Genomic DNA, 57,671 nt, shown 5'->3' on the forward strand with positions numbered 1-57,671 from the left:
TAGCCATGGACATTATAGAAATAAGAAATATAAACAAAAGTTACGGTGAAAACAGGGTTTTGAATGATATTTCACTGAAAGTGGCAAAAGGGGAAGTAGTTTCCATTATCGGACCTTCGGGAAGCGGAAAGTCGACACTGCTGAGAAGTATAGCTGATCTTGAAACAGTAGACAGCGGAAGTATACTTATAGAAGGTTACGATATAACTGAAAAATCTATGGATAAGAAGGAAAAGAAAAAAATACTTTTGAAAACCGGCATGGTATTTCAGAATTTTAATCTTTTTCCTCATATGACTGTAAGAAATAATATAGCAAGAACCTTGAAGGTAGTAAAAAAAGCATCTGCTAAAGAAGCTGATGAAATAACAAAACAGATGCTGGCAAAAGTGGGACTTATAGATAAAATAGATAATTATCCAAATGAGCTGTCAGGCGGTCAGAAACAGAGAGCTGCAATAGCGAGGGCTATGGCGCTTGATCCAGATATTATGTTATTTGACGAGCCGACCTCGGCACTTGATCCTGAACTGGTAAAAGAGGTTCTTGATCTGATAAAGAAGCTGAGAGATGAAAAAACTACAATGTTAATAGTCAGCCATGAAATGAAATTTGTAAAAGAAATTTCCGATAAAGTAATAGTTATGGAAAAAGGAAAAATACTTGAGGAAGGAACATCTGGAAAAGTTTTTGAAAATTCTTCTTCTGAAAGAGTAAGGGAATTTTTGAAAAAGTAAAGATGTAACAAGATTATGAAGAAATCTTTTATAGTTACAATCACTGACTCAAAAGGAATCAAAAGTTATAAATTCAGTCAAAAAATAAAAAAGATAGTCTCTATGCTGGGAATTTCCGTAACAATATATCTGTTAATTTCTATAATTGCTTTATTATTTCTTGGAGGGTCTTATCTAAAAAATATAGATATTTTATCCCAAAACAGCGAACTGAGAAAATTTAAGAATGATTATGAAGAGGAACAGAAAAGGGAACAGGAAAGAGAAAATAAAAAAGCTACAATGAGCAATCTGAATGAGGTATCAAAAACAAAAAAAAGAAAAGTGCTTACAATGATACCAAATTCATATCCTGTAAAACCGGATACAAGAGTAACAAGTCCGTTCGGCGGAAGAATACACCCTATAGCAGGTGTGCAGAAAGATCATAAAGGGATTGATTTCGGAACAGGAATGAATGCTGATATATTTTCTACTGCTGATGGTATAGTAAGCTTTGCAGGACAGCAAAACGGATATGGAAATGTGGTAATAATCGATCACAGCTTCGGGCTGCAGAGCTTTTATGCACATTTGGATTCATATTCGGTAAAAACAAGGGAATTTGTAAAAAAAGGGCAGGTAGTAGCCAAAAGTGGAAATACCGGTAACAGCACCGGGCCGCACCTGCATTATGAAATAAGATTCTACGGGGTGCAGCTTGATCCTATGAATTTTATAAAATGGAGCGAAGATGATTTTGAATATTTATTTAAAAACGAGAGGAGTATAGAATGGGAGTCTTTTCTAAAGGAAATAATATGATTTCGGAAACAAATATAACAGTAATATCACAAAATACAGAACTGAAGGGTGATATAGTAACTGAGGGAATAATACAGATAGAGGGGAAAATAGACGGGAAAGTAGTTTCTAAGGATTCTGTAATTATAGGGACAGACGGTATAGTAAACGGTGAAATTTATTCAGAGGAAGCTGTAATAAACGGAACTCTTCTGGGAAAAGTAGAAGCTACAAAAGTAAAAATCGGTGAAAGAGGAAAAGTAAACGGTACAATAATATCAGAAGTATTTGCAATATCTGAAGGCGGAGATTTTGAAGGTGACAAAAAAATGAGAATCAAAAAAGCAGAATCATCATATTCAGATGTAAGTTCGGAATTGTCTTAAAATAATGAGAGGTGGAAAAGTTGGCAAAACACATAGAAGTAAAAAATCTGACTAAAATATATACAAATGTGGACAAAGAATTCAAAGCTGTGGACGATATTTCACTGTCAATCAATAAAAATGACATTTATGGAATAATGGGACTGAGCGGAGCAGGAAAGTCAACTTTTATCAGAATGTTAAACAGGTTAGAGGAACCAAGCTCCGGAGAAATCTATGTAAACGGAGAAAACATAGTAGAATTACCCAAAAAAAGGCTGTTGGAATATAGAAGAAAAACAGGAATGATATTCCAGCATTTTAATCTTTTAAGCTCAAGGGATGTAAAGGGAAATGTGGCTTTTGCCCTTGAGCTGGCCGGATGGCCGAAGAATAAAATAGAACCGAGGGTAGATGAATTACTTGAATTAGTGGGGCTTGAAGACAAAAGAAATGTGTATCCAAGCCAGCTGTCAGGCGGTCAGAAGCAGAGAGTAGCAATTGCACGGGCATTGGCAAATTATCCCGAAATTCTGCTTTCAGATGAAGCTACAAGTGCTCTGGATCCCAGAACTACAGTCTCTATTCTGGAGCTGCTGAAAAATATTCAGAAAAAACTGGGACTGACTATAGTACTGATAACCCACCAGATGGAAGTAATAAGAAAGGTATGTAACAGAACTGCTATATTGTCTGACGGAAAACTGATAGAAGAGGGAAGCACAAAGGAAATATTCCTGAATCCCAAGAATGAGCTCACAAGAGAATTCGTATCACATATAGCACCTGAAACAGAAAATAAAAAAGAAAAAATGAAAATAACAGGAAAACAAATGCTGAAACTGAATTTTCAGGGAGAACAGGCTGAGAAACCTTATATATCAGACATGGTAAAAAAATACGGACTGGATGTAAATATTCTCGGCGGTACTATAGATGAGCTTGCAGATGACAAGGTAGGCCATCTTTTGGTAGAGATTCTCGGGAGTGACACAGATAGAAACAGTGCGATAAACTGGCTGAAAGAAAATAAGATAGAAGTGGAGGAAGTATAATGCAATTTGACTGGGCTGAATTTTTTAATTTTGGAAATATGCTTATTCCCCTCTGGGAAACCGTATATATGGTTTTAATATCTATGTTTTTTGCACTGCTTATAGGAATGCCTCTGGGAGTCCTTCTTGTAACAAGCTCTGAAAATCATATTGCACCTAACAGAAGTCTGAATAAAATTTTGGATATTATCCTTATTAATATTACAAGATCAATTCCTTTTATTATATTAATGGTAGTATTGATTCCTATAGCAAGAGGCATTATAGGAAAATCATTCGGGAATGAAGCGTTTATTGTTTATCTGGCACTTGGCTCGGCTCCGTTTGTTGCACGTGTAATAGAGGGCGCTTTGAATGAGGTAGACAAGGGGCTGATAGAAGCTTCAAAATCACTGGGAGCTACTAATTTTCACATAATAACAAAGGTGATGCTTCCGGAAGCACTTCCGTCTTTGATACACGGAATGGTACTTGCTCTTATAACACTCATAGGATATTCTGCAATGGCAGGTATAGTAGGCGGAGGAGGACTTGGAAACCAGGCGGTAGTAGCCGGTTTTCAGAACAGCAATCCTGCTATAATATGGAAAGCAACACTGATCATTATATTATTGGTACAGGTAATACAATTTTTTGGCAACCTTATAGTAAAAAAAATATATAAAAAACGAGGGAAATAGGAGGTAACAAAATGAAAAAATTTTTAATAGGAATTCTGACATTGGGTGTAATATTTTCTTGCGGAAAAAAAGAAGAAACACCTGCAGCTGATACAGGAAATCCAGAAGCACAAAAAGAACAGAAACTGGTAATTGGGGCAACACCAACACCGCATGCAGAAATTCTAGAACAGGTAAAAGAAGAACTGAAAAAAGAAGGAGTAGATCTTGAAATAAAAATATTTGATGACTATGTACTTCCAAACAGACTTCTTGGAGAAAAAACGCTGGATGCGAACTATTTTCAGCATGTTCCTTATATGGAAGAATTTGCACAGAAAAATAATATGGAGCTTGTTGCAGTAGCAAAAATACATGTGGAACCGCTTGCTGTATATTCTAAAAGTGTTAAGGATTTATCTGAACTGCCTGAAGGTGCAGATGTATTAATTCCAAACGATCCTACTAACAGAGGAAGAGCATTGATATTACTGGATAAAAGCGGAATAATTAAATTAAAGGATAACCAAAAACTTGACTCTACAATTGAGGATATAGCTGAAAATCCTAAAAAACTGAAAGTTACAGCATTAAATGCCGATCAGATTCCAACAAGACTTGGTGAAGTTGGGGCAGCAGTAATTAATGGTAATTTTGCAATGAAAAATAATCTGAATCCGCTTACAGACAGCATATTTATCGAAGATAAGGATTCACCTTATGCAAATGTGATTACGGTTCTAAAAGGAAATGAAAATGACGAGAGAGTACAGAAATTGGTAAAAGCACTTCAAAGTGAAAAAATTAAAAAATTTATTGAAGAAAAATATCAGGGATCTGTAGTACCGGCATTTTAATAAAATAAAAAATCAGAAAGAGGTTTTCCAAATTCTTATCTGATTTTTTTTAAAACTTTTTATCTAGTGTAGTGTTCTGGTCATAATCAGCTAAATGTTTAATAATTACGGCATTGTTACTGGTTTATATGATTTCTGCCGTGCAGAATGATAAATTAATCAAAGTTTTTTTACTAATTGTGAGCAGGACACTGCACTAAAGATAAAGGATTTAAAGATATTCTATACAATGAAATACTTATAACAGGAGGAAAAAATGAAAAAGATATTACTGGGAATACTAATGGGGGCATTTTTGCTTTCATGCGGAAACAAAGAGGATACAGCGGCAAAACCTGAAGGGGAAAAAGTTCTTTCGGTAGCAGCTACGCCTGAGCCTCATGGTGAAATACTGAAAGAAGCAGTACCGCTTATGGCAAAAGAAGGTATAGAGCTTAAAGTGGAGATTTTTAATGATTATGTAATGCCGAATAAGGTTCTTACGGAAAAATCCGTTGATGCAAATATATTTCAGCATAAGCCGTTTTTAGATAACTATAATGAGAAAAACGGAACAGATATAGTGGATGTGGCAAGAAGCTATACAGCGCCGCTTGCACTCTATTCAGACAAATATAAGGCTCTTGGCGAGCTGGAAGACGGAGCAGAAATTTTGATAGCAAATGATCCTACGAATCTGGCAAGATCATTGATACTGCTGGATAAAAACGGTATTATAAAATTAAAGGACCCAAATAATGTTGTAGCTACACTTGAGGATATAGTGGAAAATCCTAAAAATCTGAAAATAACAACAATAACAGCGGATCAGATAGCAATAAGATTAAAAGAAGTGGGTGCAGCAGTAATTCCGGGAAACTATGCAGTGAAAAACGGGCTTAATCCAAGAGAAAGTCTAGCAGTAGAAAGCAAAGATTCACCATATGTTAATATTATCGCAGTATTAAAAGGAAACGAAAATGATGAAAGAATACAGACATTAATAAAAGTACTTCATAGTGATGAAATGAAGAAAATAGTCGAGGAGAAATATCAAGGTTCAGTAATGCCGACATTCTAATGTTTTAAAGTTCATTTATTCTGATTATATAAATGAACTATGATAACAGAAAGCCTCTTCAAAAAAGAGGCTTTCTTTATTTCATATTTTTTGTATATACATATTTTGTCGTTTGGAAATTATGCAAATAATTGAGTTCAGGTACAAATTATTAAATTTGAGATCATTGATTTTTGCTGAAAAATTTGATAAAATATAGGTGCAAATTTTATAGAAAGGGAGTTTTATAACTTGAAGAACTTAAAAATATTACTATGTTCATTAATTATTTCGGTATTTTCATACGGGTTCGAAGCACCGCAAATATACAAAAATAAAGAAATGAAAATAGATGGTTATGAATTACTGGAAAGCGATATAACACTGAAAGACGGAAAGCCTGCTAAAATGGCAGTTTATTACAGAAATACTGATGATAACAGTATGGATACATTTTTCAATGTTTACGAACAAAAAGGAAGCGAATATAAACTCATATTACAGTCGGAAAAAAACTTTAAATACAGCTATGATTTTATTAAAGAGCTTGATACTTATAAAAATAATCTGACAGCTACTGTAAATGGCAATACTGACGGATTATCCGAAAACGAGACAAGGGAGATAGAGGTCTTTGATACTTACAAGCCAGAAGAAATGAAGTTTGAACTGAAATATGATAAAAATGCACCAAAATTTGACGATTTCTTATTCATAAAGAAAACAGTCGATGTTAATTCAGAACCGGTTCTTACATCAGAGGTTATCGAGACAGTAAAATATCCTCAGAAAATAAAAACTACATCTTTGATAAAATCAAATATCAACGGTGAATGGTATGAAGTAATACTTGCTGACGGTAAAAAAGGATACATTCCTGTTTCGGAAAATGTAGAGAAGAGAAATTTCAAATGGAGTGCAATGGTTGATAAAATGGATATAGTAAATGATTTTATCAGCGAAACACTAAAAAAAGAACAGAAGCTATATACAATAAGTGCTTATGCACCTCTTTCGAGGGATTACTACGGTGAAAAAGATAAATTTAATAACCGTCCCAACCAAAGTGTAAAAGGATTTATCAGCCCGGATTCAAAAGAGTATATTAATATACCCGACAGGACAATATTCAGAATAATTTCTGAAAAAGACGGTTTTTATGAAATCGAAACTCCGTTTTACGGCGGTCCTTATTATATCAAGGCAAACCCGAATACTATAGCAGAGGAAACAGAGCTTAAGGATATAATCAAGCATTTTATCGTAATAGATCCTGACAGCCAGTCAGAAGTTATAGTGGAGAAAGCTGATGATAAGTGGAATGTAATAACATATTCTTTTGTTACAACGGGAAAAGATAACGGATACTCATCTTATGAAACACCGCATGGTGCATTTTTGGTGGCATACAGCAAGCCTGTAATGCAGTATACAAGAAACAGAAAAAAAGACGAGACAGAAGTAGCAAAACACTTAAAGGTAGCTTCAAGAGACGATCTTGTAATATCAGGCGAAGCACTCTACGCGGTAAGATTCAGCGGAGGAGGATATCTTCATGGTATTCCTGCAACGTACGGCGGCGGGACAGCAGCCAAAAAAGCTTATACAGGACAAAAAATCGGAACTTATAAGGAATCACATAAATGCGTAAGACATTACGACGATCAGATAAAATTCGTATATGACTGGCTGGGAGATGCTTCTCCGAATGATGAAAGAGGTCATAGAAAACCAGTTACGCCTACAGTTGTAATTGTATTATAAAATACTGCCCTGACTTATGAAAATCCAGATACAGGGTAGAAGTAAGGAGGTATAACCGTGAAAAGAAAAATTGCTGTTCTTTTTATGCTGTTTTCTCTTATGATATTTTCAGAATTACTGAAAGTACCGGACAAATATAACGGCTCTAAGATGGAACTGGACGGATGGAGCCTTAATGAAAAGAAAATTGACTTAAATCAGGACGGACAGGCAGATATACTTTTAATATATTACAAAGTAGTATCTACTAATGTAGTTACCAATTATGTTTCATATATAAATCAGGGAAATGACACATATAAAAAAGATTATCAAACTGAAAAAGTATTTCCTACAGATACATTTGGAAGTGAATTTGGTAAATTTACAAATGACTTTATCGCCAATTATTTTGAATATAAAGCTGGCAAGAAGACAACATCAGCCACTCAGACTCCAGTGAAAAAACCCGAGGAAACTGTAAAGAAACCGGAAGAAAATACAAAGAAACCAGAAGAAACACCTAAAAAACCGGAAACAGTCCCGGCAGAAAATCCGGAGAAACAGCCTGAAAATACACAAACAGCTGAAACACCCGGAGAAACAGGATATAAGGTACTGGAACAATACAGTGATAAAAAGCCTGATAACATGACCTTTAATCTAAAATACAATAAAAATGCACCTAAGGATCTGGATAATTTTGTTTTTGTAAAATCTGATGTAAAAATAAGAAAGGCACCAAATTATCAGTCAGAAATTATTATTAATGCAAAATATCCCGAGAAAATAAAAGTTCTGAGAAAACTGGACAGAAACAGTGTTAACAGCGAATATGACTGGTATGAGGTAGAGCTTTCGGATAAAAGAATCGGATATGTATATGCAGACGGTGTACTAAAAAGAGAATTTAACTGGAATGAAATGGCAAACAGAATAGATAAGACAAATAAATTTCTGAATCAGGCCTTTAGTGAAAAAAAGGATATATACGTGGTAGATCAGTATGTAGCCCTAAGCAAAGATGTAAATACCCCTAAAGATAAATTCGGAAACAGGGAAAATCAGAGTATAAGAGGCTATACAGCACCTAACTCAAAGGAATTCATAAATATTCCCGACAGGTCTATACTAAAAATACTTGATGAGAGCGGCGGCTTCATAAAGGTGGAGACATTGGCATACGGAGGACCGTATTATATAAGCTCTTCCAATAAGACAAAGCTGAAAAATGCCAATATTACTGCTGAAATAAACCGTTTTATAATAGTGGATTCCGAAAGTGAAAATGAAGCAGTAATGGAAAAAACAGACGGAAAGTGGAATGTAATAACTTACTCTTTTGTTACTACAGGAAAGGATGACGGAGCTTCTTCATATGCAACGCCGTACGGTGATTTTCTTGTTGCATATTCAAAACCTGTGATGGTTTATACAAGAAGAGCCAGATCAAATGAGCAGGTAGAGGATAGTAAAAAGATTGCCGGGAGAACAGATGTGGTAATAGACGGAGAAGCTGCATATGCGGTGAGATTCAGCGGAGGAGGATATCTTCACGGGATTCCTGCTTCTTACGGACCAAACAGAGATGCAAGAAAAGCAACAACTGCAAAAAAAATAGGAACATACAGAGAATCACACAAGTGTGTAAGACACTATGATGATCAGATAAAATTTATTTATGACTGGCTTGGGAATTCTACTCCGGGGGATAAAAACGGATACAGAGCTCCTAAAGAGCCGACTTTGGTAATAGTAATGTAAAAAAATACTAAAATATAATACTGCTGATAAACAGAAATTATGATAAAATAACAATAATTTTGTATTTTTAAATAAATATGTTTTGATGCAGTATTTTTATTTGAGATTTTAATATGGAGGAGTATAAAATGAAAAATATTTTGATATTGGTTTTATTAGCATTATTAATATCTTGTAACAAATCTACAAATAATTTTCCCAAAAAAGAGGAAGTTATTAAAAAGGGAGAGACAGATAATACTGTATCAGCTGAAAAAGAAAAAAAAGAGGAGCCGGAAATCACAGAAAAAGGCGGAGAATTAACAATAACTTTCAAATCGGAGACTGAAGAAGAAGAAATATATGTAATAAGTGCAGTAGAAAGAAAGAGCAAAGAGAGTAATCCTTATGTAAAGGAAGAGATGGAAAGCAGACTTAATGAAGACGAAAAATTTTATCTGTTAACTGTGAAAATAAAAAATGGCGGTGAAAATCCTTTAGTAAATATCAAACCTTCTCATTTGCAGGTAGAAACAGAGGAGGGCGTGCTTTATAAAAATACTACGGATTATCTGGCTACAGGTGAAGTAGGTTCCATGAAGGATTCATATGAAATTGAGGTTATCCCTGCCGGAACAAGCCGTGAAGTGAAGTTAAATTATAGAATAAAGGGGGAACCGAAGTATCTTGATTTTATTGCAGATAACAGAATAATCGGCAAACTTCTGCTGAAATAGACGGATTACAGATATGGGCATAATAGATTATGCTCATTTTTATTTATATATTTTCTATATTTATGATATAATATTATAATAAATCTACAATCGGAGGAAAGATGTATTTAAAAGCATTAGAGCTGAACGGTTTTAAATCATTTGCCGAAAAGACTGTAATAGACTTTACTAACGGTATTACATCAATAGTCGGACCTAACGGGAGCGGGAAGAGTAATATTCTTGATGCAATTCTTTGGGTGCTGGGGGAACAGAGCTATAAGAGCATAAGGGCAAAGGACAGTTCAGATGTTATATTTTCCGGCGGGAAAAACAGGAAAGCCAAATCAGTGGCGGAAGTAAGTCTTATCATAGATAACAGCGACAGATATCTCGATATAGATTTTACAGATCTGAAAATTACCAGAAGAATATATAGAAGCGGAGAAAATGAATATCTAATAAATAACAGAAAAATTCGTCTGAAAGATATAAATAATCTGTTTATGGATACCGGAATAGGAAAGCAGGCTTATTCCATCATAGGGCAGGGAAGAGTAGAAAAGATTATCAGCTCCACTCCCAAAGAATTAAAAGAGCTCATAGAAGAGGCAGCAGGTGTAAAAAGAGCCAAAACAGAAAAAGAAGAATCCGTAAAAAAGCTGAATGATATTCAGAGTGAAGTGGAGAAAATAGAATATGTGGAAAATGATCTTGCCTCAAGAGTAAGCATATTAAAGGAACAGAGTGATAAAGCAAAGCTTTATAAAGCACTTACAAGAAAGATAAATACTTTGAAGCTGATGACTGTAAACTATAACATAAATCAGAAAAATATCGATAAAAAAGATATGAAAGATAAAATCGAAGCATTAAATGAAAAAATAAAAGAAGTAGAAAACGAATTTTCTGTAAAAGAGGCGGAATTAAGAGAAATAAACCAATACAGGGAAAATTCTTATACAAGGCTTCAGGAAAAAAAAGATGCTAATATGGAGATATTCAAAGAATTGGAAATATTGAAAAATAAGATTTCCGAAATTAATAACAGGTCATCTAATCTTGAGGTGGAATTCCAGGAAAAAGGTAAAAGAAAAGACAATATAGAAAATGAATTAAAAGAAAAAAATCTGGTACTTGAAAATAGTAAAAAAGAGCTTGATGAGATAAAAAAAGTATTTGATGAAAAAAATAACGATAAAAATAACCTTGAGAAAGAACTGGAATCTATAAAGGAAGAAAGCCTTGCAATTGAAAAAACTCTTGAAAGCCTGAGCAGTGAAAATAGAAATTCTGAAATAGAAAAGATAAAACTGAATGGCGAGCTTGAAGATCTGGAAAAAAGGATAAATCTCGCCAAAGCAAGGGTAAACTCTATTTTAAAAGAAAAAGAAAAAATACTTGAAGATTTTGATAAAATAAGTGCAACAATAAAAAAGTATGAGGAAGCTTCTTCCAAAAACAGTGAAAATCTTGAAGAAAAAAAACAAAAGCTTAAGATAAACAGTGAAAAGCTTCAGGAAATACAAAAAAATAAGGACCTTATACTAAAAAAGCTTAATGAGCTGAATTATAAAAATACAAATTTGTCAACTAAAAAAAGAGCCATAGAAAATATTATAGAAAATAATGAAACATTCGGCAGATCAATAAAGCTGATATTAAATAAAAAAATTGACGGTGTTTTGGGTGCATTTGCCAATTTAATAACAATACCGGAAGAATACCATTATGCTGTGCAGATATTATCGGGAAGTAATTTTCAGGATATAGTTACGGATAATGACGGCACTGCCAAAAAGTGTATAGAAATATTAAAGAATGAAAAAATAGGAAGGGCATCTTTTCTTCCGCTGGAAACTATAAAAACCGGAAGATTTATAGACAAACTTCCTGCCGGAGAAAATATAGTCGGGTTTGTAAGAGATATAGTCAGTTATGATAAAAAGATAGAAAAGGCAGCTTTTTTTGTATTTGGCAATGCTATTCTGGTAAAGGATCTGGACAGCGGACTGAAAATACTGAAAAATGGTTTTAATGACAGGATTATTACTGTAGACGGTGAACTGATAACTTCAAGGGGAAGAATAAGCGGCGGTTTTAAAACTAAAGGTAAAGACGAGCTTTTTGAAAGAAAAAAAGAACTTGGAGAAATAAACAGCTCACTTGAAAGCTTAATAAAAGAAACAGAGCTGTGTACAGCAGAAATAGAAAAGGCAGAAATCCTTGAAAAAAAGACAGCTGAACATATACAGGAAGAAAGAATTATTCTTCAGGATTTGGAAAGCAGCAACAGAGATTTTAACAACGAATTTGAAAGTGCAAAATCTGAATACAGCAGAAGCAAGAGAGAACTGGACACTGTTAATTTTGAAGAAAATGATAATAAAGAGTTTATAGAAAAACAAATTTTGAAAATCGAAGAAAATAAAAAAATAATTTCACAGATTGATCTTAATATTGAAAATAATAATAAGCTTATTATTGAAACAGCTGAAAAAAAGGAAAAAATAAAAGATACAGGGGAGCTTACTGCTAAGCTTAATGAAATATCCATAGAAAGTGCCATATTAAATGAAAAATTTATGAATTATAAGGCGCGATATGAAGAAATCAGCAGTGAATACGAAAGACTGAAGAATGAGAAGCTGGAACTGGACTCTTTCTTTTCTGAAAACAGAAATCTGAAAGAAGAGTTGAGCGTAAAAAATAAAGAGATACTGGATACTATTAATAAAAAAGATAAGGAGAATTCAAAGCTTCTTGAAGAGATAAAGGAGCTTGAGCTGGAAATAAGAAAACTGGAATCAGGCGAAAAAGAGTTGATAAGTAAGGTAAAGGATGTAGAAACAAAAATCATTCTGAATAAAAACGAGCACGTAAAATATGTAGAAAATTTTACAAAATTAACCAAGGAACTGGAATATCTCGGGCAGGAATATGAAGAAATGCAGTCAGAGGAAATTAATGATGAAGAGTATGAGGAAATATCCGATGATAATATCCTGGCAGCTACAAGAAGAAAAATGTCGGTTAATGAAAAGTCAAGAATGGATATAGGACCTGTAAATCTAGCTTCTATAGAAGAATATGAAAAAGAAGAGGAACGATACAGATTATTATATGAACAGAAAGAGGATCTTTTGAAAAGCAGGGAGTCACTCTTCACGCTTATAAAGGATATAGAAGGTGAGATAACCGAAAAATTTTCATATGCTCTAAAAGAAATAAACAGCAACTTTGTTTATATGTGTAAGGAAATACTTAATAATGCCAAAGGGGAAATAAAAATTCTGGATGAGGAAAATCTGCTCGAAACCGGTCTGGAATTAAGTGTAAAATATAAAAATAAACCGGAGCAGACTTTGCTGTTATTATCCGGCGGGGAAAAATCAATGCTTGCGGTCTCATTCATTATGGCAATATTTATATTTAAGCCTAGTCCGTTTACGTTTTTTGATGAGATAGAAGCAGCACTTGATGATGCTAATACTAAAAAGATAGTGAAACTTCTTAATGAGTTTACAAATAAATCTCAGTTTATTCTTATTACACATAATAAAGAAACAATGAAAGGATCCCACAGACTTTACGGAGTAACTATGAATAAGGAAATAGGGGAATCTAGAATAGTAAGCGTGGATATATAAATATTTATTATTTATCTGCCGCCAAGATACAGATATAGAATATTTTATAGTTTAATCATTTTTTATTTTAGAATATAAAAAAAAATGATATAATGTAAATTAATTTCAGGAAATAAAAAATAGATATATAAGGAGTTAGAGTATGAAGTTAAAAAAACTGATTTTGACAGTAATGGTGTTTATATTTTCTGTCATTTCATTCAGTGCTGAAAATGATGATGTATATGAAGTAGCTAAGAATTACCCATATAAAGACAGTCCTCTCATGGCAACTGTTTTTGGAACACCGTCAAAAGACTGGTATAAATTTAATAAAACAAAGCTGCCTAAAAAGGATCATGTGAAAGCAACAAGGGAGAATATGCCTGAAATATTGAGAAAATGGACAAATTATGATTATAATATCTGGATACAGAAAGAAGAAGCTCCTCTGATGATAATCATATCAGGAACAGGATCTACATATGACAGCTCTCTGTCGATGTATCTGGGAATGATGTTCAATGACAACGGATATAATGTAATTGCCATAAGCTCTACAAGTACGCTGCCTTTTATAGTAAGTCAGGGGCAGAATAACTATTCGGGCTATCTTAAAGATGATATAAAGGATGTATATAGCATACTGCAGGGGATTATTTCAAAGTATTCCGGTACTATGAAGGTATCTGATGTATATGTTACAGGATACAGTCTTGGAGGCTTTCAGTCTTTGCTTCTTCATGAATACGACAGTGAACAGAAAAAAATAGGAATTAAAAAATCATTGCTGTTAAGCAGTCCTACAGACATATTTAAGGCTTCACAGATTTTGGACGGATACCTTGTGAAAAACGGAATATATGATGCTGAAGGAATAGAGAAATATTTTGATTCTATATTTCAAAAAATGCTAAAGAGTAAAGATATAAAGCTGGCTAATTTTGATATGAACAATCTTCCTGAATTAATGAAAGGTCTGGATTTATCTGACAGAGATTTAGGAATACTTACAGGGCTTCTGTTCAGAGTTTATTCAGCCAATCTTACATTTACCGGTGATGTGTTTAACGGCGGAGGAAGATTGGTAAAACCGGGGAAAGTTCCTGCAAGGTTTGACAGTGTAACTAATTATTTTCTGGATGGTTTATCAATATCATATGATGAATATGCTTCAGAGATATTATATCCGTATTTAGTAAAAAATGGAAAGTTCAGCGGAAGTTACAATGATTTTCTCATGACATTTTCCATGAAAAACAGTGAAGAGTTCATAAGAACACATAATGAAGATATTATTTTTGTTACATCACTGGATGATATACTGATAGATCAAGCTGATATTGCTTATATAAGAAGAACTTTTAAAAACAGGGTATTTTTTCCGTATGGAGGACATACCGGAATATTATGGCATGAAGATGTTGATAAAATATTACTGGAAAAGTTAAAGGAGGAGTAGTAATGAAGAAATTTATGTTGGTAGGCTGTCTTTTATCAGCAGCAATGGGTTTGAATACTGCTTTTTCCAGCAGCCATACTGATCAGATAGAGGTAGAATTTAATAAGAATAATATATATGAAGAATTTACAGATGAAATAGAAATTCCAAATTCCGACAAATATTTTGTTAATGAAGAAACTGAACCGGATTTGATCATTGATGAAGGAAAAGTAGAAAAGATAGAAAACTATGTAGTAATTCCAAAGGATGATTTCGGAATTCTGGCAAGTAATATAAAATATCCTGATGAAGATTATATAATAGCGGACAAGGTATTCAAATTTACAGATATAGAAGACAGTCTGGAACCGTTTAACAGAAGAATGTACGCCTTTAATACAGAAGTAGACCGTTATGTATATATACCGATTACCAGCGTATATACTGCCTTTGTTCCGAAGCCTATCAGAGTGGGAATAAATAATTTCTTTGTAAATCTGGGAGAAATAACGACTACATTTAATTCAATATTGCAGCTGAGACCGGATAAAGCACTAAATTCAATAGGGCGTTTTGCTATAAACAGTACAATAGGTATCGGCGGAATATTTGATGTTGCTAAACATGCAGGACTAAAAAATGATCCTGAAACATTCGGAGAAACTTTGGGAGTATACGGCGTAAATCCGGGTTCTTATCTGGTAGTACCTCTTACAGGGCCGACAACAGTAAGAGATGGAGTAGGAATGCTGGTAGATGGTTATGTTTCCGGAGAAATACAGAATGAAATTTTTGACAGCACAATTTATGAAATAGGAATAGAAAAAAATATATTTTTCCCAACTAAGACTACAGCACAAGGGCTAAATGCACGTGCAATGGTAAAGTTCAAATATGGTGATATGAATTCCCCGTTTGAATATGATCTGGCAAGAGCTTTTATATATAATTACAGACAGCTGCAAATAGGAAAATAAAAATACAATAAAAATAAAATGAAGTGTATCTCAAAGGTTAGACAATTCTAACAAATAGAGATACATTTTTTTATAATACTAACAATATTGAAAATTTTATCAGTATATAATAATTTTTATATAACATTGACTTTTTTCTTTAAGTTTAGTAAAATATGGTATATCTATTATTATCTAAAACACATAAGAAAGTAGGTGTGAAAAGAATTAAAGTATTTAGAAATAAAAGGATAGTATAATTGAAAAAAATTATCAGGAGAAAGATTATGAATAAAAATAAAAAATTATTAGTTTCATTTGCAGCTATGAATGCATTGCTGCCGGCATATGTAAATGCCGGACAATCTGCATCTGGTATAAAATATGACAGATTGTATAACAATATGGTAAAAAATATAAAAGCAGGAAAATCAAACAATAATAATTATAAACTTATAGAAAAAGTATTGAATAAAAGAAATAAAGAATTAAAAGATCTGTATCTTCAGAGTGACTATATAGTAAAGCCGGAATATCTTGAATGGCAGATATTTTTCAGCGGGTTCTATCATGAAAATGAAAATAATGATAACACTAGTGAAAATGCCCGGTACCATTCTAAAGTAGAATACGGGACGTCAGGCTACTATAATGCAGACGGGGAGTATGTAGTAACAGGTATAGAGCAGAGTGTGATCGGAAAACCATATCAGCCGCTGCAAACCGGTAAAGAAATAGATCTGGGTGTTTCCATACCGATAAAAGGGATTACAAGAGATCCTTCAGCTCTGAATCCTGTAGCTCCTGCTGAAATAAATGTAAGTCCGGGAATTTTTAATGTGACGCCACCTCAGAGTGCAAATGTACCTGTTGTAAATACGCTGATTTTTCAGCCTATTACACCGGAAGTAGAATCACCGACTCTTACTTCAGTACCTGTTATTACAGTAAAAGGTGCAGGAGGAGGAAATTCGGACGGAGCTTATTTTTATCAGGGCGGTTCCAGTCACGCAGTAATAAGTCAGTGGGATATGATAACGGGAGATATTAATATAAGAGCCACTGCTTTTCAAAATTACAGCTATACTATGAACAATGCAACGGGAACAATAAGTTTATCCGGACAAAGACTAAGTCCCGGAAGCTCGACGGTTCCTGGTGCGTATACTTCAGCAGCTCTTCCGTCTTCATTGATAACGCAATCAGGCGTATCAATGCAGGGATTCTATAGAATAGTAGGAGCACCGGTAGTAAGACTGGGTGCCGGAGTAACATTCACACTTGAAGGAGATAACAGTGCACTTTCATTATCGCAGCATATTCTTCATTATGATGCACATGGAGAACAGGCTTCGACACTTGATTGGCTTGAAACAAATGGAAGAATAAGCGCAGCTGAAAAAACTGAATTTACAAAATATGTTCCAAATACAAATTCAACGTTTTTTCAATATGTAGTAAATGAAGGAAAAATGAATCTGGTGGGAAGAGACGTACTTGCGGTAAATCAGCAGGGACATACTTATTCCGGCGATACACCTGTTTCAGTTTTTGCAAATAAAGGAGAAATAACAGGGTTAAATGATCTGACAACAAGCGGCTATACTTCTATGAGACAAACCGTATTTGCATTTTTGGAATCTGGGAATACGCCGGGAAGAGAACAGATTTTTGATAATACTGCAAGCGGTAAAATAGAACTGAGAGCACCTGAAAGTATTGTATATAACATAGGAAGCAATTATGACAGAGTACATAGTGCCAGCTTTTTTAATTCAGGTTCGATAAAAATGTACGGTCTGAAAAATGTGGGTGTTTATACTGCCGGAGCATATACCGGTTACAGTCCGTCTGCAGGTTTGGCAAAACCGGGGAGAATTGTATTTGACACACCAATAGAAATACTGGGTGACCAGTCTATAGGTATAGATTTGGAAAGACCAATAAACGGTGCCCAGAGTAAAATAAACCTGAAAATCGGTGGTGAAGGAAATTCATATTCCGGAAATGCAGGAATCGGATATGACCCTTCATTGGTAGAAGAATCAACAGGATTATATTATAAATTAACTGCAGGCGGCGCAAATACACTTGTAACGCTTGATGATTATCTTATAAAAGCAGATTCTTACTCTAAAAAGAGTTATCTTGTAAGAGTAGAGGACGGGACATTAACATTAGGCGACGGTAACAGTATAAATAATTCAGGTAAAAACCAGCTTATAGAAAGTGACGGAGGAATAGAAAACGTACTTTTAGCAGCAATAGGAAAAACGGCAAAGCTGGTAACAGACGGAGATATAACTGTAAATGCATTAAACGGTGTAAGACAGACAGGTATTTATGCAGGAGATTTTTCTACTACACCGAGCAATGGCGGAGGAAAAATAGAATTTGCCGGAAAACTTAATGTCAGCGGTGATGCTTCAAAAGGTATAGTTGTAGATAAAGCAGGAACGAGCTCTGCGACAGGAGCATCAATTGTTAACAGCGGTGAAATGTCTGTTTCAGGAGGAAGCTATTATGACAGCGTGCTTAATAAAACAGTAGGATCTGTTGGAGTAATAGTAAACGGACAGTATTCGAAATTTGAATCTTCAGGAACAGGAAGTACTCTTAATGTCGATGTAGCTGATAAAGAATCTACTGCTATTTTTACAAATGACGGTATTGCTGATATAACAAACGGAAATATCAAGACTTCCAACGGAGCATTTAATTTATATTCAAAAGGAAGCACTGCATCAATCAAACTTACTGATACTTTTCTGGAAACAGGACAGAAATCATTATTATTTTATAGTGAAAGTAACGGTAAATTTGATTTGAATAATGTAACAGCCCGTATAAAAGGCGGAACAAATGCCGGTGACAGAGGGACGGCATTCTATTATCAGGGAACAGGCGGAAGTATTAATGCTACGGCAATTGAAAATTATATAAAAAATATGCTTAATAATACACAGGGACAGCTGACGCTTGATATGGAAAGCGGATCAAGACTGTTTATTCTGGATAATGTAGCAGTGGATCTGAGCTCTGCTGCCGGAGCGGTAGGATCTTTGGGAATTAATTTTACTCCCACATCAACTGATTATAAAACTTATATGATGTATAAAAGCTCATTGGGAATTGATCAGAATATAGATCTGGATTCTGCTTCTGATGCATACAATGCCCTTGAGATTGCGACTTCAAGTATAACAAATAACGGAAAATCAATAACAGGGAATTTAGCAGGCAATGTAGCAATAGCACAGGAAAATGGACTGGATGCATCGGGAACTCCTCTTGCAAGAAATATGGTTACTCTTACAAATGACGGAGGTGTTATAAGCCTTGGCGGAGCAAATTCTGTCGGAATGTATTCTAGTTTTGGAGAAATATACAATAAGAATAATGCTAAAATAACTGCAAGCGGTGATAATTCAATAGGAATATATGCTGTAAACGGTGCAAAGGTAGAAAATCAAGCCGGTTCGGAGATTACGATAGGAAAGAGCGGAACAGGAATATTTGCTGAAGGATATAAACAGGGAACTGCACAATCATTTGGTGATGGAAAGCTTGATATCAAAAACAGCGGATTAATAAAATCTGGAACCGGGTCAGGAGCTGTGGGAATATTTCTTAGTAATAATTCCGGAGCTGCTAAATCAGATATAAAGCTGGATCTGGACAACGGAGTAATAAATTTGAAGGATTCTGAAAATGCAGTAGGTGTTTATGTTGACAAAGGAACTGTTACAGATAATGCTTCTACGATAACTGTAGGGAAAAATGGAATTGCATTTTATGCCAAAGACAGTGATGTTACTTTGAATGGAACGACAATAAATCTGTTTGGAGATAATGCACTTGGATTATATCTGGATTCGCCTTCAAGCTTTACAGGAACTGGAAATATAAATATAGACGGACAAAATGCAGTGCTTTTTAACATAGTTTCAAGCGGTGTAACAATAACTAATAATTTTACGCTTGGTACAGTTACATCTGGTTCTACTTATTCTATCGGGAATATTACTGGTGGAGAAATAGAATATACTGGAAATACAACATTGGGTAACAACGGGACTATGATGGCAGGTATAAATTCTGCTATATATCTAAACGGTTCTGTTATAACAGCAGCTCCGGGAGCAGTGAATACAGCTGCGATGGCATTAGACGGACAGTATGGAAGTGCTGTGTCTTTCCCTACAATGTCTTTAAATACAGACGGGGAAAATGCCGGAACAATAGCTTTGGGAGATAGTTCCATAGGTATTTACGGTAAAAATAGTTCAAGATTAAGCAATAAAGGTACAATAACAATGGGAACAGGATCTGCGGCAATATCTACATCAGGAGCTGGTTCTACAGCAGTAAACAGCGGGCAGATAAATCTGGGTGCTAAGTCTCAGGGAATATATATGAAAGACGGAGATAAAATAAGCAATACATTAACAGGGAAAATAGAAAGTGACGGAGAATCTTCAATAGGAATTTTCGGTAATAATATATCTTCTTCTATAGAAAATGACGGGCTTATAAATTTATCAGGAAACAGTACAATCGGTATTTATACATCCGGCGGAACAGCAAAAACTGTTACCAATTCCGGAACAGGAATTATAAATATCGGGAATTCAGTATCTCAAGATGAGCCGGGAGTGGGAATTTTCAGTCAGACAGCGGGAGATACTATAATTAACGCAGGAACAATAACAGGCGGAGATAATACAATCGGAATATTTTCACAGGATGCAGCAGTAACAAACAGCGGAAATATGAGCACAGGCAGCGGCGGGACTGCAATATATGTACGAGGCGGTTCTTTAAATATGGCTGGCGGAACGATAACTACCGGCGGAAATGGTTCTATAGGAGTATACGCTTCTGATTTAACTTCTCCAATAGTAAATAATACTGTCTTTAATATGGGAAGCGGTACAGACACTAATAATGCTTATGGTTTTGTATTCACAGGAACTATTGCGCCCGATTTTACAAATAATGCGGCTGCAGCTATGGATAGTAACAGTGTATTTGTTTATTCCAAAACCGGAGGTCTGATAACAAACAATGCAAATATAACAATGAACGGGTCAAATAATGTGGCCTATTATGTGGAACAGGCCGGAGCAGTAGTAAATAATGCACAGATAAAAGGCGATACCGGAGTAGCAAATATCGGAATATTTGGAAAGGGTATTTATGACAGTCTTGGCAATCTGGTTTCAGAAGGAAGCATAAGAAACACATCTGATATATTACTGGGTGACTCAAATCTTATAGAGCTGACTGATCAATACGGACAGAAATATAAGAGCGGATATTCTGTAGGAATATACGGGGAAGGATCAAGTGTACAAAATGACTCTTCTGCGTCAGTAAAAGTAGGAAAAGACGGAATAGGAATATACGTTAAAGATGCACAAAGCAGTTCGGTAAATCACGGAAATATCATAGGAACTGGCGATAATTCAATAGGAATATTTGCAGATAATACAAAAATAGAAAACTACGGGACAATAGATATGACAGGGGAAAATGTCATAGGTATAGCAGTAAGAAACGGTGCAGAACTTCTGAACAAAGGGACAATCAAAGTAAACGGAAATAACGTATACGGTATTTATATGTCAGGAGAAAACACAGTAGTAAGAAATGAAGGAAATATAATAATAAGCGGAACAGGACTGGGAATCGGATATACACCAAATATAAACATAAATAACATTCATGATACAACCGGGACAACAACAGGTTCCACTTCAAAATATTACGAGCTTCCGGAAATGCCTACACTGATTAATTCGGGAGTAATAAATATCGAATTGGGAAGTAACTTTAATTATGACGGGGTTAAGGTAATAGTAAAAGTAGACCCTTCTACAAATACACCTACTACAAATTCATCAAATCAAGTTGGATTTGGCGGTACAATACCGGATAAATTTGAGATAACTCCTGATTTTTCACAGGGAACATCAGCAGACAGATATATACTGGAAAATATCTTCATGGGACAATCAGGAAGAGGAGAATATATCTCTCAATCCTTAACATGGGATGCAACAGCTCAGGGAAGTAACATGGTAATGACAAGAAAATCTTATACTGATTTTACAGATGGTTTGTGGTATGAAGATTTTGGACGTGTTCTAAATGAGAATTATGCTTCTTCTACAGGTGACGGACTGAAAATATATGATAAGATTGACTATATAACTACAGAAAAAGATTTTAGAGATGTAATGGCAAGTCTTGCAGGAAATGTGTATGCGAATATCAATCAGAGAGAGGAAGATATTGCCAGAGCTTTTGAAAATTCACTGGATCTATTGTCAAATTCTGTAAATAATACAAAAGAAAATGTAAAGATAAATGTAATAGCCGGAAAAGGAAAACATAAAGACGGTACAGACGGAGTAGTAGGATATGATTATACAACAACAGGTGTACTTGCCCTGCGTGAAGTAGAAAGAACCTACAGACATACATTTGGATATTCACTGGGTTATTTACATACAGGATTTGAGTTCAGTGACGGAAATGAAAGTGAAGAATGGGTAGATACGGTTCAGCTCGGAGTGCATAATAAATATAATGCCGGCGGATGGAAAGTAAGAAATGATCTTACAGGAAGAGTAAGTATCCATAATATAGACAGAAATATAGACTGGCCTTCTCCGAATAAAAGATCGGAAATGAACGGATCATATGAAACATACTCTGTAACCTCAGACAATATACTGGGAAAAGAGTTTGAAATAGGAAAACAAGTCAGCATAACTCCGTACGGTGCTTTCAGAGCAATGTACGTAACAAGACCTTCATTTGAAGAAAGCGGTCTTGAAAGACTTGAAGTAGAAGGAAATGACGCATGGAGTGCAAAACCAAGAGCAGGAGTAGAGCTGAAAGGAGCTGTACCGCTTGGAAACAAGAACAGCTGGCAGCTGAAAGGATCACTGGATGTAGCTTATGAGTACGAGCTTGCAGATTTGAATGAACGGGAAAAGGCAAGACTCGCAGCTGTAGAAAATGATTATCATAAGCTGTCAAATCCTGAGGAAGAAAAAGGAACATTCAGAACAAAAGCTTCTATTGGTGTGGAAGTAGAAGACAGATACGGAATATTCCTTACAGGTGAATATGCTAAAGGGAATGACAGTCAGGATGATTACAGAGCAGGATTAACATTAAAAGCAGTATTTTAAAATGATAAAAATGAAGATGAGCCTTACGGCTCATTTTTTATGTAAAAAAATTTTAAATTTACAAAAAATAAAAAAGCCGGTCAAATATATTGACACGGCCTTATATTAATTAAATTTTTTATATTTTCCTTTGGCAACTATTCCCAAAACATCAAAGTTATCATTCAGAATAGCAAAGTCAGCTACATATCCGGGCTTTATAAAACCATATCTGTCTTCTACAGATATTGCCTTGGCCGGGTATGAAGTAGCCATTCTCAAAGCTTCTTCTTTTGGCAGGCCTGTATGATGGACAAGATTTCTTACTCCTGCATTCATAACAAGGGCTGAACCGCCAAGAGTACCGTTTTCATCGAAGCATTTACCATTTTCATGAAAAACCCTCTTACCTTCAAAGATAAATTCTTTCATGTCAGTACCAGCTGGACTTACAGCATCAGTTACCAGATATAATTTATCCTGAAGTACTCCGTGGGCTATTCTGATACTTGCAAAGTCACTGTGAAAGCCATCAGCAATAACTCCTGCATAAATATCTTTCTTATCAAAGATGAAGCCTACAACTCCGGGTTCTCGTGAACCAAATTCTGTCATGGCATTAAAAAGATGTGTGGCATTTTTAAAGTAATCTTTTTTAGACTCGCATTCTGAATATTTTGCAAAAGTATGGCCGATAGAAACATGAATTCCGGCACCCTTTAATTTCTCAAGATGTGCAGGCTGTGCTTTTTCCGGAGCCATAGTAATAATTTTTACTGTTTTATTTCCGGAAGAAGCAATTCTGTCTACCATATCATCTGAAAGTATTCTTATGTAATCAGCATTATGTATTCCTTTTTTTTCAAGACTAATATTAGGGCCTTCAATATGAAGTCCGAGAACTCCTATCTGCTCCATATCATTCATATTATCAATTAAATCAAGAGATTTTAATATTTTTTCATCCGGTGATGTGATTAATGTTGGTAAAAATGAAGTACATCCATATTTCTGGTTTGTTTCATTCATTATTTCCAATGTTTTACGGGAAATATCATCATTAAAGAGAACACCGCCGCATCCGTTCAGCTGCAGATCAATAAAGCCAGGTGATAAAACAGAATTATTAAGGTCAATAGTCTCTTTGTCAGTGTAATCTGACAGTTCAGATTCCGGCAGAGTTTTAATGATTTTGTCATCTTCAATTAGAACAGCAGTATCATTAATAAATGAATTTCCGTCAAAAATTCTACAATTTTTTAATATCATGGAACAGCACCTCTATTTCAGTTTTAATAATTCCTCTTTTAATTTGTTTGTATCAAGATTTTCAGCTTCTATTTCTTTAAAATAGTTATATGTTTTTACTTTTAATTCTACAGCTGCAGATTCATCAACAACAACAATTGCTCTTCTGTGTAATTGCAGTGCTGAAAGAGTACAAAGATGATTAACTCCGTTTTCTATTCCCTGATGTACAGCATTTGCTTTTTTATACCCGTCTGCCATTATTACTACTTCCTCAGAGTCAAGCAGAGTTCCTACTCCTACAGTTAATGCTACTTTTGGTACTTTGGTAATATCATTGTCAAAAAATCTTGAATTAGCAAGAATAGTATCATAAGTCAGTTCTTTGTCTCTTGTTCTTGATTCAAGCGAAGAACCGGGCTCATTAAATGCAATGTGACCGTCTTCACCTACACCGCCTAAGAATAATTTTATTCCACCGTAAGATTTTATTTTTTCTTCGTACTCCTCACATGTTTTTTTGATATCAGTAGTTAATCCGTCAAGGATGTTTATATTTTCTTCTCTTGCATCTACATGCTTAAAGAAAGTATCATACATAAAATAGTGGTAACTTTGCGGATGATCAGGAGCCAGTCCGATATATTCGTCCATATTAAATGTAACAACGTTTTTGAATGATACAACTCCGTCTTTATGTAATTGGATCAGATTTTTATATGTTTCCATAGGAGTGCTGCCTGTAGGCAGTCCCAATACGAATGGTCTGTCCTCTGTTGGTTTGAATTCCAGTATTTTTTTTGCAGTATGGTAAGCTACCCACTTTCCGATATCTTCCTTGTCTTTTAAAATGATAAGTCTCATAAAAAATTCACCTCTCTATATAATATTTAATAAATAAATTTTACTATCTATATTAGTTATACTATATTAAGTCTAAAAAATCAAGGTTTTTTGAATTAAAATAAAAAAAATGAAAAAAAGAGTATTTTTAGTATTTCCATAAGAAAATAACTGTAAAAAAGAAATTAAAATTCATTTTATATGAATAAGTGTGAATCTATTTTTGAATTAGGTTTTTTTATTGTAAACAAAGGGTTAGATTGTGTTTTTTTGAAAAAATCATATGAATTTCTAAGAAAGCAATAATTGCTAAAAATATTTGATTTGAAATTTATAAAATTAAATTTTACCAATAAAATCAATATAAATTTATATGTAAGTCTATAAAAATGAAAATTCAATAATTTTTTTCAATAAAAAATTATATTTTGAAAAAATAGAAATATTTTTTTTAAACCTATTGACTTTTGAAAAAAACGTGGTATTATAATAGTGAATTTGAATTCAGATAATGATTCGGAAAATGAATTATAAGTTGGTGATAGCAATGTTTCAAGTGAAATTAAAATCTGTATATAACGATTTAACAAAATCAGAAAAAAAAATTGCTAATTTCATAATGAAAAATTTTGAGAAGACAAAAACAATGACTTCATATGATATATCGAAAAAAGTCAATGTGGGGCAGGCAACTGTCATCAGATTCTCAAAAAAGCTGGGGTATAGTAGTTTTAATGAACTTATAAATTCAATCAATAAATTAGATCAGGAAGATATTCTGGAAAAAAATATTAGTCTGGGAGATGATATAGCAACAACTAATACAAAAATAGCCAATCAATATATAGATGTCATAAAACTGACACTTGAGCTGAATCCGGTTTATGTATTTGAAGAGGTTATAGAGGCTATAATTGCAGCTGAAAGAATAGTGGTTTTGGGAATAGGCAACTCTGCGATTGTATCCACAGACTTTGTAAATAAGCTTGCCAGAGTGGGAATGAATGCCTTTACCAATCTGGACACACATTTACAGTTTTCCATGATTTCCAATCTCGGAAAAAATGACTTACTGATACTGATATCTGATTCTGGAGAAACGAGAGAAATAATCGAAGCTGCTAAGCTGGCAAAGCAAAATAAAACAAGAATAATTTCGATAACAAAGTTTACTAAAAACAAGCTTCATGCTTACTCTGATTTTATTCTGAAAACTGCAAGCTTTGATATTAATCTCCGGCTAGATGCCACTACATCCAGAATAACACAGTTTACAATTATTGATATGATTTTTATAAATATCTTAAAAACAGATTTTTCCAAGTATAAGGAAATAATTACAAACAGCGATAACGCTGTAAAGCTACTAAAATATTAATAAAAAATATTTGATAAAAAAGAACAATTAATTTTGAGAGGTGTGGTTTTAATGTTAGCAAAATTACAAAAACTAGGGAAAGCATTGATGCTTCCGATCGCAGTACTTCCAATAGCTGGTATACTTTTAAGAATAGGACAGCCGGATGTTTTGAATATGCCTTTTATAGCAAGTGCCGGCGGAGCAATATTTGATAACCTGGCAGTATTATTTGGTATAGGTATAGCAGTTGGACTGGCAAAAAACAATGACGGTGCTGCAGGATTAGCAGGGGCAATAGCCCATTTTATATTATTGGCAACAGCAACAACAATAGTGGCAGCAAGATATCCTGATCTGAAATTCAGTGTGGGTGTACTTACAGGGATAATCGGAGGTATTACTGCAGGTCTACTTTATAATAGATTCCATGATATAAAAGTTCCGGAATTTTTGGGTTTCTTTGGCGGAAGACGTTTTGTTCCTATTATTACAGGTTTATTCGCACTTGCGGAAGGTGCAATTCTAGGACTTATTTATCCGATATTTGATCTTTTCTTTACAAAAACTGGTACATGGATTGTAAATTCAGGACCAATAGGATCATTTGTATTCGGACTGCTTAACAGATTATTAATCCCGACAGGATTACATCACATATTAAACAGTTTCGTATGGTTTGTATTTGGAACTTACAATGAAAAAACAGGGGATTTGAACAGATTCTTTGCAGGAGATCCTAATGCTGGTCAGTTTATGACAGGATTTTTCCCGGTAATGATGTTTGGTGTAGCCGGTGCTGCATTAGCAATGTATCTTACTGCTAAAAAAGAAAGAAGATCTGAAGTAGGCGGAATGCTTATATCAGTGGCTTTAACAGCATTTTTGACTGGAATAACTGAACCGTTTGAATTTCTGTTTATGTTCTTATCACCAGTATTATATCTAATTCATGCTGTCTTAACAGGGTCATCTATGGCGTTAACATATGCAATGGGTATGAGAGACGGTTTCTCATTCTCGGCCGGGGCAATTGACTATTTTCTGAATTTCGGAATAGCAACGAAACCTTTGGGTATAGCTTTATTCGGGGTAGTATATTTCTTCTTGTACTTTGTGATATTCTATTTCATGATAAAAACATTCAATCTTAAAACACCGGGAAGAGAAGATGAAGATGTAGCTGCAATGACAGCTCCTGATCTTGGAATAACAGAAGAAACAGCAAAATATGTAGAACTGTTAGGCGGTATAGATAATATAAAATCAATAGATTCATGTATAACTAGACTAAGACTTACAGTAAATGATTCAAGCAACATAAGTGATGCGAAATTAAAAGCACTTGGAGCAAAAGGTGTAATCAGACCATCAAAAGACGCAGTACAGATAGTGTTAGGACAAAAGGCTGAAAAAATGGCTGACGAATTAAGAAAACTAAAGTAACTTAAATTACATATATTTTGGGAAAGAGACTCTTGGATACAGTATTATTAACAAATTTTTACAGATAATTATTACTAAAAATATTATTTGAATTAAATATTGTGATATATTGACCAGGGTCTCTTTTTCCGTGTAAAAAATGGAGCAGTGAAGAAATGAAAATAACTTTTAGCATGAGAAACAGCTTGGTAATATTTATTTGATTAGTTATATTTTATAATTATATATTATTCTAGGAGGTAATATCACATGAAAAAATTATTATTTTTATTAGGAGTTCTTGCGGTGACATGCGGTGTGTCATATGCTGCAAATGGGGATGATCGTGGAGTGAGTGATGACGATCTTAAACAGATTCTGGTTCCCGGTCAGCCTGAATGGAAATTTTTAGTAAGAACTTATGTGGAAAGAGAGGATTTTGATAACGGATCACCGCTTATCAACGGCTCATACGAAGACGGCTTATTCTGGGGAGTAGGATTTAATGCCGGACTTGGAAAGTGGAATTTTGATTTAGCAGCAGAAAGAAGATGGGGCGGAGATTGGGATTCTCCAGATTACGATACGATGAGAGTGGATTACAAAATCAGATATCAGGTTATTCCTCAATTAGGTGTCCATTTTAAGTACAGATCAGAAAACAGAGACAGAGATTATGGAAAATCAACTTGGTATAATTCTTCGACAAGAGACAGGGTAGAATTAGGGACAGATTTTGATTTCTTCGGCGGGTATTTCTCAGGATGGCTTGTGGGAGGACACGATGAAGATAAATTTGACAAGGTAGACCCTCTTACAGGATATGTAAACGGATCTGGAAGAGATCATGGTAATTACTGGGAAGGTGACTTCGGACCTACATTTAAATTAACAGACAGAATATCTTTAAGACCAACTATTTATACAACTGGAGAATACTATGATAGCTACAGAATGACAGAAGAGCAGTTCAGATTAATGGCTACTTTCAAGGTTAATGACAGAGTGGAAATCATGCCGAGAATAAGAATGACACTTGATAAAAACCTAAGAAACAAGCCAAATACAGAAACAGGATATGATATTGATTTTGCTGAAAGAATCAGATACGAATTGCTTGGAAATGTTAAGATAACAGACAAAATGAGTCTTTTCTTAGGACTTGCTTATGATGTACAGGATAGAAAACTTGTGACACCGGGTAATACTTCTGATGGAAAAGATATCAATATGTGGTGGTGGACAGGACAGCTAAGTTACGCATTTTAATATTTAAAATTAGGAAGAATATATATTTCTTGGTTAAGATTATGTCTAATAAATTAATTAACTTTATTAATATATAGAGCGGTCATACAGGTTATAACTTTGAAGAGAAAAGTGAGAAAAATTTCTCTTCAAAGTCTATATTCAATAAATTAATTAACTTTATTAATATATGGGAATTAAATATATATAGATAAGAAAAGGAGAAAATAATATGGAAAAATTTACTGCGTTTTTGGAAAAACATCTTATGCCGATTGCAACAAAATTAGCAACAAACAAATACTTAACAGCCTTAAAAGATTCATTTGTTTATACTATGCCGTTTTTGATAGTAGGGTCAGTAGTCCTTCTTTTGGTAAATCTGCCAATAGGAGCACCCGAACTTTCAGAAGGTGTAAAGAACCCTATGTATGTGAAGTGGTATGGAGACTTTATGGCGCTGCATAAGGCATCTTTAGTTCAGCCGTTTTATGTAAGTATGGGAATAATGTCTATATTTGTAGCTTTCGGAATAGGATACAGCCTATCACAGCAGTATCAGCTTAATGCCATTACAGGAGGATTTCTATCATTATTTACCTTCCTTATAATGGGTGCTAAATTTGACTGGTTGCCAATTGGTGAAGCAACAGGAGGACCTGCATTATTTCACATAGCAGAAGGCGGATGGATGCCTGTGATGGACGGACGGTATCTGGATGCAAACGGATTATTTACGGCAATAATCGGAGGCTTTATAGCAGTGGAAATATACAGATTTATGTTAAAAAAAGGATTTGTAATTAAGCTTCCGGAGTCAGTTCCGCCGGCAATAGCAAGATCATTTGAATTGTTAATGCCTATAGTTGTGGTAATAATTATATTCCAGCCGCTTAGTATCTTTGTACAAAGTAAGGCAAATGTAATGATACCTGAATTACTTATGGGAATTGTAAGACCGATAATAAAAGCTTCTGATACTCTGCCGGCAGTATTGTTTATACTATTAATAGTACATTTATTGTGGTTCTGCGGACTTCACGGTGTAAACGTCGTGGTAGCAGTTATAAATCCGATTATTTTAAGCAATCTTGCGGAAAATCAGGCGGCATTGCAGGCCGGGCAGCAGATACCAAGAATATTCGCAGGTGGTTTTCTTGATGCATTCGTATATCTCGGCGGTTCTGGAGCAACAATAGGTCTGGCAATAGCAATGGCACTTTCAAAGAATGCCCATATGAAATCAATAGGAAGACTCTCAGTGGTTCCGGGAATCTTCAATATAAATGAACCGGTAATTTTCGGTGCTCCGATAGTCATGAATCCGGTATTGTTCATTCCGTTCCTGTTCGTACCTATGATAAATGCAACAATAGCATGGATATGTCTGAAAACAGGACTTGTAGGAAGAATAGTAACACTGGTTCCATGGACTACTCCGTCACCAATAGCAGCATTGCTTGCTACGAACTTTAATGTAATGGCTTTTGTATTAAGTGCATTCCTTGTAGTATTATCAACAATATTATATCTGCCTTTCCTGAAAGCATATGCAGATATACTTAATAAACAGGAAGCAGCTCAATAAAATCAGTATTTTGCTTTAAAAGTCATTAAATATCTGACAGATAAAATATTAGTCAGTAACCTGAATACATAGATAAAAACCCGGACTTCTTCTCATGATAAAAATATGGGAAGAAGTTTTTTTGAAAATATATTATAATAGAAATGTACCAGCATTATAAAAAAATATAATGAAAGGAGAAGTATATGAGAAAACTGGGAATATCCGTATATCCAGAGCATGCCGAACTGGAAGAAAATAAGAAATATATAGAATTAGCAGCAAAATACGGCTTTAGCAGGATATTTACATGCCTGCTGTCCGCAGAAGGTGATAAGGAGAAAATAAAGCAGGATTTTAAAGATATGATTTTACATGCCAAAAAATATAATTTTGAAGTAATTGCAGACGTAGTACCGAATATATTTCATGAATTTGGAATATCATATGGTGATTTGAGCTTTTTTCATGAAATGGGTGTAGATGGAATCAGGCTTGATGAAGGATTCAGCGGTAATGAAGAATCACTTATGACTTTTAATCCTTATAATCTTATGATTGAATTAAATGCGAGTCAGGTAACAGGGTATCTGGATAATATTATTTCTTATCATCCCGATAAACATATGCTTTTGGGATGCCATAATTTTTATCCTAAAAAAAGATCCGGACTTTCAAGGAAGCAGTTCATAAGAGGATCTGAGCAGTTTAAGAAATACGGAATAAGAGTAGCGGCATTTATTAGTTCGCATTCAGCTAGCTTCGGACCGTGGCCGGTATCAGAGGGGTTATGCTCACTGGAGGAACACAGATTTCTTCCTGTAGATGTACAGGCTAAAGACCTTTTCAATACCAATCTTGTAGATGATGTAATAATCGCAAACTGTTTTGCAAGCGAAGAGGAATTAAAAAAATTAAGTGAAATAAATAAAGCGCTTATGGTTCTGGATGTGGAGCTGGAAACTGAAATAAGCGAAACAGAAGAAAAAATTGCCTTTGAAGAGCTTCATTTTTTCAGGGGAGATGTAAGTGAATATACAGTTCGTTCGACACTTCCAAGAGTAAAATATAAAGAGTATGAAATTAAGCCGAATAATACGAGAAGTGTAAAAAAAGGAGATGTTCTTATAGAAAATTCCAATTATTCAAGATACAAGGGAGAGCTTCATATAGCCCTGAAAGATTTTGAGAATGAAGGAAATACCAATGTAATAGGAAGAGTAAGCAGCAGTAACTTCAGATTTATCGACCAGATACAGCCATGGCAGAAATTCAGATTAAAAAAAATATAATGATAGAGGTGATTTATGAAAAGATTGATAGGTTTTTTACTGTTATTTAGTATTTATTTTGCAGAACCATGTGTTACAAATTTTGAAAATCAAAAAATGATTGATGAACTTGCCCAGACCGGTATTTATTACTACTGGAACGGCGGGGATCTGAAAAAGGTAGAGGAGGAATTCTTTAAGGGAATAACTCTCAAAGGAAAATATGATGTAGTAGAAGAGTCTTTCAAGAAAGCAAGTATACTTGATCCTGAAAGACTAAACCTGAAATTTTCAGTAGCTTCTACACAGATCATTCAGAAAAAAGTGCCGGAAGCACTTGCTACTTATGAAGAAATCTTGAAACTGGATCCTAAAAATTTTGAAGCCGGTATCCTGCATGCGGGATATGCAAAAGCTACTAATAATCTAACTGTTTATAATAATGATATTGCCGCATTAAAGAAAATTTATCCTCAAAAAACAGAAGCTTATCTGAAAAAATTTAAAAACATAGAAAATGTAAGTAAAATGAGGCTAAATGTAAAGGCAGAAAATAAAAATGCTGACTTTATAGTAACACTGGGATACGCTCTTAATAACGACGGGACTATGAATGAGGTTCTCATAAAAAGGCTTGAACAGACATATGAAGCTGCGAGACTTAATCCTAATGCCAATATAATAGTCACAGGAGGCGTACAAAAAGGCGGGCTTACAGAATCATATCTTATGAAAAACTGGCTTGTAGAAAAAGGAATTGCTGCAGACAGAGTTATAATAGAGGATAAAGCAAGAGATACTGTAGAAAATGCTATCTATTCAACAGAAATATTAAAAAAATATAACCCAAAAAGAGTTATACTAATAACAAGTGCAAGTCATATAAGAAGAGGAACGGCATTACTGCAGGAAGCGGCAGATAATGCAGGATTAAAAATTACACTGGATAATCTGGTTTATTTGGATTACAAGACACTAAATGATGCAATGAAAGTAGAGGAAACTGAAACTTTGGTTATTTTCAGGGATTTATTCAGAGTATCTGGAATTTGGGCTTATCCGGGGATACAAAGATAAAAATAATTTTGAATATATTAAATAGACCTTTTATGCATTTTTATGATATAATATTGTGTAAAATAAAAATTTAGAAATAAATTTTTTATTTTATCAGAGTAACCATATTATTGAATTTATCAACAGGCTTAATGAAGCCGAAATAAAAATAATTAATATAGGATTTATTTTAGTCTTTAATAACAGTAAAAATGAAAAAATGAATAAAATTACAGAAACATAGTCAACAGACTTATTAAGATGAATAAAAGCCGGGACGGAAAGATTCAGTGCTGCTATGAAGATCATACCGACAATCAAAGGTTTTAAAACATAGAAGATAGTTTTCTGTATAAGCTGATCACTGTTTTTGAAATAAAAGCCGGATATAAAAAGCGTTATGATAAATGACGGCAGCACAACCCCGGCAGTACTTACCATTCCCCCGAATATGCCGAACATTTTATTTCCTACAAATGTAGCGGTATTCAGCGAAATAGGTCCGGGAGTAACAGCAGCTATTCCTACTATATTGGCAAAGGTAGAGCTGTCTATCCAGTTATGCTTATATATTATTTCCTTTTCAATCATAGGAATAATAACATAACCGCCTCCGAAACTAACTAAACCAATTTTGAAAAATGATATAAAAAGTTGAATTATTTTACTCATTATGCTCCTCCTTATCTGATACTTTTTTATCATCAAATTTTTCTCTCATTTTACTGTTAAAGAAAAAATATATAAATATACCAAGTAAAATACCAAATAAAATCACATAAATCGGATTTAATCCAAGAAATTTTACTGTTATAACTGATACAGCCAGCAGTATAATTCCGAGCTTATCTTTGATGCCGGATTTATATGCTGAAATGCAGGCAACAACAATAAGTGCCACTACCGCTGCATTAATTCCTCTCAGAGCTGTCTGGACATAAATATTTTTTTCAACAGAGTCAAAGAAGTAAGCGATAACAGTAATCGTAATGTATGACGGGAGAACAATTCCCATAGTAGTGACAAATGCTCCGATATTTTTCTTTAGTTTATATCCTATAAGGATAGAAGTATTAACAGCAATTGCTCCGGGTATAGACTGTGCTATAGTAAATAGATCTATAATTTCATCAGGACTGATCCACTTTCTTTTAGTTGAAATTTCCCTCTGAAATATAGGGATCATAGCGTAGCCGCCTCCAAAAGTAAAAAAGCCTATTTTGAAAAATATCAGGAACAACGACCATAAATTAACATTTTTTTTCATAATTTCGTACCTCAAAAATAAAGTTATTACTAACATATTAACATTTTTTTGCAAGAAAATCTATAATACTTTATGAAATGTGATAAAAGTAGGGTATAATATATTAGTGCAGTATTGTCCGTAAATATTGAATGTGATACTGCATGAGAGGCATAAAATTTAAGGAGGGATAGTATATGGAAATATTAGCTATGATTTTGGCAGGAGGAAGAGGTTCAAGGCTGGATATTCTGTCTGAAAAACGTGTGAAGCCCAGTGTTCCGTTCGCGGGAAAATTCAGGATAATAGATTTTACACTTAGTAATTGCTCAAATTCGCATATCTATAATATAGCACTGCTTACACAATATATGCCGTTTTCGTTAAACGAACATATTGGTTCAGGAAGACCGTGGGATTTTGACAGAAGAGACACCAGCATAACACTGCTTCAGCCTCATGAAAAACCGGACGGACATTCAAAATGGTATATGGGAACAGCAGATGCCATTAAGGATAATATCGAATTTATAAAAAGGAAAGAACCAAAATATGTCCTTATTCTTTCAGGTGATCATATTTACAAGATGAATTACAACTGGATGCTTAATGATCATAAAAATAATAATGCAGAGCTGACAGTAGCAGTAAAAAGAGTACCAATGGAAGAAACAAGCAGATTTGGAATTTTTGAAGTAAATGAAGATTCAAAAATAATTTCCTTTGAAGAGAAACCAAAAGAGGCAAAATCTGATTTAGCATCAATGGGTATATATATATTTAACACAGATGTTTTGATAAAATATCTGGAAGATATGCTGGAGGAAGACCTTGATTTCGGAAAGCATGTGATTCCAAAGATGATAGAAGACGAAAGAAAGGTATTCACGCATACATATGACAGCTACTGGATGGATGTAGGAACTTATGATTCTTATCTTGAGGCAAATCTGGACTTAATAAAGAAATCAGAAGAGGTAGGAATAAATCTTTATGATCAGGACTGGAAAATATACACAAGAAGTGAGGATCTCGCACCTGTGAGAATAGGTGCTACCGGAAGCGTGCTGAACAGTCTTGTATGTAACGGATGTAAGATAGAAGGGCGTGTAGAAAATTCAGTACTGAGTCCCGGAGTAACAGTCAGAAAAGGAGCAACAGTAAAAAACAGCATTATTTTTAATAATACTTATATAGATGAGAATTCTCATCTGGACACTGTAATAATAGACAAGAAAGTTTATATAGGAAAAAACTGTCTGATCGGACATGGTGATGATCTGACACCAAATAAGGAAAAGCCCGAATTATTGGAAAACGGAATATCAGTAATAGGCAGAAGTACAATTATCCCTGAAGGAGCAGTGGTGGAAAGAAATGTACGTATTTGTACAAGGGCAAAAATAGATGATAAGAACAAATTGATTAAAAGTGGAGAAACATTAAGGAGATAATTTTATGAATGTAGTTTATGTGGCGTCAGAAGTGTTCCCATTTTTCAAAACAGGAGGATTAGCGGATGTAATGTATTCGCTTCCAAGAAAAATGAGCAGAATTGGACATGATGTAAGTGTAATCATGCCGAAGTATTCACAGATTTCACAAATTTATACGAGAAAAATGGAACATGTAATTTCAGTTGAGTATAGCGGAAGAGTATTTAATATTTATAAGATAGTAGAGGGATATGTAATCTATTATTTTGTGGAAAATAAAGAATTATTCGAACGTTCTCAGGTATACGGATGCGATGATGAAGATATACAGTTTAGTGTATTTTGCGAAATAGTATTAAAATTTTTAAGAAAAATACAGCTTAAAGCTGATATAATACATTGTAATGACTGGCAGACAGGATTATTGCCTTTCTTTTTGAAAAAACGTTATATTTTGAGTGATGAATTTTTTGCTAATATGAAAACAGTTTTTACAATACATAATTTGATGTATCAGGGGAAATTTTCCAAAACCTCGCTTCACAGGTTAGGTTACGATGTAGAGGGCGACGGTTTGAACTTTATGAGAATTGGTATGGAATATGCTGATATAGTCACAACTGTGAGTAAAACTTATGCTGAAGAAATAAAATACCCTTACTTTAGTGAAGGGCTGGAAGATATGACTACATCAAAAAAAATATATGGTGTTTTGAACGGAATTGATGTCATTTATTTTAATCCTGAAAGAAACAGCAGCATATATGTGAATTATAATATTTACACCAGAAAAGACAAGGCAAAAAATAAAATGTTTCTGCAGCAGGAAATGAAGCTTCCGGAAACAGCTGAAACACCTGTGATTTCCATGATTACAAGGCTTGTAGAAGGAAAAGGAATGGATCTTGTCAGATACAATATTGAAGAACTGCTGAAAGATCCTGTACAGATAATAATTCTGGGAAGCGGAGATAAGCAGTACGAGGAATTTTTCTGGAATCTGGAAAAAAAATATCCATCAAAATTCAAAATAAAACTCGGATATGATCCTGTGCTTGCAAATAAAATTTATGCAGGAAGTGACATGTTCCTGATGCCCTCCAGATATGAACCGTGCGGTTTGAGCCAGATGATAGCAATGAAATTCGGAACAATACCAATAGTGAGGGAAACCGGAGGACTGAAAGATACAGTTACATCCTATAATAAATATACCGGAGAAGGAAATGGATTTACATTTGCCAATTTTAACGCAGATGACATGCTCTACACATTAAGACGTGCCGAAAGATATTATTTTAATGATAAAGGAGTATGGGATAAGCTTATAGAAAGAAATATGAATCTGGATTTTTCATGGATAAGATCTGCAAGGGAATATGAGAAACTTTACTGGATAGCTAAAGGAGACAAGGTGCTGAAAGCAGACCTCGCCGAGAAATAAAATATATGGATTGCCTTAAAACAGGAGCCTGTTAAATAAATACTATTATAGTAAGAATTAACAGGTTGATATTTTAAGGCAGTCTTTTTTTTATGCAGATAATCAAGAATGATTTTCTTTTTAATTTGACAAAACATTATCGGACTTTATTTCTTTGATATTTTGCAAAATTATAGAATATCAAACTAAAAAATAATGAAAAAATATTAATAATAAAATAAAAATAAGTGGAAATATTAAAAAAAATGATCCTGATAATTCAGGATCAGATTCATTAAACAAGCTTGAAATTTTCCAGGATATCCTGTATAATGATACCTAGTTCAAGATAGAATTTTTCAGTCTTTAAGTCGTCTTCTTCAGAAGCAATACATATAAGACCTTCTTCAAGAAGCTTGTTAATCAGATAAAGTGAAAATAGTCCGTCTTTAGACATTTAATTCGTCCCCCTTTTGATTATTTTGTAATTAATTTATAGCATAAAAGTAGATTAAGGTCAACGTTTTTTATAAAAAATATAAAAAAATTACTTAAAATGTAGTAAAATAAAACTGAGGAGGGGATATGGATAATTTTGAAAAACTTGTTATGATTTTGAAAGAAGCAAGACTGGAAAAGGAGTATTCTTTCAGACAAGTAGAAATGTATCTGAATCATAAGGGGGTGAAATATAATTTTACATCATTGAAAAAATTGGAGGATGGCAAGATAAGATCAATATCGCCAAGAGTTCTGCATACTTTAGCGGAAATTTACGGACTTAATGCCGTGGAGCTTTTTAAAATGGCTGATTTTCTGGATAAGAACTACGAAATAGAGAGGGTTCATTTTATTGATTATAAAATGATAGGCGTATCTTCTTTTGAATATGTTCAGTTTAATGATATTCAGGAGCTCTATGATGCAACTGAGCTGTACAACCAAAGAGAAAACGATACATATGTAATAAAAATGAAGGATCAGAGCATGCAGGGTCTCGAGAATAGAAATATACCGGATGGTTCTTATCTTGTAGTGGAGTCAGACGTGCCTGACAATATTTTTAAGCTGCATAATGAGGTCTGCATTTTCAAATTTATGGACAAATTTTATGTAAGAGAGCTTCAGATAGTAAATGAAAGAGTATTTTTGAGATCATTTAATAAAAAATATGCAGATATCATGATTAGTAATCTCAGAGATTTGAAGTGCGAAGGAAGAGTAAAAAAATGCTATTATGTAAAAGAATTTAGCAGAAAAATACAATAATTTTAGAATTACCGGAGTATCCGGCCCCCGTTACTATAGAAAAATCAAATATAGCAGCATATTTAGATTACTAATTATTTCCTTGACAAATGAATAATTAATTTGTTAATATATATTGTAAACTATTAATAAGAATGGTGAGAAGAATGGCTGAAAAATCAAAGATGTATAAAAGTATATTTTTTGATAATGTCTCAAAACCTGAGATAGTTTTAAGGTATAAACAAATAAATAACTTCATATAACTCTAGAGCTATAAGTGCATACTAGAGTTTTTTTATGAAATAAATTTTGAAAAAATAAAAAAGGAGTATGGTAATGGAATATGATGTAGATGTTTTGATTTCGAGAGAGGAGATAAATAAAAAAGTTAAAGAGCTTGCCGAAACTATAAACAAAGACTTTGACGGGGAAGAAATAGTCTTAATAGGTCTTTTGAGAGGCTCTGTAATTTTTTTGTCTGATCTTGCAAGAGAGATTACTCTGGATGCTAAAATTGACTTTATGACTGTATCGAGCTATGGAAACAGCATGGAAAGTTCAAGGGAAGTACGTATAAAAAAGGATCTGGAGGAACTGATAGAAGGAAGAAACGTAATAATAGTGGAAGATATCATTGATACAGGATATACACTAAAAAAAGTAGAAGAAACACTAAAAATAAGAAATCCAAAAGTCATGAAAATATGTACTCTGCTTGACAAGCCTGAAAGAAGAGAAGTAGATATTAATGTAGACTATATCGGGTTTAAGATTCCTGATGAATTTGTAGTCGGATATGGTATAGATTATGCGCAAAAACATAGAAACCTGCCTTATGTGGGGATTGTAAAGAAAATAGGAGGATAAGAATATGAATACTTATGTAGTAGTGGGAACACAGTGGGGAGACGAGGGAAAAGGGAAAATAATTGATGTACTGGCACCGAAGGCTGATTATATTGTCAGATTTCAGGGCGGTAATAACGCAGGACATACTGTGGTGGTAAATGATGAAAAGTTTATATTGCAGCTTCTTCCTTCCGGAATAATCAATTCAAAAGGAAAATGTATAATAGGACCGGGAGTGGTTGTAGATATCGAGGTGCTTTTGAAAGAGATAAATGAATTGGAAAAAAGAGGAAAGAATCTTGATAATTTATTTATAGATGAAAGGGCTCATCTGATAATGCCTTATCATATAGAAATAGATAAAGCAAGAGAAGAGGCAAGGGGAGAAAATAAAATAGGAACGACACAGAGAGGAATAGGACCATGTTATATTGATAAAATAGCAAGAAACGGCATAAGAACCGGAGATCTGCTGGAGATGGACAGATTTAAGGATAAGCTGGAATGGAATATAAAAGATAAAAATGACATGCTGCAAAGATATGGAAAAGAAACATTTGAGCTGGAAGCCTTATATGAAAAATATGTAGATCTGGCACAAAAAATAAAGCACAGAATTATAGATGCAGTAAGTGAAGTAAATGAAGCAGTAGACAATAATAAAACAGTTCTCTTTGAAGGAGCACAGGCATTAATGCTGGATATAGATTACGGAACATATCCATATGTAACTTCTTCTTCACCAACTGCAGGAGGAGCTGCTGTGGGGGCAGGAGTATCCCCGAGAAAAATAGAAAGAGTATTAGGAGTAATGAAAGCCTATACGACAAGAGTGGGAGAAGGTCCGTTTCCTACTGAAGAGGATAATGAAACAGGAGAAATTCTTAGAAAAACCGGCGGAGAATACGGATCAAATACTGGAAGACCGAGAAGATGCGGATGGCTTGATCTGGTAATAGGAAAATACGGAGTAATGATAAACGGTCTGACAGATATAGTACTGACTAAGCTGGATGTATTAGACGGTTTTGATAAAGTAAAAATAGCAGTAGCTTATGAAATAGACGGAAAAAGATATGTGAACTATCCGCCGAATTTGAGAAAATCAAAAGAAATAAAGGTAATATATGAAGAGTTTGACGGCTGGAAGGAAGATATAAGCAAAATAAAGAATTATGACGAGCTTCCTGAAAATTGTAAAAAGTATATCAAGTTTATAGAGGAATTTTTAGGGTGTCCGGTATCAATGGTTTCTGTAGGTCCGGAAAGAACACAGAATATATACTTAAAAGATTTATAATTTTTGAAAATTTAATATATACTGAAAGGAAGTAATATGAAAAAAGATGTGTATGATAATCCGCTTATAGAAAGATACAGCAGTAAAGAGATGCTTTATAATTTTTCACCTGAAAAGAAATTCGGAACATGGAGAAAATTATGGGTAATTCTGGCTGAATGTGAAAAAGAAATGGGACTTGATATAATAAGTGATGCACAGATACAGGAGCTGAAAAAATTTGAGAATGATATAAATTTTGAAACAGCAAAAGAATACGAAAAAAAATTGAGACATGATGTAATGTCGCATGTCCATGCATATGGTGAACAGGCAGTAAATGCAAGGGGGATAATTCATTTAGGAGCTACAAGTGCTTTCGTAGGGGATAATACAGATCTGATTCAGATAAGAGACGGACTGGAAATTATAAAAGAAAAAATGGTAAATTTGATAAAAAGTCTGAAAGATTTTGCACATAATAATAAAGATATTCCAACGCTGGGATTCACTCATTTTCAGGCAGCACAGCTTACTACTGTAGGGAAAAGGGCAACGTTATGGCTGCAGTCTCTGCTTCTGGATTTCGAAGAACTGGAATTTCGTATTGAAAATTTAAGATTCAGAGGAGTAAAAGGAACAACTGGAACACAGGCAAGCTTCAAAGAGTTATTTAACGGTGATTTTGAAGCAGTAAGAGAACTGGATAAAATGGTTACAAAAAAAGCAGGATTTAATAAATTACAGGGTGTAACCGGTCAGACTTATGACAGAAAAATTGACAGCCATACTTTGGAGCTTCTTTCAAATATCGCACAGTCGGCACATAAATTTACTAATGATATGAGATTGCTGCAGCATTTGAAAGAGCTGGAAGAGCCTTTTGAAAAAAATCAAATAGGGTCGTCAGCTATGGCGTATAAAAGAAACCCGATGAGAAGTGAAAGAATTTCATCACTTGCTAAGTTTGTCATGTCATTGTCAATGAACGGAGCTTTGGTATATTCGACACAATGGTTCGAAAGAACACTTGATGATTCGGCAGATAAGCGTCTGTCTATTCCGCAGGCATTTCTTGCAGTGGATGCCATTCTTATAATATGGCTGAATATACTGGATGGAATAGTAGTTTATCCTAAGGTAATAGAAGCTAATATTATGAAAGAGCTTCCGTTTATGGCATCTGAAAATATAATTATGGAAGCTGTGAAAAACGGTCAGGACAGACAGGAAGTACATGAGATTATCAGGGAATTATCAATGGAAACTACTAAAAGGGTAAAACTGGAAGGACTTTCGAATGACCTTATAGAAAGAATTAAAAAAGACGGAAGAATCAAAGTAAATCCGGAAAAGCTGGATAGTATACTGGAACCGGGGAAATTTACAGGATTTGCGGCTGAACAGACAGAAGTATTCATAAATGAAGAAGTGGAACCTATATTAGTAAGATATAATCATTTGATAAAAAAGATTGATTCTGATCTGAAAGTATAAAAAAATAATGCAGCTGAAAGTTTGAAAATATTGGACTTTCAGCTGTCAAAATAACTAGGAGGGAATATGTATAAGCTGAGGACACTTTTTATATTAATCTTCGCATTAACAATATCAATTTTAACCTTTTCAAAATCCAAACCGGAAACTTCATCAGATAATTTTTATGAACTGAAGAAAATCAATCAGATAGTAATAAAATTAATAAAAAAACGAGATATAAGCGCTTTATCTAAATATGCACATCCTAAAAAAGGGATTATGTTTTCACCTTATTCTGATTTGAAAAATAATGATAATCAGATAATTGAAAAAAAAGAACTGGTAAAAATTTATGAGAAAAATGAAGAACTGGTATGGGGAGAGTATGACGGAACAGGAGTCCGTATTCTTCTTACATTTGATAATTATTTTGACCGATTTATATATGATGAAGATTTTATAGAGTATGAGCCGAATTATGACAGTATAATGGGAACCGGCAATAGTATTGAAAATATGAATAGTGTTTTTCCTTATGCAAGATCTGTGGAGTATTATACTCCGGGCACAGAAGAGTATGCATATATGGACTGGAAGAGTCTGAGACTTTTATATGAGATATACAGAGGGAAATACTATCTTGTAGCAGTAGTTCATAATGAATGGACAATATAACATTATCAGGCACTTTTTTAATTTGACAATTATTTTAAAATAAGTTATAATTGCTTATACAAATATAAGAGGTATTAATTATGATGAAAATAGATAATGTAATATTGAAGGTTAAGGATATAGATAAAATGACTGCTTTTTATGAGAAAGTTTTAGGAATGAAAGTAAGAAAGCGGGATAGTGAGAGAACAGAACTCGGGACAGATAAAGATACTCTGCTTATCCTAAAAACAAATGAAAAATTAAAATACAGAAAACCAGAAACAGCAAATTTATATCATATAGCATATTTACTTCCGGAACGGACTGATCTTGCAGTCTTTCTAAGACATATTATGGATATAGGCTTTGACGGGTTAGGAGCTGCTGATCATCTGGTAAGTGAAGCTATTTATCTAAATGACCCTGAAAATAACGGGATAGAGATATATACAGACAGAAATAAGGAAGGATGGAGTTATACTAATAATGGTGATGTAGTAATGGATACTCTTTCATTGAATGCTGACGAGCTTTATTATCTCAGCAGTAATTCAAATTTCAGAATGCCGGACGGCTCAAGAGTAGGGCATGTTCATATGCAGGGAGTAAATATTCCGGAAATAAGAAAATTTTATGAGGATATATTGCTTTTAAATAAGACAGCTGTTATGCCAAATGCAGTTTTTATGTCATATGACGGTTATCACCATCATTTTGCATTTAACCACTGGGATTCCAGAATTTCAAAACCAGGGGATAATACAAGTACAGGACTTGAAGCTATTGAATATGAAATAGATAAAGAGAGATACGAGCATATAAAAAATAATGCGGAAAAAAATTTGAAGTATCCTGATTTAGAAATAATGGACGGATATTTTATGATTAATGATTTGAATAATGTAAAGCTTATAATTAATAATAAGAATTAAATATGAAAAAAGCCGGTTTTTGGAAATATTGATACCCGGCTTTTTAATTTACTGTAATACATCATAAAAAATACTTAGAAACCGAGAAATTTTAAGTATGCTTTTTTCTTGACAAGTTTGAAATATTACTGTTATCATGTAATTGTGAGATAATTATCAGGTAAGGAACAGCAGGGATTGGATCTAAGAAAAATGTATTATAAAATGATTTAGCAGACTATGTATAAACATAGCAAATGATAATATTATTTTCTTATTACCACTTGACAAACTGCCTTTTTAACCTTATAATCTTATATATCATTTATATATATACTTGACTGTGATAATTATAAAAAATGTATATAGTTAAATATTTTATATTTATGTTTGGAAAAATATAATAAAGCTTATATTTAGACTGTTTTGATGTTTATATAGAGTGAATAATTTTAAGTTTATATTTATATAAATATTAATAAAATAAATTTTTGGAGGATAAAATAAGAATGGGACTAAGTTTAACTTACAAAATACTAGGTCAAAATTTGTTAAAAGGTGAATTGAGACCGGGAGAAGAAATCTGTGTGAAGGTCCATCAGACTCTGACTCAGGATTCTACAGGAACTATGGCCTATCTGCAGCTGAATGCTATGAATGCAGATAAGGTAAAGACAGAAGTATCAGTAGCATATATTGATCATAATATGCTTCAGGCAAGTTTTGAGAATGCCGATGATCATGAGTTTATAAAAACTTCGGCAGCCAAACACGGAATAATCTTTTCCAAACCCGGCAACGGAATATGTCACAGACTGCATCTGGAAAAATTCGGAAAACCCGGAAAAATATTAATAGGCTCAGACAGTCATACTCCTACAGGTGGGGGACTGGGCATGATAGCCATGGGAGCTGGAGGGCTTGATGTAGCTATTGGTATGGCAAGAGGTTTATACTATTTGAAAGCTCCAAAAGTTTATAATGTGGAATTAAGAGGAAAACTGCAGCCTTGGGTTTCTGCCAAGGATATAATACTTCATGTATTAAGAGAGCTTACTGTAAAAGGCGGAGTAGGCTATGTAATAGAGTATACAGGCGAGGGTGTAAAATATCTGTCTGTAGATGACAGAGCAACTATCACAAATATGGGTGCAGAGCTGGGAGCAACTACATCGATATTTGAAAGCAATGAAGAAACATTGGATTTCTTAAAGAAGCAGGGACGTGAGGAGGATTACATACCTCTTTCAGCAGATCCGGACGCAGAATATGATGAAAAATTAGTGGTAAATCTTGATGAGCTTGTACCGCTTGCAGCATTTCCACATAGCCCGGACAATGTTCATGAAATACCGGAAAGTGAAAAAATAAAAGTTGATCAGATAGCAATAGGCTCTTGTACGAATTCATCATATTCAGATTTTATGAAACTTGCAAAAATACTGGAGGGAAAAAAGGTACATCCTGATGTGAGTCTTGTTTTATCTCCGGGATCAAGCAATATAATGAATATGATATCTGAAAACGGAGCATTAGCTACTTTGATAGCTGCCGGAGCAAGAGTGCTGGAGGCATCATGCGGTCCGTGTATAGGTATGGGGCAGGCACCAAAATCCGAAGGAATCTCGTTAAGAACTTTTAACAGAAACTTTAAAGGAAGATGCGGAACTATGAATGCCGAGGTTTATCTTGTAAGTACGGAAACAGCAGCAGTGTCATCGATAACTGGGTATTTTACTGATCCAAGAACTTTTGGTGCTGACATTAAGGTGGAGTTCCCTGAAAAATATGCATTATATGACAATTACTATATATATCCGCCCGAATCAGACGAAGACAGAAGAAAGACAGAGATAATAATGGGGCCGAATATAAAGCCGTTTCCGATAAATAAACCTCTTGAGGATGAATTTATCAGAAAAGTAATATTAAAAACAAAGGATAACATAACAACAGATGATATTTGTCCTTCTAATGCAAAGCTTCTGCCTTTTAGATCAAATATACCAAAATTATCTGAGTATTGCTTTAATACAATAATACCTGATTTTAAAGAGAGAGCAGAAAATAATGACGGCGGTATTGTAGTAGGCGGAGATAACTATGGTCAGGGCTCGAGCAGGGAACATGCAGCTTTACTTCCGCTGTATTTAGGAATAAAAGCAGTAATTGCTAAATCTTTCGCCAGAATACATAAGGCTAATCTTGTAAATGCAGGAATTATACCTTTAGAATTTATTAATGCCGAGGACTATGATAAGATTGACGAATATGATGAACTGGAATTCAAGGATACAAAATCATCTTTGGAAACTGGAGTATTTAAAATACTGAACAAAACAAAAAATATAGAATTTGAAGCCGGATTTACAGGTTCCGAAAGAGAAAAGAAAATATTGGAATATGGCGGATATCTGAACTTTGCCACAAGTTCTGAATTTTAATACATACAAAAAAGGAGGAATTATGAGAAAAGTAACTCTCATTCCGGGAGATGGAATCGGTCCGGAAATATCAAAAAGTGTAACGGATATATTTGAAGCAGCCGGTGTAGAAGTAGAATTTGAAATAGAAAACGCCGGAGAAAAAGTCTATAATGAAACAGGGGAGCTTATACCCGAATCATTATATAAAAGTATAGAAAAAAATAAAGTTGCTTTGAAAGGGCCGATAACAACACCGATAGGTAAAGGATTCAGAAGTATAAACGTATATCTTAGAAAAAAATATGATTTATATTCTAATATAAGACCGATAAAAACTCTTCCGGGAATCAAAACAAGATATGAAAATATTGATCTGGTTATATTCAGGGAAAATACCGAGGGACTTTATATTGGCGAGGAAAAATTTGAAAACGAAGAACAGACATCAGCAATAGCAATAAAGAGAATTACAAAAAAAGGAAGCTTCAGAATAATAAAAGCAGCTTTTGAATATGCAAAAGCCAATAATCTTAATAAAGTAACCGTGGTTCATAAAGCGAATATACTTAAAATAACTGACGGATTGTTTCTGGATACGGCAAGAGAAATAGCAAAAGATTATCCGGGAATAACTGTTGAGGAAGTAATAATAGACAATATGTGCATGCAGCTGGTTATGAACCCTGAAAAATATCAGGTAATAGTAACTATGAATCTGTACGGCGATATTCTTTCAGATCTTTGTGCCGGTCTTGTAGGCGGTCTAGGGCTGGCTCCGGGCGCAAATATCGGGGAAGATATTGCTGTTTTTGAAGCAGTACACGGATCAGCACCTGATATAGCCGGTCAGAATAAGGCTAATCCTCTGGCACTTTTATTTACATCTATAGATATGCTGAAATATCTTAAAGAAAATGAAAAAGCTGAGCAAATAGAGAAAGCTGTTTTAAGAATTCTTGAAAAAGGGGAAGTATTAACGGCAGACTTAGGTGGCAGTGCCACAACAGAAGAACTTACAGCAGAAATAATAAAAAATCTATAGTCGGGAGTGATTGAATGGATGACAAATTTTTAGATTCTCTTTCAAAAATTATAAAACAAAATAATGTCATAGAGCCTGAACTATATGATAGATATGATGTAAAGCGGGGACTTAGACACAAAAACGGCACCGGAGTTCTTGTGGGACTTACGAAAATAGGTTCTGTCCATGGTTATAAAATAGAAGACAATAAAAAAATTCCCGAGGAAGGAAGACTTTATTACAGAGATTATGAGATAAAAAAACTGGCTTCTATACTAAAAGTAGAAGACAGGTTTTCATTTGAAAAAACAATGTTTTTGTTACTATTTGGAGAAGTACCTACTTCTGCCGAATTAAATCTTTTTATATCCAGTCTGAACGGATTTCAGAATCTTCCGGAAGAATTTACGGAAAATTTTCTTTTGAGAAAACCTAGTATTGATCTCATGAATCAGCTGCAAAGAGCAGTTTTATGTCTTTATACGATAGACGATAATCCTGACGATACATCATTAAATAACCTTATAAGACAGGCACTAAGTATAATAGGAAAATTTCCGAGCATTTTGACATATAGTTATAATGCTTACAGACACAAGCATTTTAATGACAGCCTTGTGATACATAATCCCAGACCTGATTTGAGCATAGCAGAAAATATACTGTATATGTTCAGGCACAATAATGATTTTTCACGTATAGAGTCTACAACTCTTGATCTGCTTCTTGTTATTCATGCAGAGCACGGAGGGGGAAATAATTCTACATTTACTTCACATGTTGTTTCTTCGACGGGAACTGATACATATTCAGCTATATCTGCTGCAATAGGATCGCTTAAGGGGCCAAAACACGGCGGTGCGAATTCCATGGTTTCAAAAATGATTAATAATATAAAAGAAAATGTAGATTATTCGGACAGAGAAAAATTAAGGGAATATCTGAGAAAAATGCTTAACAATGAGGTATTTGACAAATCAGGACTTATATACGGAATGGGTCATGCGATATATACTCTTTCCGATCCGAGAGCAGAGCTTCTTAAGGTAAAGGCAGAAGAACTGGCACTTTCAAAGAATAAGACTGATGAATTTAATCTGTATAAAAATATAGAGGAAATTTCAAAGGAGTTATTCAAGGAAATCAGGGGAAATGATTTTGAAATATGTGCAAATGTAGATTTTTATTCCGGTTTTGTATATAAGCTTTTAAATATACCGGAAATAATGTTTACACCATTGTTTGCCACTTCAAGAATAGCAAGCTGGAATGCTCACAGAATCGAACAGCTGGTTTTTGATAAAAAAATTATTCGTCCTGCATATAAAGCAATAGATGCAGATGGAAATTTATTATAATGGTTTCGAAGAAAACTATTTGATATTTTTAAATTAAGAATAACAGAATATAATAATGTATAAGGGGCGTAAGCTCCTTATATATTTATTTAAATAAATATATATTGTTAGTATTGTATAAAAATATATTGGGAGTACAATTAATGAAATAGAAAAATACTAATATTTTAGAAATAAAAGCTGAAAATATTCTTATATGAAAACAGACTGGATATATGCCGGTCTATTTTCATGTAAAAAACAAAACTCTTGACTTGGAGTGAACTCAAAGTGTTATAATTTTTACAATGTAAATAATCAGGAGGTAATAATGAAAAAAGAATTATATTTGATGCGTCATGGGCAGACATTATTTAATAAAAGAAGAAAAGTTCAGGGCTGGTGTGATGCGCCGCTGACTTCGCTGGGAATAGAACAGGCTAAAACTTCCGGAGAATATTTTAAAAAATCTAAAATCATTTTTGATAAGGCTTATAGTTCCACTTCAGAACGAGCATGCGATACACTTGAATTAGTAACAGATATTCCGTATAAAAGATTAAAAGGTCTGAAAGAGTGGAATTTTGGGACTTTTGAAGGCGAGAGTGAAGATTTGAATCCGCCTCTTCCGTATAAAGATTTTTTTGTAAATTATGGGGGAGAAGAAGAAAAAGAATTTCAAAAACGAGCGGTTGAAACATGTATTGATTTTATGGAAAATGAACAGGGAAGAATAGTTTTAGCAGTAAGTCACGGAGCCTTTTGCGGGCAATTTAGAAAATATTGGGATCATAATTGCGAATCTAAATTAAAAATAGAAAATAATAAAGGCGGTATTGGGAATTGCTGTATTTTTAAGTATGAATACGTAGACAGAGAATTTAAATTAGTAGAAATTATAAATAATGAAATGCAGATATTGAAAATATCTGATAAATAAAACAGGAAAGTAAATAATTTTATGAAAAATATATATTAAGAAATAAAGTTATATTAGTTCATTCTGTTTTCAAATAAATTTTATTTTAATATATTGGTATTTAACATAGAAAGATAGAGAATGTTTTTTTAATTTGCTAATATATTATCGGACTTAGTGTGTTAAGAAAAATAAAAAAACATCTAGGTAAATAGAATAAGCATTTTAAAGAATGAAAAAATTAATCAGTTTGAATGATTTTACTTGTTATAAAGAAAGAATGAATTCTAAAAATTTAATAAAGAGACTGAGAGATAAAATTATGAAAAATATTATAGAGAATTTATCTCATACATTTATGGAGGAGGGGCAGAGAAAGTAATTTTTTGAATCGCTGTCCGAAGTATATAAATAATTTCAACTACAGCAAAAAAGGACTGTACTAAAGAGATGCAGTCCTTTTTCATTTTATTTCAGATCTAAAATAAGTGTTTTTATAAAAGCCAGTTCCTCTCTCATAATATTTGGAATAAAGCTGATATTCCTAGTTTTGGAACAGAGAGGATAAACAGTGAGATTATAGTGGCGGGCTATAACTCCTGCCCGGGGCATATGAAAATCACTAGTGACAAGAAGTATATTATGATATTCCATATCTGTATCCTTTAGGGCATCAATATAGAATTTTATATTTTCATTGGTATTTGTAGATTTATCCTCAAGAAATATTCTGTTTTCATCAATTCCGTTCTCAAGAAAGTATTCTTTCATAATTACGGATTCCGGTACTTTTTCATCAATTCCCTGACCGCCTGTAAGAAATACGTTTAAATGTGGATATTCCTTCAGATATTCTATAGCTTTATCAGATCTTCTTTTTCCTTCCGGAGAAAGATAAGTTCCATACCTCAAACCGCTTCCAAGAACCACAACAAAATCTGATTTTTGGGCACCGGAAGGATTATCATATTTTACATTCCTATATAAAATAAATGCAAAAAATAAAATAAAGATTATATATAAAATAAAGAAAATATAAATCATATTCTTTATGACGGAATTTTGTGTATAAACTGAAAAAAGAAGCAGAGCAGCAAATATAATTAATAAAAATGGTCCGAAATTTCTTATTCCGATAACCAGAAGAAATATGCTGTACAATATCATTACTGCACTCAATATCTTTAATGTAAGTTTCATTTTCTCTCCTTAAGATGTATTTATTTATAAATTTCAGTAAAAGTTTCCCCGATTTTTTCTCTTATTATGATATCTGCCTGTGAATCATAGGGAGTAGAGCTTATATTGATCAAAGCAAGACAGCTTCCCGAAAAATAATTGATAAGCGAAGCAGCAGGATTAACCATAAGTGAAGTTCCGCCTACAATGAGAACATCCGCATTTTTCAGCAGCTTTACAGCTCCGTTAATCACATCATAATCAAGTTCTTCCTCATATAAAACGACATCAGGCTTTATTATGCCGCCGCAGCTGCACAGCGGAACCAGAGTCTTGATATCTAGTAAATCATCAAGAGAATAATATTTTCTGCATTTCATACAGAAATTTCTCGATATACTGCCATGAAGCTCAAATACATTGCTGCTTCCGGCCTTTTGATGCAGAGCATCTATATTTTGTGTAATAATACCTTTTAATTTTTTATCTTTTTCCATTTTTGCAAGTATATTGTGTGCAGCGTTAGGTTTCGCCTCAGTGAAAATCAGATTTTTTTTATAAAATTCAAAGAAAATTTCAGGATTTTTAAGAAAAAAACTATGTGACAGTATTGTCTCAGGGTTATTTTGATAAAGACCGTCAGCACTTCGGAAATCTGGGATTCCGCTTTCTGTAGAAACACCAGCACCGCCAAAAAATACAATATTATTACTATTAAGAATAATATTTTTCAGCTTTTCAATCTCACTATTCATTTCTGTCTCCTTTTTTATTCTCAGTTTTAACAGTAAGTGCTGTTTCTATAATTCTTTTCTCTTTAATTGAAGTAATATAGAATTCCAAATTTTTGTAATTAAGTGTTAATTCTTCAAATTCTTCCGGAAAGTATCCGAGAAGAGAGATAAGAAATCCGCTTATGGTGTCTGAATCTGTAGGGAGCTCTAGTTTCAGAGTTTCATTTATTTCATTTATCGGAGTAGAGCCTTTTAGTAGATAGGTATTTTCCCCAGTTTTCAGGATATCAGGATCAAATTCGTCATATTCATCGTCAATATCACCCATTATCTCTTCAATAAGATCTTCAATTGTTATAATACCGGAAAACCCTCCGTATTCATCTATAAGTACGGCCATATGATTCTTTTTGGCTTTTAACTCGTGAAATAATTCGTTGATATTTTTAGTCTCAGGTATAAAGTAAGCCTGATGAAGGAGTTTTTTTATGTTGATTTTATCAAAGCCTTTTTTGTAGGCCTCTATAATAAGATCTTTTATATAAAGAATTCCTATAATATTATCAATGTCATTTTCATACACGGGTATTCTGGAATATTTTTCTTCTATAATATTTTCAAGTATGTTATTTATCGGAGTGTCTACATTAATTATAAAGGCATCGGTTCTTGGTGTCATGACTTCTTTTGCAGTTTTATCGTCAAAAGTAAAAAAACTGCTCAGCATATCTTTGTTAATAATACTGTCATCAGTTGTAGACTCTATTATTGCTTTTATTTCTTCTTTTGACATATTATCATTAATTATACTGCTGTCAAATCTGAATATCTTCAGAACAAATGCAGTAGACCATGAAAGAATCTTAATGAAGATATAAAAGAATTTCGATACATAGGTAATAGGAACAATAGAGAACAATGCAATAGATTCGGGGTTTGTCAGGGCAATACGCTTTGGAACAAGCTCTCCGAATACCAGAGTCAGGTATGACAAAAGAATAGTTATTATAAATAAAGAAATATTATAACTATTAGGTATGTGCAGCATAGTAAAAAGATCATTTAATCCGTCTGTCAGTCCTGTAGCAGCAAGTGCACTTGCAAAAAAACCTGCAAATGTGATTCCAATCTGTATAGCGGAAAGAAAATTGCTGGGCTCCTGTAATAGATCATACAATAGAGCAGCTTTTTTGTTGCCGTTGTCAACTAATATTTTTATTTTATTTTTGTTAGCAGAGACAACTGCCATTTCAGCAGCTGAAAAAAAGGCGTTTATAAGTGTTAATATGAGAATTAGAATTATTTTGTATTTTAAAGTTCCGGGGTCCGGTTCCATAAAAAATCCCTCCAGTTTAGTGTAAAATATTATGTTACTATACCATATTTAAAGGATTTATTCAATGTTTTATTATTATATAGTAGAAAAATATCTTAAGATGTGGTATATTTTATAATATATAAATTTTGAGAGTGTGAAATTATGATTGATACAGTATATATTATATTTTTAATTATATTTAATTTTTATAAAATTCTTACCGGATACAGTTATCTGACATCAAAATATCTGAAAAATAAAGAAAAATTAGTGATAATGATACTCATTATAGAGATACTTTCATTTATTTATATCTTTTACAGCAGATTAATCCCGCTGACTGCACCATCATTTATACTAATAGGAGCAGCAGGAGAAACCTATTTTCATGTAAAGAATTTTTTTATTATTTTTAGTGTATGTTATCTGATATTTGATTTGGGCTTTTTGGCATATTTATCAGGAATCAATATAAAAATTCTTTTTAGAAAATACAGGATAGTAAGTATAGCAACAGGATTATTATTTTTATTTAACGGAATTTTTTCTATATTTATTTTTATTTAAAGCAATAAGCTTAAGGGAGAATTTATTATGAAATATCTGATTTCCGCCTGTCTGGCAGGAAAAAAATGTAATTATAAAGGTGAGGCCAATGTAGTTAAAAAGCTGAAGGAGCTGTATCTAAAAGGGGATGCAATATTGGTTTGTCCTGAGGTACTGGGCGGACTGAAAACTCCGAGAGAAGCAGCGGAAGTCCTTACTTTTCAAGAGAAACTTACTGTGAAAACTGTCTCAGGCAAGGATGTAACAGAGGCATTTATTATAGGGGCAGGAAAAGCACTAAAAGTAGCAAAGGAAAATAAAATAACAACTGCTATATTAAAAGCGAGAAGTCCGTCATGCGGATGCAGTCAGATATATGACGGGACATTTTCAAAAAAAATAGTAAATAGAGATGGTATTACAGCAGCTCTTTTGAAGCTAAACGGAATAAAAGTAATTACAGAGGAAGAAATTATGCATAAACTAAAAAAATTATCTGATAATGAGGAGTAATAGAAATGGTTATAAAATCTGAAAAAGCTGAAAAAATGGTTTCGGAAAAGCCAAGAGGCGGTAAGGGAATTATAATTAATAACAGATATCTGGATTCACATGAGCTGGATAATAATCTTCAGGGATTTTATGTAAATGAACTGGAGCCGTCAGGGGAAATAGGTTATCATATGCATGAAGGCGAAGAAGAGATATATTATGTGCTTGAAGGAAACGGAATTATTCTTGATAACGGAAAAGAAGTTCCCATAGAGAAGGGCGATGTTATATATACTAAAAGCGGAGAGTCTCACGGTATGATAAATACCGGAAAAGAACCATTGAAATTTATTGGCTTCATTGTAAAAAAATAGTTTTTGCCGAATAAATTATATTTAAAATAAAATCTGCCTTTTTTAGAGGCAGATTTTTATATATCTGAATTATTTTTTTAAATATCTAAACATTAGTATAACGTATAAAATCACAAACAGTACTATTAAAAACCAAAGAATACCTTCAAAAAAACCGCTGGCAAGAGTACCGATGATAATACCGAATAACAGAAGAACTATTTTTAATAATGAATAATCCAGCAGAGTAAACTTTTTAGCTTTTTCCAGAGATTTTTCAAACATAATAATCACCTCTTCCTATGTAATAATTATATCATATAATAAATAAATTGTATATGAAAATAAAAAGGAAAACAACAGTATAGCGGCAGTGTCAGAAAAAAATATTAATAATATTTTACAGAATTATGGTATAATTAATAGCAGAAGAGTATAGTACATCATAATTAAAAATGTTAATTATAAATAAAAATCAGATAATACTAAATTATTAATATACCAAGGATGGTGATATCAATGTTTTCCGGGAAAATGATAGTAACAATATTAGTAGTATGGTTTATATTTACTTTTCTCTTTACTTTTTTAAAGAAAAAATCAGGAAAAGGAAGTAAATTAGAAATATGGGAAATTATTCTGGCATTAGTCGTAAGCGTTCCATTGGTTTTGATATTATTAGCCGTACACTTAATATAAAAAAATAAGGAGTTATACCGTATTTGGGGCTCCTTATTTTTATTTTATAATATTATTAGTAATTGAAATCTAAAATATCTTTATTTATTTCTCTGACTAAAAACTTTTCTGTATATGCATCATTGTGAATTCTTCCGAGTACAAATAATTTAGAAAGAATTTTTCCGGCGAATACTTTTTTTACCGGATTTATATCACTTAGCTTATATATATTTATGAAATTATAAATATTTTCGGAAACAGCTTTCAGACTTTCCTTACCGTTCTCAAATACGAATCTGCTGTCGCTTATGAATCTTTCATATATAGTCATGCCTTTATTCAAAGTAATACCGTTATTTTTTTCCTCAATGCTTGTTTTGGAAAACTGATCAAATACCTCTGCAAAAAGCATATCATTAGGCCCTTCAAATATAGTAAAAGGTCTAATATCAAGGACGATATTACTAATCGGATGACCTGATTCATAGCCTTTGGCACCCATTAGTTTCTGTGCAATTCTGGCAGCTTCGTAAGCATATTCTGAAGCAACGGCTTTTACTATATTTGCTTCCATAAGTTTATCATTAACAGGTTTATCAGGTGATACAGTTTTACATACAAAATCGTAAAGAACCTTTGAAACAGCTCTTCTGCTATCTATTTCATGAAGTTCATGCATAATGAAATCAATCTTGTTTCTAATATATTTAGTTACGTTATTATGAACATTTTCAATAATTCCATGTGTCATACCAATAAACTGAAGACGACTTCTTATAAACAAATCTTGAAATTCACGAAGATTTTTTCTGGGAACTTCAGAAAGCAGAATAAGATTTTCGGCAGGTATTTCACCTTCTATTTCATTTACTGCATATCTTACCGCTTTTAATCCTTCGGATTTTATAGGGGTAAATTTTATATTTTTTCTGGGAACAAAAAGAAGATTTATACTTTTCTCCATTTTTTCACCTTTTTTTTCTTTAGCAGCTACCAGAAGAAAATCACTCTGTGAATTCCCCTGCCAATATTTTTTTGCTTTTATATAAATATTGCCGTTTTCAAGAAATTCATAATAAGAAAGCATTTCTTTGGCTATAGCTGATCCTGAGCTGTCTGGTTCCGTAATAGCAAGTCCCCCGCCTTCACCTTCAAAAATAAAGGGCAGAACTTTTTCAATAAGTTCTTTTTTGGCATACTTAGTCAAAGGCTGTATAACAAGAGCACCTTCAATTCCTGTTCTTAATGTAACAGGGACACCGTAATGTCCTGCAAGTCTAAGGACTTCCAGAAGCTCTTTCTGACTAGGGGTTCTTCCTCCGTATTCTGCCGGCAGAAACGGCGCGAGCAGACCTTGTTTTTTTATTTCCAGCCACTTATCCTCTGGCAGATACTCCATTAAATCTATTTTTTTTTGCGCATCATCACCAAAATATTTGTCAAAAAAATTCTTTAGATTACCTAAAAATTCTTTTGTACTAAGCGATATTACATCTTTATTAATCATATATATTACACTTCCTCCTGTTTTTCTATAAATTCAGATATTTTATAAAATACTTCTAAATTTTATATTATTATATCATTCTTTAAAAAGGAAGGCAATCATTTTCAAATAATTCGATAATAAAAATAATAGTTTTTAAAACAAAATGAAATTTACTTTTTATTACTAAATAAAGCATAATTTTTATATAACTAAAAATTTTAAAATTTATAGTACAGCAGAGTATAATGCGTACATAACTAATTTATCAGACTAACGGGAAATTTATTTTAACAGAAAAGAAAATACTTTTTTTCAGATAGAAAAGTATATATAAGAATAAAAATAATTATAAAGCATTTTATAGTAATAAAATAATATCTTCAAAAGTTTCTGTTATTTGCTGTATTATTTCTTTAATATTATATAATTTTACTTTTGTTTTACTGTGTTTCGCACGTGTGCGATAGAAAAATGTATATAGAGTTAAAAAAGAGAATTTCGTACTAATAAAGACACAAAAAGGCATACTGTATAAAAACGGGATATGCCTTTAAAATAATATTGACTGAATATATTTATTTTATTTTTCCTGACAGTCTTCCAAGAACATCTCTTACTTCATCAGAAATTTCTGGTATTTTAAGTATTTTTTCCATTGTTTCAAGATCACCCGCATTATGAAAATAAATTTTGTTAATGAAGTCTATGGATATATTTTCCGGATGTTTTTCCAAAAGAGTAATTTTGCTGTCTGTATTAATATTTCCTTCTGTAAGGACACGGGCATAATATCCGGTAAAACCAGTCTCCTGGAGCATATGAGGCATTTTTGGAATATTATTTATAAGACTAAGCTTAAAGCAAGGCTGTCTTGGCTGTGAAATCTGCAATACTGCTTCTCCAATCTGAAAAATATCGCCAATACATACAGAAATTTCAGGCATATTAAGTACAGTCAGGTTTTCTCCAAAAGCACCCAGAGGAAGTTTCTTTATTTTTTGCTCAAAATATTTATAATGTTCAAAAGGATAAAAACACACGGCTTTATCAGGACCTCCGTGTAATTCCAGATTAGCCTGTTCATCACCGGAAAAACCAAGCTTTCCCAAATAAACATCAGTATTAACAGGAGTTTTTGCGATAGCTGTTTCTACAACTTTATTATCAAAGTTATATGTTTTCTTTTTTCCGGTATTTAAAGAAATTATTTTCATAATTTGTCCTTTCAGTGTAATGTATTATGAATAAAAATAAACAATACATTATAATAGTTTTTTCCTTGATTATAGCATTTATTTGAAGTAAAAAAAATAAAAAAATGTATATACTATTAAAAATATATATGCTAAATAATACTTCAAATAATAACTAAAATATATTATAATTCATTTATATATTGTATAGCAGTTTTGTTTATTTTGCGGAAGGCAGAAAATTAATATGTTTTTAGCACTATAGATGAAATTGTTATAAAAAAATCATATATAAAAAGAGGTATAAAATATGAGGATAAAAAATACTGAATTAAGATGTGAAAATGGTGATATTACAAAGGTAAAAACAGATGTAATAGTAAATGCAGCAAATAGTAGTTTACTCGGTGGAGGGGGAGTAGACGGAGCAATTCACAGAACAGGCGGTCCTTTGATTTTAGATGAATGCAGAAAAATAGTAGACAGACAGGGAAGCTGTCCGGTAGGAGAAGCAGTTATTACAA

Annotated in this window: 49 protein-coding genes (2 of these 49 cut by a window edge); 38 read left to right on the top strand and 11 right to left on the bottom strand. The window is 33.4% G+C overall.

What is annotated here, in order from left to right; all coding sequences use genetic code 11:
* From STERM_RS10420 to STERM_RS10490, 15 genes are all read left to right on the top strand, one after another.
* A protein-coding gene (locus STERM_RS10420) for an amino acid ABC transporter permease (protein WP_012861567.1) crosses the window boundary here: on the top strand, positions 1 to 3 show its 3' portion. The gene continues 645 nt to the left of window position 1, outside the view; 3 of the gene's 648 nt are visible here — the last part of the coding sequence; its start codon lies off the left edge, out of view; the stop codon is at positions 1 to 3.
* A gap of 8 nt (positions 4 to 11) precedes the next feature.
* Entirely contained in the window at positions 12 to 737 is a 726-nt protein-coding gene (locus STERM_RS10425) for an amino acid ABC transporter ATP-binding protein (protein WP_041310710.1), read from the top strand.
* Positions 738 to 752: 15 nt separating this feature from the next.
* Entirely contained in the window at positions 753 to 1,541 is a 789-nt protein-coding gene (locus STERM_RS21250; RefSeq protein ID WP_012861569.1) for a M23 family metallopeptidase, read from the top strand.
* Positions 1,511 to 1,906 carry a bactofilin family protein gene (locus tag STERM_RS21255; RefSeq protein ID WP_012861570.1) on the top strand — a complete coding sequence of 132 codons (396 nt, stop codon included), beginning with the start codon at positions 1,511 to 1,513 and terminating at the stop codon, positions 1,904 to 1,906. Before STERM_RS21250 ends, STERM_RS21255 begins: the two co-directional genes overlap by 31 nt.
* A gap of 20 nt (positions 1,907 to 1,926) precedes the next feature.
* Positions 1,927 to 2,940 carry a methionine ABC transporter ATP-binding protein gene (locus tag STERM_RS10440; protein WP_012861571.1) on the top strand — a complete coding sequence of 338 codons (1,014 nt, stop codon included), beginning with the start codon at positions 1,927 to 1,929 and terminating at the stop codon, positions 2,938 to 2,940.
* On the top strand, positions 2,940 to 3,620 hold the full coding sequence (locus STERM_RS10445) for a methionine ABC transporter permease (RefSeq protein WP_012861572.1): 681 nt from the start codon (positions 2,940 to 2,942) through the stop codon (positions 3,618 to 3,620). The genes STERM_RS10440 and STERM_RS10445 overlap by 1 nt, the downstream gene beginning before the upstream one ends.
* An 11-nt stretch (positions 3,621 to 3,631) precedes the next feature.
* Complete coding sequence (locus STERM_RS10450) at positions 3,632 to 4,456, top strand: MetQ/NlpA family ABC transporter substrate-binding protein (protein ID WP_012861573.1); 825 nt, start codon at positions 3,632 to 3,634, stop codon at positions 4,454 to 4,456.
* Positions 4,457 to 4,712: 256 nt separating this feature from the next.
* Complete coding sequence (locus tag STERM_RS10455; RefSeq protein ID WP_012861574.1) at positions 4,713 to 5,516, top strand: MetQ/NlpA family ABC transporter substrate-binding protein; 804 nt, start codon at positions 4,713 to 4,715, stop codon at positions 5,514 to 5,516.
* A gap of 231 nt (positions 5,517 to 5,747) precedes the next feature.
* Positions 5,748 to 7,259: a L,D-transpeptidase family protein gene (locus STERM_RS10460; protein ID WP_012861575.1), complete on the top strand. Its 1,512-nt coding sequence runs from the start codon at positions 5,748 to 5,750 to the stop codon at positions 7,257 to 7,259.
* A 57-nt stretch (positions 7,260 to 7,316) separates the two neighbouring features.
* Positions 7,317 to 9,002, top strand: a complete 1,686-nt coding sequence (locus STERM_RS10465) for a L,D-transpeptidase family protein (RefSeq protein WP_012861576.1) — start codon at positions 7,317 to 7,319, stop codon at positions 9,000 to 9,002.
* A gap of 128 nt (positions 9,003 to 9,130) precedes the next feature.
* Positions 9,131 to 9,718, top strand: coding sequence for a hypothetical protein (locus STERM_RS10470; protein ID WP_012861577.1), 588 nt, complete (start codon positions 9,131 to 9,133; stop codon positions 9,716 to 9,718).
* A gap of 101 nt (positions 9,719 to 9,819) precedes the next feature.
* Positions 9,820 to 13,347, top strand: coding sequence for a chromosome segregation protein SMC (gene smc / locus STERM_RS10475; protein ID WP_012861578.1), 3,528 nt, complete (start codon positions 9,820 to 9,822; stop codon positions 13,345 to 13,347).
* Between the two features lie 142 nt (positions 13,348 to 13,489).
* On the top strand, positions 13,490 to 14,788 hold the full coding sequence (locus tag STERM_RS10480) for a hypothetical protein (protein WP_012861579.1): 1,299 nt from the start codon (positions 13,490 to 13,492) through the stop codon (positions 14,786 to 14,788).
* 2 nt (positions 14,789 to 14,790) lie between these two features.
* A complete protein-coding gene (locus STERM_RS10485; protein ID WP_012861580.1) occupies positions 14,791 to 15,747 on the top strand; it encodes an MlaA family lipoprotein in 957 nt (318 codons plus the stop codon).
* A gap of 266 nt (positions 15,748 to 16,013) precedes the next feature.
* Positions 16,014 to 22,931 (top strand): autotransporter domain-containing protein, encoded by a 6,918-nt coding sequence (locus STERM_RS10490; RefSeq protein WP_012861581.1) that lies wholly within the window; start codon positions 16,014 to 16,016, stop codon positions 22,929 to 22,931.
* Positions 22,932 to 23,036: 105 nt separating this feature from the next.
* On the opposite strand, the gene nagA is transcribed toward STERM_RS10490, so the two are convergent.
* Both nagA and nagB read right to left on the bottom strand, forming a co-directional pair.
* A complete protein-coding gene (nagA, locus tag STERM_RS10495) occupies positions 23,037 to 24,179 on the bottom strand; it encodes an N-acetylglucosamine-6-phosphate deacetylase (protein WP_012861582.1) in 1,143 nt (380 codons plus the stop codon).
* A gap of 12 nt (positions 24,180 to 24,191) precedes the next feature.
* Entirely contained in the window at positions 24,192 to 25,022 is an 831-nt protein-coding gene (gene nagB / locus STERM_RS10500; protein ID WP_012861583.1) for a glucosamine-6-phosphate deaminase, read from the bottom strand.
* 502 nt (positions 25,023 to 25,524) lie between these two features.
* On the opposite strand from nagB, the gene STERM_RS10505 reads away from it, so the two are divergent.
* The 6 genes from STERM_RS10505 (at position 25,525) to STERM_RS10530 (ending at position 32,946) form a co-directional block, all read left to right on the top strand.
* Positions 25,525 to 26,379 (top strand): MurR/RpiR family transcriptional regulator, encoded by an 855-nt coding sequence (locus STERM_RS10505; RefSeq protein WP_012861584.1) that lies wholly within the window; start codon positions 25,525 to 25,527, stop codon positions 26,377 to 26,379.
* A gap of 51 nt (positions 26,380 to 26,430) precedes the next feature.
* Entirely contained in the window at positions 26,431 to 27,804 is a 1,374-nt protein-coding gene (gene nagE, locus STERM_RS10510; protein ID WP_012861585.1) for an N-acetylglucosamine-specific PTS transporter subunit IIBC, read from the top strand.
* Between the two features lie 249 nt (positions 27,805 to 28,053).
* Positions 28,054 to 29,052 (top strand): hypothetical protein, encoded by a 999-nt coding sequence (locus STERM_RS10515; RefSeq protein ID WP_012861586.1) that lies wholly within the window; start codon positions 28,054 to 28,056, stop codon positions 29,050 to 29,052.
* Between the two features lie 211 nt (positions 29,053 to 29,263).
* Entirely contained in the window at positions 29,264 to 30,619 is a 1,356-nt protein-coding gene (celB, locus tag STERM_RS10520) for a PTS cellobiose transporter subunit IIC (RefSeq protein ID WP_012861587.1), read from the top strand.
* A 185-nt stretch (positions 30,620 to 30,804) separates the two neighbouring features.
* Positions 30,805 to 31,890 (top strand): DUF871 domain-containing protein, encoded by a 1,086-nt coding sequence (locus tag STERM_RS10525; protein ID WP_012861588.1) that lies wholly within the window; start codon positions 30,805 to 30,807, stop codon positions 31,888 to 31,890.
* A gap of 15 nt (positions 31,891 to 31,905) precedes the next feature.
* Positions 31,906 to 32,946 carry a YdcF family protein gene (locus tag STERM_RS10530; RefSeq protein WP_012861589.1) on the top strand — a complete coding sequence of 347 codons (1,041 nt, stop codon included), beginning with the start codon at positions 31,906 to 31,908 and terminating at the stop codon, positions 32,944 to 32,946.
* Between the two features lie 93 nt (positions 32,947 to 33,039).
* On the opposite strand, the gene STERM_RS10535 is transcribed toward STERM_RS10530, so the two are convergent.
* Positions 33,040 to 33,597, bottom strand: a complete 558-nt coding sequence (locus tag STERM_RS10535; protein ID WP_012861590.1) for a chromate transporter — start codon at positions 33,595 to 33,597, stop codon at positions 33,040 to 33,042.
* Complete coding sequence (locus tag STERM_RS10540; RefSeq protein WP_012861591.1) at positions 33,590 to 34,192, bottom strand: chromate transporter; 603 nt, start codon at positions 34,190 to 34,192, stop codon at positions 33,590 to 33,592. The genes STERM_RS10535 and STERM_RS10540 overlap by 8 nt, the downstream gene beginning before the upstream one ends.
* 176 nt (positions 34,193 to 34,368) lie before the next feature.
* Between STERM_RS10540 and STERM_RS10545 the strand changes: the two genes are divergently transcribed.
* Positions 34,369 to 35,625: a glucose-1-phosphate adenylyltransferase gene (locus STERM_RS10545; RefSeq protein ID WP_012861592.1), complete on the top strand. Its 1,257-nt coding sequence runs from the start codon at positions 34,369 to 34,371 to the stop codon at positions 35,623 to 35,625.
* A 4-nt stretch (positions 35,626 to 35,629) separates the two neighbouring features.
* Positions 35,630 to 37,051 (top strand): glycogen synthase, encoded by a 1,422-nt coding sequence (locus tag STERM_RS10550; protein WP_012861593.1) that lies wholly within the window; start codon positions 35,630 to 35,632, stop codon positions 37,049 to 37,051.
* A gap of 274 nt (positions 37,052 to 37,325) precedes the next feature.
* Here the strand turns inward: STERM_RS10550 and STERM_RS22180 are convergent, their stop codons facing one another.
* Complete coding sequence (locus STERM_RS22180; protein ID WP_012861594.1) at positions 37,326 to 37,487, bottom strand: hypothetical protein; 162 nt, start codon at positions 37,485 to 37,487, stop codon at positions 37,326 to 37,328.
* A gap of 128 nt (positions 37,488 to 37,615) precedes the next feature.
* Between STERM_RS22180 and STERM_RS21260 the strand changes: the two genes are divergently transcribed.
* The 10 genes from STERM_RS21260 (at position 37,616) to STERM_RS10600 (ending at position 49,183) form a co-directional block, all read left to right on the top strand.
* Entirely contained in the window at positions 37,616 to 38,299 is a 684-nt protein-coding gene (locus tag STERM_RS21260) for a S24 family peptidase (protein ID WP_012861595.1), read from the top strand.
* Positions 38,300 to 38,617: 318 nt separating this feature from the next.
* Positions 38,618 to 39,148 (top strand): hypoxanthine phosphoribosyltransferase, encoded by a 531-nt coding sequence (gene hpt, locus STERM_RS10560; RefSeq protein ID WP_012861596.1) that lies wholly within the window; start codon positions 38,618 to 38,620, stop codon positions 39,146 to 39,148.
* 4 nt (positions 39,149 to 39,152) lie between these two features.
* Positions 39,153 to 40,430 (top strand): adenylosuccinate synthase, encoded by a 1,278-nt coding sequence (locus STERM_RS10565; protein ID WP_012861597.1) that lies wholly within the window; start codon positions 39,153 to 39,155, stop codon positions 40,428 to 40,430.
* A gap of 36 nt (positions 40,431 to 40,466) precedes the next feature.
* The gene (purB, locus tag STERM_RS10570; RefSeq protein WP_012861598.1) at positions 40,467 to 41,906 is read left to right on the top strand and encodes an adenylosuccinate lyase; all 1,440 of its coding nucleotides are present in this window, start codon (positions 40,467 to 40,469) and stop codon (positions 41,904 to 41,906) included.
* A gap of 66 nt (positions 41,907 to 41,972) precedes the next feature.
* Positions 41,973 to 42,563, top strand: coding sequence for a hypothetical protein (locus STERM_RS10575; RefSeq protein ID WP_012861599.1), 591 nt, complete (start codon positions 41,973 to 41,975; stop codon positions 42,561 to 42,563).
* A gap of 80 nt (positions 42,564 to 42,643) precedes the next feature.
* Positions 42,644 to 43,477 carry a VOC family protein gene (locus STERM_RS10580; RefSeq protein WP_012861600.1) on the top strand — a complete coding sequence of 278 codons (834 nt, stop codon included), beginning with the start codon at positions 42,644 to 42,646 and terminating at the stop codon, positions 43,475 to 43,477.
* Between the two features lie 488 nt (positions 43,478 to 43,965).
* Positions 43,966 to 45,900 (top strand): aconitate hydratase, encoded by a 1,935-nt coding sequence (locus STERM_RS10585; protein ID WP_012861601.1) that lies wholly within the window; start codon positions 43,966 to 43,968, stop codon positions 45,898 to 45,900.
* Between the two features lie 22 nt (positions 45,901 to 45,922).
* On the top strand, positions 45,923 to 46,924 hold the full coding sequence (locus STERM_RS10590; protein ID WP_012861602.1) for an isocitrate/isopropylmalate dehydrogenase family protein: 1,002 nt from the start codon (positions 45,923 to 45,925) through the stop codon (positions 46,922 to 46,924).
* 14 nt (positions 46,925 to 46,938) lie between these two features.
* Positions 46,939 to 48,264 carry a citrate/2-methylcitrate synthase gene (locus STERM_RS10595; protein WP_012861603.1) on the top strand — a complete coding sequence of 442 codons (1,326 nt, stop codon included), beginning with the start codon at positions 46,939 to 46,941 and terminating at the stop codon, positions 48,262 to 48,264.
* A gap of 310 nt (positions 48,265 to 48,574) precedes the next feature.
* On the top strand, positions 48,575 to 49,183 hold the full coding sequence (locus STERM_RS10600) for a histidine phosphatase family protein (RefSeq protein ID WP_012861604.1): 609 nt from the start codon (positions 48,575 to 48,577) through the stop codon (positions 49,181 to 49,183).
* Between the two features lie 447 nt (positions 49,184 to 49,630).
* Here the strand turns inward: STERM_RS10600 and STERM_RS10605 are convergent, their stop codons facing one another.
* From STERM_RS10605 to STERM_RS10615, 3 genes are read right to left on the bottom strand one after another with little or no spacing between them, the layout of a single operon-like run.
* Entirely contained in the window at positions 49,631 to 50,362 is a 732-nt protein-coding gene (locus STERM_RS10605; RefSeq protein WP_012861605.1) for a YdcF family protein, read from the bottom strand.
* Between the two features lie 20 nt (positions 50,363 to 50,382).
* Entirely contained in the window at positions 50,383 to 51,096 is a 714-nt protein-coding gene (locus STERM_RS10610; RefSeq protein WP_012861606.1) for an NAD-dependent protein deacylase, read from the bottom strand.
* Entirely contained in the window at positions 51,089 to 52,411 is a 1,323-nt protein-coding gene (locus tag STERM_RS10615) for a hemolysin family protein (RefSeq protein ID WP_012861607.1), read from the bottom strand. The genes STERM_RS10610 and STERM_RS10615 overlap by 8 nt, the downstream gene beginning before the upstream one ends.
* 144 nt (positions 52,412 to 52,555) lie before the next feature.
* On the opposite strand from STERM_RS10615, the gene STERM_RS10620 reads away from it, so the two are divergent.
* From STERM_RS10620 to STERM_RS10630, 3 genes are read left to right on the top strand one after another with little or no spacing between them, the layout of a single operon-like run.
* Complete coding sequence (locus tag STERM_RS10620) at positions 52,556 to 52,960, top strand: hypothetical protein (RefSeq protein WP_012861608.1); 405 nt, start codon at positions 52,556 to 52,558, stop codon at positions 52,958 to 52,960.
* 27 nt (positions 52,961 to 52,987) lie between these two features.
* The gene (locus tag STERM_RS10625) at positions 52,988 to 53,452 is read left to right on the top strand and encodes a 2-thiouracil desulfurase family protein (protein ID WP_012861609.1); all 465 of its coding nucleotides are present in this window, start codon (positions 52,988 to 52,990) and stop codon (positions 53,450 to 53,452) included.
* A gap of 5 nt (positions 53,453 to 53,457) precedes the next feature.
* A complete protein-coding gene (locus STERM_RS10630; protein ID WP_012861610.1) occupies positions 53,458 to 53,805 on the top strand; it encodes a cupin domain-containing protein in 348 nt (115 codons plus the stop codon).
* Positions 53,806 to 53,874: 69 nt separating this feature from the next.
* Here the strand turns inward: STERM_RS10630 and STERM_RS10635 are convergent, their stop codons facing one another.
* On the bottom strand, positions 53,875 to 54,069 hold the full coding sequence (locus STERM_RS10635) for a hypothetical protein (RefSeq protein WP_012861611.1): 195 nt from the start codon (positions 54,067 to 54,069) through the stop codon (positions 53,875 to 53,877).
* A gap of 249 nt (positions 54,070 to 54,318) precedes the next feature.
* Here STERM_RS10635 and STERM_RS10640 point away from each other — a divergent pair, with 249 nt between their 5' ends.
* On the top strand, positions 54,319 to 54,483 hold the full coding sequence (locus STERM_RS10640; RefSeq protein WP_169305401.1) for a hypothetical protein: 165 nt from the start codon (positions 54,319 to 54,321) through the stop codon (positions 54,481 to 54,483).
* Positions 54,484 to 54,538: 55 nt separating this feature from the next.
* Here STERM_RS10640 and STERM_RS10645 read toward each other — a convergent pair whose 3' ends face one another.
* Positions 54,539 to 55,972 carry an acyl-CoA dehydrogenase family protein gene (locus STERM_RS10645; RefSeq protein ID WP_012861613.1) on the bottom strand — a complete coding sequence of 478 codons (1,434 nt, stop codon included), beginning with the start codon at positions 55,970 to 55,972 and terminating at the stop codon, positions 54,539 to 54,541.
* Between the two features lie 557 nt (positions 55,973 to 56,529).
* The gene (locus tag STERM_RS10650) at positions 56,530 to 57,168 is read right to left on the bottom strand and encodes an MOSC domain-containing protein (RefSeq protein WP_012861614.1); all 639 of its coding nucleotides are present in this window, start codon (positions 57,166 to 57,168) and stop codon (positions 56,530 to 56,532) included.
* Positions 57,169 to 57,457: 289 nt separating this feature from the next.
* Between STERM_RS10650 and STERM_RS10655 the strand changes: the two genes are divergently transcribed.
* A protein-coding gene (locus STERM_RS10655; RefSeq protein ID WP_012861615.1) for an O-acetyl-ADP-ribose deacetylase crosses the window boundary here: on the top strand, positions 57,458 to 57,671 show its 5' end (the start). It continues 329 nt past the right edge of the window; 214 of the gene's 543 nt are visible here — the first part of the coding sequence; its start codon is at positions 57,458 to 57,460; its stop codon lies beyond the right edge, outside the window.

The organism is Sebaldella termitidis ATCC 33386 (assembly GCF_000024405.1).
Lineage (GTDB): Bacteria > Fusobacteriota > Fusobacteriia > Fusobacteriales > Leptotrichiaceae > Sebaldella > Sebaldella termitidis.

Bases quoted from the DNA above. Each gene is read 5' to 3' on its own strand.
- STERM_RS10530 (WP_012861589.1), top strand. From the start codon at position 31,906: ATGAAAAGATTGATAGGTTTTTTACTGTTATTTAGTATTTATTTTGCA.
- STERM_RS10505 (WP_012861584.1), top strand. From the start codon at position 25,525: ATGAATTATAAGTTGGTGATAGCAATGTTTCAAGTGAAATTAAAATCT.
- STERM_RS21260 (WP_012861595.1), top strand. From the start codon at position 37,616: ATGGATAATTTTGAAAAACTTGTTATGATTTTGAAAGAAGCAAGACTG.
- STERM_RS10480 (WP_012861579.1), top strand. From the start codon at position 13,490: ATGAAGTTAAAAAAACTGATTTTGACAGTAATGGTGTTTATATTTTCT.
- STERM_RS10455 (WP_012861574.1), top strand. From the start codon at position 4,713: ATGAAAAAGATATTACTGGGAATACTAATGGGGGCATTTTTGCTTTCA.
- hpt (WP_012861596.1), top strand. From the start codon at position 38,618: ATGGAATATGATGTAGATGTTTTGATTTCGAGAGAGGAGATAAATAAA.
- STERM_RS10575 (WP_012861599.1), top strand. From the start codon at position 41,973: ATGTATAAGCTGAGGACACTTTTTATATTAATCTTCGCATTAACAATA.
- STERM_RS10645 (WP_012861613.1), bottom strand. From the start codon at position 55,972: ATGATTAATAAAGATGTAATATCGCTTAGTACAAAAGAATTTTTAGGT.
- STERM_RS10445 (WP_012861572.1), top strand. From the start codon at position 2,940: ATGCAATTTGACTGGGCTGAATTTTTTAATTTTGGAAATATGCTTATT.
- STERM_RS10485 (WP_012861580.1), top strand. From the start codon at position 14,791: ATGAAGAAATTTATGTTGGTAGGCTGTCTTTTATCAGCAGCAATGGGT.
- STERM_RS10640 (WP_169305401.1), top strand. From the start codon at position 54,319: ATGATAGTAACAATATTAGTAGTATGGTTTATATTTACTTTTCTCTTT.
- STERM_RS10565 (WP_012861597.1), top strand. From the start codon at position 39,153: ATGAATACTTATGTAGTAGTGGGAACACAGTGGGGAGACGAGGGAAAA.
- nagB (WP_012861583.1), bottom strand. From the start codon at position 25,022: ATGAGACTTATCATTTTAAAAGACAAGGAAGATATCGGAAAGTGGGTA.
- STERM_RS10535 (WP_012861590.1), bottom strand. From the start codon at position 33,597: ATGAGTAAAATAATTCAACTTTTTATATCATTTTTCAAAATTGGTTTA.
- STERM_RS10580 (WP_012861600.1), top strand. From the start codon at position 42,644: ATGATGAAAATAGATAATGTAATATTGAAGGTTAAGGATATAGATAAA.
- STERM_RS10470 (WP_012861577.1), top strand. From the start codon at position 9,131: ATGAAAAATATTTTGATATTGGTTTTATTAGCATTATTAATATCTTGT.
- STERM_RS10550 (WP_012861593.1), top strand. From the start codon at position 35,630: ATGAATGTAGTTTATGTGGCGTCAGAAGTGTTCCCATTTTTCAAAACA.
- STERM_RS10525 (WP_012861588.1), top strand. From the start codon at position 30,805: ATGAGAAAACTGGGAATATCCGTATATCCAGAGCATGCCGAACTGGAA.
- STERM_RS10590 (WP_012861602.1), top strand. From the start codon at position 45,923: ATGAGAAAAGTAACTCTCATTCCGGGAGATGGAATCGGTCCGGAAATA.
- purB (WP_012861598.1), top strand. From the start codon at position 40,467: ATGAAAAAAGATGTGTATGATAATCCGCTTATAGAAAGATACAGCAGT.
- nagE (WP_012861585.1), top strand. From the start codon at position 26,431: ATGTTAGCAAAATTACAAAAACTAGGGAAAGCATTGATGCTTCCGATC.
- nagA (WP_012861582.1), bottom strand. From the start codon at position 24,179: ATGATATTAAAAAATTGTAGAATTTTTGACGGAAATTCATTTATTAAT.
- STERM_RS22180 (WP_012861594.1), bottom strand. From the start codon at position 37,487: ATGTCTAAAGACGGACTATTTTCACTTTATCTGATTAACAAGCTTCTT.
- STERM_RS10650 (WP_012861614.1), bottom strand. From the start codon at position 57,168: ATGAAAATAATTTCTTTAAATACCGGAAAAAAGAAAACATATAACTTT.
- STERM_RS10600 (WP_012861604.1), top strand. From the start codon at position 48,575: ATGAAAAAAGAATTATATTTGATGCGTCATGGGCAGACATTATTTAAT.
- STERM_RS21250 (WP_012861569.1), top strand. From the start codon at position 753: ATGAAGAAATCTTTTATAGTTACAATCACTGACTCAAAAGGAATCAAA.
- STERM_RS10490 (WP_012861581.1), top strand. From the start codon at position 16,014: ATGAATAAAAATAAAAAATTATTAGTTTCATTTGCAGCTATGAATGCA.
- STERM_RS10450 (WP_012861573.1), top strand. From the start codon at position 3,632: ATGAAAAAATTTTTAATAGGAATTCTGACATTGGGTGTAATATTTTCT.
- STERM_RS10605 (WP_012861605.1), bottom strand. From the start codon at position 50,362: ATGAAACTTACATTAAAGATATTGAGTGCAGTAATGATATTGTACAGC.
- STERM_RS10540 (WP_012861591.1), bottom strand. From the start codon at position 34,192: ATGAAAAAAAATGTTAATTTATGGTCGTTGTTCCTGATATTTTTCAAA.
- STERM_RS10615 (WP_012861607.1), bottom strand. From the start codon at position 52,411: ATGGAACCGGACCCCGGAACTTTAAAATACAAAATAATTCTAATTCTC.
- smc (WP_012861578.1), top strand. From the start codon at position 9,820: ATGTATTTAAAAGCATTAGAGCTGAACGGTTTTAAATCATTTGCCGAA.
- STERM_RS10625 (WP_012861609.1), top strand. From the start codon at position 52,988: ATGAAATATCTGATTTCCGCCTGTCTGGCAGGAAAAAAATGTAATTAT.
- STERM_RS10585 (WP_012861601.1), top strand. From the start codon at position 43,966: ATGGGACTAAGTTTAACTTACAAAATACTAGGTCAAAATTTGTTAAAA.
- STERM_RS10515 (WP_012861586.1), top strand. From the start codon at position 28,054: ATGAAAAAATTATTATTTTTATTAGGAGTTCTTGCGGTGACATGCGGT.
- STERM_RS10545 (WP_012861592.1), top strand. From the start codon at position 34,369: ATGGAAATATTAGCTATGATTTTGGCAGGAGGAAGAGGTTCAAGGCTG.
- STERM_RS10630 (WP_012861610.1), top strand. From the start codon at position 53,458: ATGGTTATAAAATCTGAAAAAGCTGAAAAAATGGTTTCGGAAAAGCCA.
- STERM_RS10610 (WP_012861606.1), bottom strand. From the start codon at position 51,096: ATGAATAGTGAGATTGAAAAGCTGAAAAATATTATTCTTAATAGTAAT.
- STERM_RS21255 (WP_012861570.1), top strand. From the start codon at position 1,511: ATGGGAGTCTTTTCTAAAGGAAATAATATGATTTCGGAAACAAATATA.
- celB (WP_012861587.1), top strand. From the start codon at position 29,264: ATGGAAAAATTTACTGCGTTTTTGGAAAAACATCTTATGCCGATTGCA.
- STERM_RS10620 (WP_012861608.1), top strand. From the start codon at position 52,556: ATGATTGATACAGTATATATTATATTTTTAATTATATTTAATTTTTAT.
- STERM_RS10595 (WP_012861603.1), top strand. From the start codon at position 46,939: ATGGATGACAAATTTTTAGATTCTCTTTCAAAAATTATAAAACAAAAT.
- STERM_RS10635 (WP_012861611.1), bottom strand. From the start codon at position 54,069: ATGTTTGAAAAATCTCTGGAAAAAGCTAAAAAGTTTACTCTGCTGGAT.